52 protein-coding genes, 1 tRNA gene and 1 other RNA gene (2 of these 54 running past the window's edge) are annotated in these 57,671 nt (G+C 46.1%); 9 read left to right on the top strand and 45 right to left on the bottom strand.

Going from position 1 to position 57,671, the window contains the following annotated elements:
* Together tgt and EFA47_RS07380 are read right to left on the bottom strand one after the other, a co-directional pair.
* On the bottom strand, positions 1 to 146 hold the beginning of the coding sequence (gene tgt / locus EFA47_RS07385) for a tRNA guanosine(34) transglycosylase Tgt (protein WP_122642688.1). It extends 991 nt beyond the left edge of the window; the window shows 146 of its 1,137 coding nt (coding positions 1–146); its start codon is at positions 144 to 146; its stop codon lies off the left edge, out of view.
* A gap of 47 nt (positions 147 to 193) precedes the next feature.
* Complete coding sequence (locus EFA47_RS07380) at positions 194 to 1,963, bottom strand: L,D-transpeptidase family protein (protein WP_122642687.1); 1,770 nt, start codon at positions 1,961 to 1,963, stop codon at positions 194 to 196.
* Between the two features lie 164 nt (positions 1,964 to 2,127).
* Between EFA47_RS07380 and aroC the strand changes: the two genes are divergently transcribed.
* Genes aroC through EFA47_RS07360 form a run of 4 tightly spaced genes read left to right on the top strand, consistent with a single transcriptional unit; the run spans position 2,128 to position 6,991 of the window.
* Positions 2,128 to 3,243 carry a chorismate synthase gene (gene aroC / locus EFA47_RS07375; RefSeq protein ID WP_122642686.1) on the top strand — a complete coding sequence of 372 codons (1,116 nt, stop codon included), beginning with the start codon at positions 2,128 to 2,130 and terminating at the stop codon, positions 3,241 to 3,243.
* Positions 3,233 to 4,306 (top strand): ABC transporter ATP-binding protein, encoded by a 1,074-nt coding sequence (locus EFA47_RS07370; protein WP_122642685.1) that lies wholly within the window; start codon positions 3,233 to 3,235, stop codon positions 4,304 to 4,306. Before aroC ends, EFA47_RS07370 begins: the two co-directional genes overlap by 11 nt.
* Positions 4,296 to 5,111 carry an ABC transporter permease gene (locus EFA47_RS07365; RefSeq protein WP_122642684.1) on the top strand — a complete coding sequence of 272 codons (816 nt, stop codon included), beginning with the start codon at positions 4,296 to 4,298 and terminating at the stop codon, positions 5,109 to 5,111. Before EFA47_RS07370 ends, EFA47_RS07365 begins: the two co-directional genes overlap by 11 nt.
* A complete protein-coding gene (locus tag EFA47_RS07360; RefSeq protein ID WP_122642683.1) occupies positions 5,108 to 6,991 on the top strand; it encodes an extracellular solute-binding protein in 1,884 nt (627 codons plus the stop codon). The genes EFA47_RS07365 and EFA47_RS07360 overlap by 4 nt, the downstream gene beginning before the upstream one ends.
* Positions 6,992 to 7,093: 102 nt before the next feature.
* Here EFA47_RS07360 and EFA47_RS07355 read toward each other — a convergent pair whose 3' ends face one another.
* The 14 genes from EFA47_RS07355 to srtB (EFA47_RS07290) all read right to left on the bottom strand — a co-directional run bounded on the left by EFA47_RS07355 (position 7,094) and on the right by srtB (EFA47_RS07290) (position 24,151).
* Positions 7,094 to 8,764, bottom strand: coding sequence for a nucleoside kinase (locus EFA47_RS07355; protein ID WP_122644448.1), 1,671 nt, complete (start codon positions 8,762 to 8,764; stop codon positions 7,094 to 7,096).
* Between the two features lie 178 nt (positions 8,765 to 8,942).
* Positions 8,943 to 9,725, bottom strand: a complete 783-nt coding sequence (locus tag EFA47_RS07350) for a Nif3-like dinuclear metal center hexameric protein (RefSeq protein WP_122642682.1) — start codon at positions 9,723 to 9,725, stop codon at positions 8,943 to 8,945.
* On the bottom strand, positions 9,712 to 10,473 hold the full coding sequence (locus EFA47_RS07345; protein ID WP_122642681.1) for a tRNA (adenine(22)-N(1))-methyltransferase: 762 nt from the start codon (positions 10,471 to 10,473) through the stop codon (positions 9,712 to 9,714). Before EFA47_RS07345 ends, EFA47_RS07350 begins: the two co-directional genes overlap by 14 nt.
* Positions 10,474 to 10,483: 10 nt before the next feature.
* A complete protein-coding gene (gene rpoD / locus EFA47_RS07340; protein ID WP_122642680.1) occupies positions 10,484 to 11,593 on the bottom strand; it encodes an RNA polymerase sigma factor RpoD in 1,110 nt (369 codons plus the stop codon).
* A 57-nt stretch (positions 11,594 to 11,650) separates the two neighbouring features.
* Entirely contained in the window at positions 11,651 to 13,426 is a 1,776-nt protein-coding gene (gene dnaG, locus EFA47_RS07335) for a DNA primase (RefSeq protein WP_122642679.1), read from the bottom strand.
* A 147-nt stretch (positions 13,427 to 13,573) separates the two neighbouring features.
* On the bottom strand, positions 13,574 to 14,575 hold the full coding sequence (locus EFA47_RS07330; protein WP_122642678.1) for a deoxyguanosinetriphosphate triphosphohydrolase: 1,002 nt from the start codon (positions 14,573 to 14,575) through the stop codon (positions 13,574 to 13,576).
* Between the two features lie 262 nt (positions 14,576 to 14,837).
* Positions 14,838 to 16,382, bottom strand: coding sequence for a polyphosphate:AMP phosphotransferase (gene pap / locus EFA47_RS07325; RefSeq protein WP_122642677.1), 1,545 nt, complete (start codon positions 16,380 to 16,382; stop codon positions 14,838 to 14,840).
* Between the two features lie 16 nt (positions 16,383 to 16,398).
* Positions 16,399 to 18,255 carry an O-antigen ligase family protein gene (locus EFA47_RS07320; RefSeq protein WP_122642676.1) on the bottom strand — a complete coding sequence of 619 codons (1,857 nt, stop codon included), beginning with the start codon at positions 18,253 to 18,255 and terminating at the stop codon, positions 16,399 to 16,401.
* 165 nt (positions 18,256 to 18,420) lie between these two features.
* The gene (locus EFA47_RS07315) at positions 18,421 to 19,053 is read right to left on the bottom strand and encodes a hypothetical protein (RefSeq protein WP_122642675.1); all 633 of its coding nucleotides are present in this window, start codon (positions 19,051 to 19,053) and stop codon (positions 18,421 to 18,423) included.
* A gap of 100 nt (positions 19,054 to 19,153) precedes the next feature.
* The gene (srtB, locus tag EFA47_RS07310; protein WP_122642674.1) at positions 19,154 to 19,921 is read right to left on the bottom strand and encodes a class B sortase; all 768 of its coding nucleotides are present in this window, start codon (positions 19,919 to 19,921) and stop codon (positions 19,154 to 19,156) included.
* Entirely contained in the window at positions 19,918 to 21,081 is a 1,164-nt protein-coding gene (locus tag EFA47_RS07305; RefSeq protein WP_122642673.1) for an LCP family protein, read from the bottom strand. The genes srtB (EFA47_RS07310) and EFA47_RS07305 overlap by 4 nt, the downstream gene beginning before the upstream one ends.
* A 414-nt stretch (positions 21,082 to 21,495) precedes the next feature.
* Positions 21,496 to 22,236, bottom strand: coding sequence for a hypothetical protein (locus EFA47_RS07300; RefSeq protein ID WP_122642672.1), 741 nt, complete (start codon positions 22,234 to 22,236; stop codon positions 21,496 to 21,498).
* 60 nt (positions 22,237 to 22,296) lie between these two features.
* Complete coding sequence (locus tag EFA47_RS07295; protein WP_122642671.1) at positions 22,297 to 23,469, bottom strand: LCP family protein; 1,173 nt, start codon at positions 23,467 to 23,469, stop codon at positions 22,297 to 22,299.
* Positions 23,456 to 24,151: a class B sortase gene (srtB, locus tag EFA47_RS07290; protein ID WP_164689946.1), complete on the bottom strand. Its 696-nt coding sequence runs from the start codon at positions 24,149 to 24,151 to the stop codon at positions 23,456 to 23,458. The genes EFA47_RS07295 and srtB (EFA47_RS07290) overlap by 14 nt, the downstream gene beginning before the upstream one ends.
* Positions 24,152 to 24,355: 204 nt before the next feature.
* Here srtB (EFA47_RS07290) and EFA47_RS07285 point away from each other — a divergent pair, with 204 nt between their 5' ends.
* Entirely contained in the window at positions 24,356 to 24,607 is a 252-nt protein-coding gene (locus EFA47_RS07285; protein WP_122642669.1) for a helix-turn-helix domain-containing protein, read from the top strand.
* Positions 24,608 to 25,081: 474 nt separating this feature from the next.
* Here the strand turns inward: EFA47_RS07285 and EFA47_RS07280 are convergent.
* The 5 genes from EFA47_RS07280 to infC form a co-directional block, all read right to left on the bottom strand.
* Positions 25,082 to 25,166 (bottom strand) — tRNA-Leu (locus tag EFA47_RS07280).
* Positions 25,167 to 25,369: 203 nt separating this feature from the next.
* On the bottom strand, positions 25,370 to 26,752 hold the full coding sequence (locus EFA47_RS07275; RefSeq protein WP_122642668.1) for a TrpB-like pyridoxal phosphate-dependent enzyme: 1,383 nt from the start codon (positions 26,750 to 26,752) through the stop codon (positions 25,370 to 25,372).
* A 551-nt stretch (positions 26,753 to 27,303) separates the two neighbouring features.
* The gene (gene rplT, locus EFA47_RS07270) at positions 27,304 to 27,660 is read right to left on the bottom strand and encodes a 50S ribosomal protein L20 (protein ID WP_122642667.1); all 357 of its coding nucleotides are present in this window, start codon (positions 27,658 to 27,660) and stop codon (positions 27,304 to 27,306) included.
* Positions 27,661 to 27,691: 31 nt separating this feature from the next.
* Positions 27,692 to 27,889 carry a 50S ribosomal protein L35 gene (gene rpmI / locus EFA47_RS07265; protein ID WP_122642666.1) on the bottom strand — a complete coding sequence of 66 codons (198 nt, stop codon included), beginning with the start codon at positions 27,887 to 27,889 and terminating at the stop codon, positions 27,692 to 27,694.
* Positions 27,890 to 27,950: 61 nt separating this feature from the next.
* Positions 27,951 to 28,445 carry a translation initiation factor IF-3 gene (gene infC / locus EFA47_RS07260; protein ID WP_122642665.1) on the bottom strand — a complete coding sequence of 165 codons (495 nt, stop codon included), beginning with the start codon at positions 28,443 to 28,445 and terminating at the stop codon, positions 27,951 to 27,953.
* Positions 28,446 to 28,872: 427 nt separating this feature from the next.
* On the opposite strand from infC, the gene EFA47_RS07255 reads away from it, so the two are divergent.
* From EFA47_RS07255 to EFA47_RS07245, 3 genes are all read left to right on the top strand, one after another.
* Complete coding sequence (locus EFA47_RS07255) at positions 28,873 to 29,409, top strand: nitroreductase family protein (RefSeq protein WP_122642664.1); 537 nt, start codon at positions 28,873 to 28,875, stop codon at positions 29,407 to 29,409.
* A gap of 40 nt (positions 29,410 to 29,449) precedes the next feature.
* Complete coding sequence (gene pyrB / locus EFA47_RS07250; protein WP_122642663.1) at positions 29,450 to 30,370, top strand: aspartate carbamoyltransferase; 921 nt, start codon at positions 29,450 to 29,452, stop codon at positions 30,368 to 30,370.
* A 173-nt stretch (positions 30,371 to 30,543) separates the two neighbouring features.
* The gene (locus EFA47_RS07245) at positions 30,544 to 30,987 is read left to right on the top strand and encodes an aspartate carbamoyltransferase regulatory subunit (RefSeq protein WP_122642662.1); all 444 of its coding nucleotides are present in this window, start codon (positions 30,544 to 30,546) and stop codon (positions 30,985 to 30,987) included.
* Positions 30,988 to 31,086: 99 nt separating this feature from the next.
* Here the strand turns inward: EFA47_RS07245 and EFA47_RS07240 are convergent, their stop codons facing one another.
* From EFA47_RS07240 to EFA47_RS07165, 16 genes are all read right to left on the bottom strand, one after another.
* On the bottom strand, positions 31,087 to 31,983 hold the full coding sequence (locus tag EFA47_RS07240) for a tyrosine-type recombinase/integrase (RefSeq protein ID WP_122642661.1): 897 nt from the start codon (positions 31,981 to 31,983) through the stop codon (positions 31,087 to 31,089).
* A gap of 182 nt (positions 31,984 to 32,165) precedes the next feature.
* Positions 32,166 to 33,692 carry a PH domain-containing protein gene (locus tag EFA47_RS07235; protein WP_122642660.1) on the bottom strand — a complete coding sequence of 509 codons (1,527 nt, stop codon included), beginning with the start codon at positions 33,690 to 33,692 and terminating at the stop codon, positions 32,166 to 32,168.
* On the bottom strand, positions 33,679 to 34,167 hold the full coding sequence (locus tag EFA47_RS07230) for a PH domain-containing protein (protein ID WP_122642659.1): 489 nt from the start codon (positions 34,165 to 34,167) through the stop codon (positions 33,679 to 33,681). The genes EFA47_RS07235 and EFA47_RS07230 overlap by 14 nt, the downstream gene beginning before the upstream one ends.
* Positions 34,168 to 34,292: 125 nt before the next feature.
* Positions 34,293 to 35,324, bottom strand: coding sequence for a 3-deoxy-7-phosphoheptulonate synthase (locus tag EFA47_RS07225; RefSeq protein WP_122642658.1), 1,032 nt, complete (start codon positions 35,322 to 35,324; stop codon positions 34,293 to 34,295).
* A gap of 121 nt (positions 35,325 to 35,445) precedes the next feature.
* Positions 35,446 to 35,923, bottom strand: an RNA gene (gene rnpB, locus EFA47_RS07220) — RNase P RNA component class A.
* Positions 35,924 to 36,096: 173 nt separating this feature from the next.
* A complete protein-coding gene (locus EFA47_RS07215; RefSeq protein WP_235853231.1) occupies positions 36,097 to 36,846 on the bottom strand; it encodes a TraX family protein in 750 nt (249 codons plus the stop codon).
* Between the two features lie 3 nt (positions 36,847 to 36,849).
* Positions 36,850 to 37,329 carry a ribonuclease HI gene (gene rnhA / locus EFA47_RS07210; RefSeq protein WP_122644446.1) on the bottom strand — a complete coding sequence of 160 codons (480 nt, stop codon included), beginning with the start codon at positions 37,327 to 37,329 and terminating at the stop codon, positions 36,850 to 36,852.
* Positions 37,330 to 37,335: 6 nt separating this feature from the next.
* Positions 37,336 to 38,130: an MBL fold metallo-hydrolase gene (locus EFA47_RS07205; RefSeq protein WP_122642657.1), complete on the bottom strand. Its 795-nt coding sequence runs from the start codon at positions 38,128 to 38,130 to the stop codon at positions 37,336 to 37,338.
* Complete coding sequence (locus EFA47_RS07200) at positions 38,127 to 38,591, bottom strand: molybdopterin-binding protein (RefSeq protein ID WP_122642656.1); 465 nt, start codon at positions 38,589 to 38,591, stop codon at positions 38,127 to 38,129. Before EFA47_RS07200 ends, EFA47_RS07205 begins: the two co-directional genes overlap by 4 nt.
* A gap of 25 nt (positions 38,592 to 38,616) precedes the next feature.
* Entirely contained in the window at positions 38,617 to 39,894 is a 1,278-nt protein-coding gene (locus EFA47_RS07195) for an amidohydrolase (RefSeq protein ID WP_122642655.1), read from the bottom strand.
* Between the two features lie 89 nt (positions 39,895 to 39,983).
* A complete protein-coding gene (locus tag EFA47_RS07190; RefSeq protein WP_122642654.1) occupies positions 39,984 to 40,808 on the bottom strand; it encodes a purine-nucleoside phosphorylase in 825 nt (274 codons plus the stop codon).
* A 219-nt stretch (positions 40,809 to 41,027) separates the two neighbouring features.
* Positions 41,028 to 42,500 (bottom strand): stage IV sporulation protein A, encoded by a 1,473-nt coding sequence (spoIVA, locus tag EFA47_RS07185; protein WP_122644445.1) that lies wholly within the window; start codon positions 42,498 to 42,500, stop codon positions 41,028 to 41,030.
* A gap of 101 nt (positions 42,501 to 42,601) precedes the next feature.
* Positions 42,602 to 43,612 carry an NAD(P)H-dependent glycerol-3-phosphate dehydrogenase gene (locus tag EFA47_RS07180; RefSeq protein WP_122642653.1) on the bottom strand — a complete coding sequence of 337 codons (1,011 nt, stop codon included), beginning with the start codon at positions 43,610 to 43,612 and terminating at the stop codon, positions 42,602 to 42,604.
* Between the two features lie 65 nt (positions 43,613 to 43,677).
* Entirely contained in the window at positions 43,678 to 44,316 is a 639-nt protein-coding gene (gene plsY, locus EFA47_RS07175; protein ID WP_122642652.1) for a glycerol-3-phosphate 1-O-acyltransferase PlsY, read from the bottom strand.
* Between the two features lies 1 nt (position 44,317).
* Entirely contained in the window at positions 44,318 to 45,646 is a 1,329-nt protein-coding gene (gene der / locus EFA47_RS07170) for a ribosome biogenesis GTPase Der (protein WP_122642651.1), read from the bottom strand.
* Positions 45,647 to 45,674: 28 nt separating this feature from the next.
* Positions 45,675 to 46,991, bottom strand: a complete 1,317-nt coding sequence (locus EFA47_RS07165; protein ID WP_122642650.1) for a DUF512 domain-containing protein — start codon at positions 46,989 to 46,991, stop codon at positions 45,675 to 45,677.
* A gap of 283 nt (positions 46,992 to 47,274) precedes the next feature.
* Here EFA47_RS07165 and EFA47_RS07160 point away from each other — a divergent pair, with 283 nt between their 5' ends.
* On the top strand, positions 47,275 to 48,447 hold the full coding sequence (locus EFA47_RS07160; RefSeq protein ID WP_122642649.1) for a ribose-phosphate pyrophosphokinase: 1,173 nt from the start codon (positions 47,275 to 47,277) through the stop codon (positions 48,445 to 48,447).
* A gap of 19 nt (positions 48,448 to 48,466) precedes the next feature.
* Here EFA47_RS07160 and EFA47_RS07155 read toward each other — a convergent pair whose 3' ends face one another.
* The 8 genes from EFA47_RS07155 to EFA47_RS07120 all read right to left on the bottom strand — a co-directional run.
* On the bottom strand, positions 48,467 to 48,937 hold the full coding sequence (locus tag EFA47_RS07155) for a hypothetical protein (protein WP_164689945.1): 471 nt from the start codon (positions 48,935 to 48,937) through the stop codon (positions 48,467 to 48,469).
* 69 nt (positions 48,938 to 49,006) lie between these two features.
* A complete protein-coding gene (gene ilvA / locus EFA47_RS07150; protein ID WP_122642647.1) occupies positions 49,007 to 50,221 on the bottom strand; it encodes a threonine ammonia-lyase in 1,215 nt (404 codons plus the stop codon).
* A gap of 21 nt (positions 50,222 to 50,242) precedes the next feature.
* The gene (ftsY, locus tag EFA47_RS07145; protein ID WP_122642646.1) at positions 50,243 to 51,181 is read right to left on the bottom strand and encodes a signal recognition particle-docking protein FtsY; all 939 of its coding nucleotides are present in this window, start codon (positions 51,179 to 51,181) and stop codon (positions 50,243 to 50,245) included.
* Positions 51,182 to 51,287: 106 nt separating this feature from the next.
* Complete coding sequence (gene smc, locus EFA47_RS07140) at positions 51,288 to 54,848, bottom strand: chromosome segregation protein SMC (protein ID WP_122642645.1); 3,561 nt, start codon at positions 54,846 to 54,848, stop codon at positions 51,288 to 51,290.
* A 12-nt stretch (positions 54,849 to 54,860) separates the two neighbouring features.
* Positions 54,861 to 55,550: a ribonuclease III gene (rnc, locus tag EFA47_RS07135; RefSeq protein ID WP_122644444.1), complete on the bottom strand. Its 690-nt coding sequence runs from the start codon at positions 55,548 to 55,550 to the stop codon at positions 54,861 to 54,863.
* A gap of 183 nt (positions 55,551 to 55,733) precedes the next feature.
* Complete coding sequence (acpP, locus tag EFA47_RS07130) at positions 55,734 to 55,964, bottom strand: acyl carrier protein (protein WP_122642644.1); 231 nt, start codon at positions 55,962 to 55,964, stop codon at positions 55,734 to 55,736.
* 25 nt (positions 55,965 to 55,989) lie between these two features.
* On the bottom strand, positions 55,990 to 57,015 hold the full coding sequence (plsX, locus tag EFA47_RS07125; protein WP_178043663.1) for a phosphate acyltransferase PlsX: 1,026 nt from the start codon (positions 57,013 to 57,015) through the stop codon (positions 55,990 to 55,992).
* Between the two features lie 177 nt (positions 57,016 to 57,192).
* Positions 57,193 to 57,671: the final stretch of a LacI family DNA-binding transcriptional regulator gene (locus EFA47_RS07120; protein WP_164689944.1), read on the bottom strand. Its footprint extends 529 nt past the window's final position; the window shows 479 of its 1,008 coding nt (coding positions 530–1,008); its start codon lies off the right edge, out of view — the gene reads right to left on this strand; it ends in the stop codon at positions 57,193 to 57,195.

The raw sequence follows: 57,671 nt of genomic DNA, 5'->3' as shown, positions 1-57,671 counted from the left end.
ATGCCCCTCAGGTCATCAGTAGAAACAGCGCCTTTGATGGCTGCCGCTGTCCCCACATTCATAAAAACCGGTGTCTCCACCACCCCGTGCACTGTATAGAGACGGCCCCGTTTTGCAAGGCCGTCCTTTTTCAATAATTCGTACATATTTACCTCTCAATTACCTTATCTCTAATAATAGGAAAGTCCCCACATTAATAGTGCATGATTACCGGCACGCCGATAGATAACATATTATATAATGCCTCAGCCTGGTCATAGGGCATATTTATACACCCATGAGAACCCACGGTCGTGTACAGGGAACCCCCGAATGCAGGCTGCCATGTGGCGTCATGGAATCCGATCCCTGTCCATGTAATCCGCATCCAGAAACTAACAGGTGTCTCATACTCCGGCTTTCCCGTCTCAGGGACAATCTCCCCCACCAATGTCTTATTCCTCTCCAGCTCCAGGATATTGTAAACACCGGAAGGTGTCTCCTTATCAGGGGTGGGGAAGCCTGTCACAACATCCGTGGCAAGAACCACGGCCCCGTCTACAACATACCACATACGCTGCGCTGATAAATCTACCTCTGCATATGTATTTCCCCAGTCAGCCTCCCCGTGGGATGCGGCTGTCTGATAGTAGGCAGGCTCCTTCTCCACTGTCTCCCCATTCTTGATACTGTTAGTAAGGGCTGTGAACTCTGTCTCCTCGTCAATAGACCAGCCATAAGTGCCGCCAGACACTTCCGTTGTCTTCCCATCCGGCGTTGTGATGGTCCTCGTAGTTCCCACCGTATCATACTTATCGCCAAATTCCGTGAGCCATGCCCGCACGGCCTCCTCATTGAAATTCACATTCATATTCTCATCCACAGACAGCCATGTGGAGATCAATGCTTTATCCACCACTGCCGGCTCGGACATGGTATACGTAATGCTCGCCTTGGTATAGTTGTTCATAGTGTCGCAGGCCTTCTGGACCTCCTCTGATTCTGAAGTATACTTAGGAACCGCATAGCACTCCTCCTTCTCCATATCCAGCTCGTGGTTAAACTTTGAAATGTATTGGTTCACCTTCTCCTTCAACACTTCCATATTTACGGCAGTCCCCGTCACCTCAGGCTCAATCACGAACTTTTCACCGTCGAACTTCGGGGTGGCTGACGTGGGTGGTACTTGTTCCGCCGTCACAGCCTGTAAATTCTGTATTTTAGATTCCAGGGCAGCAGTATCATAAGATACTTCTACAGTTACTTTAGCTGAATTGGGAGAAAAGAACGCCACCGGCCACAGAAAACTATTCTGTTCTTCAAGCGCTTTTTTGATATCATTATTTTCTTTGTAAGTCAGTGAAATCTCTGTGCCATCGATTGTATCTGTCTTGCAGTCTTTTTCATGGATGGTCAGACTATAATCTTTGACTTCCTTTTTCATATAGGCCACAACATCTTCAACACTTTTGCCCGAGAAGTCGTGTCCATTTATCTCCGTATTCATAAAGAAATGGCTCATAAAGAATACCGACACACCTATATATGCCGCGGCCAGCACAGCCACAATTGAGCCTAGTACTATCCAAATTTTTTTCATACTTCTTTTCTGCCTGCCTTTTTTCCTCCGGGACTTTCTTTTCTCTGTCTTCTTTTCTTCAGGTTCATCCTCAAAAATATCGATATCCTCGCTGTCCGGTTCTTCCTCCAGAGAATAGCTGACAGGCATTCTCCCTGGTATTTCCTGTGTCTTGGTTTGGCTGGCGCGCTTTTCCACAGATGCAGCTTCCACACTTCCAGAAGATTCCCCGGCATCACCCGCCTCTTCGTCGTCCAGGAAATAGTCCTCATCCTCTTCGCTGATCTCCTCGTCCAGGAAATACTCCTCGTCAGTATCGTCTATTTCATCAAAGTAGTAATCTTCATCCAAATCCTTATCTTCAGAGTCAAAGCCTTGCAAATTTTCCTTGTCATTTTTGCTCATTTAGTATTACTCCCTCTGTTTTAATCAATATCTAGTCCACATTATATTACGAAAACATAGAAATGTACAGTATAAAAGTATGAATTTAAAGATAAATTAAGGATTGCGTGTTTATATATCTTCTTATATAATAAGCCTATGTGTAAAATGAAAGGAGAATTGCTATGAGCGGCTCAACATTTGGTAAACTATTCCAGGTAACAACATGGGGAGAATCCCATGGTGCGGCAATCGGCGCCGTCATCGACGGATGTCCTGCCGGGCTTAAACTGGATGAAGCAGATATACAGCGCTATCTTGACCGGAGAAAACCAGGACAGAGCAAGTATGCCACTAAAAGAAATGAGGCGGACCAAGTGGAGATTTTGTCTGGAATTTTTGAAGGCAGAACTACAGGCACGCCAATCTCACTGCTTGTCCGCAACCAGGACCAGCGTTCCCGCGATTATGGCAATATTGCATACACTTACCGTCCCGGCCACGCAGATTTTACTTTTACTTCCAAATATGGGTTCCGGGATTACCGCGGCGGAGGGCGTTCCTCTGGCCGGGAGACAATAGGGCGGGTGGCAGCCGGTGCTGTCGCTTCATTATTATTAAAGGAAATAGGGATTCATCTGGTTTCTTATGCAAAGTCCATTGGGCCAGTCACAGTTCCTGCTGAAGCCTACCATTTTTCCGAAATCACCCAGAACCCTCTCTGTATGCCTGACAATAAGGCGGCTGCAAAGGCCGCCGAGCATCTGGACACATTGATGAAAAACCAGGATTCCTGCGGAGGAACTATAGAGTGTACCATCACCGGCCTTCCTGCCGGACTGGGGGAGCCTGTATTCGACAAATTAGACGCCTGCCTTGCCAGAGCCGTCATGTCCATCGGTGCCATAAAAGCGGTGGAGATTGGGGACGGCATTCTTGCAGGCGCTTCCACAGGCAGCCAGAACAACGATGCCTTCGTCCTGTCCGACGGAAAAGTTTGTAAGCAGACAAACCATTCTGGAGGGACACTGGGCGGAATGAGCGACGGTTCCCCTTTAATCCTGCGCGCCACAGTCAAGCCTACTGCTTCCATCTCACAGACACAGCAAAGTGTCACCGAAAGCGGCGAGGAAGTCAGCCTCTCTATCCATGGGCGGCATGACCCTATTATCGTCCCTAGGGCAGTCGTGGTGGTGGAGGCCATGGCGGCCCTCACAATCGCCGATCTGCTCCTGCAAAATATGGGCAGCCGGCTGGATAAAGTCAAAGACTACTATACGGAGGAAAAGAATGTCCAATAAATTAATTGATATTGTCAATATCACCAAATCCTTTGACGAGAACGTTGTCTTAGATCAATTAAATCTCTATATCCGGGAAAATGAATTCCTGACTCTTCTCGGGCCAAGCGGCTGCGGCAAAACTACCCTTCTTAGAATTCTGGGAGGTTTCGAAACTCCAGATTCCGGGGACATTATTTTTGACGGTAAAAATATTAACAGCCTTCCGCCAAACCGCAGGCAGTTAAATACTGTGTTCCAGAAATACGCCCTATTCTCCCATATGTCCATCGCTGAAAATATTGCTTTTGGCCTGAAAATCAGAGGCAAGACAAAAGGATATATACAGGATAAAATACGTTATGCCCTTAAGCTTGTAAATCTGGAGGGGTACGAGGCAAGGACGCCAGATTCCCTCAGCGGCGGGCAGCAGCAGCGGATTGCCATTGCCCGGGCCATTGTGAACGAACCAAAAGTCCTGCTTCTGGACGAACCCCTTGGCGCCCTGGATCTGAAGCTGCGCCAGGACATGCAGTATGAGCTGATACGGCTGAAAAATGAGCTGGGCATCACATTCGTCTATGTCACCCATGACCAGGAAGAGGCCCTGACTATGTCCGATACCATTGTGGTCATGAACCAGGGATATATACAGCAGATAGGCACTCCCGAGGACATATACAATGAACCTCAAAACGCCTTTGTGGCCGATTTCATCGGAGACAGTAATATCCTTCCGGCTACCATGGTGGAGGATAAAGTTGTGAAGATGCTGGGAGCCATATGGCAGTGCGTAGATGTAGGTTTTGGCCGGAATACGCCTGTGGATGCGGTTATCCGGCCGGAAGACATTGACCTGGTAAAACCTGGGGAGGGAAGTATTGAGGGCGTAGTCACCCACCTTATTTTTAAAGGGGTCCACTACGAGATGGAAGTCCTGGCCAATAATTACGAGCTTCTTGTACACAGTACAGATATGTTTCCGGTGGGAACTGAGGTGGGCATAAAAGTTGACCCTTTTGATATTCAGATTATGAAAAAACCCGAATCTGAAGATGCGGAGGCTGTTGGAATTGAAGAATAGAAAACTGCTGGCAGGCCCTTATCTGTTCTGGGCCCTGTCTTTTATTGTCATTCCCCTTCTTATGATCGTCTATTACGGCATGACAGATAAAGAAGGGACATTTACATTCATGAACCTGGCACAGATTACTACCCCAGAGAATTTAAAGGCCCTGGGGCTGGCTTTGCTGCTCTCTTTTATAAGCACCATCCTGTGCCTGATCCTGGCTTACCCTCTGGCCATGATTTTATCAGAGAAAGATGTGAACCAGACGAGCTTTATTGTTTTAATTTTTATTCTTCCCATGTGGATGAATTTTCTGCTGCGCACCCTTGCCTGGCAGAACCTGCTGGAAAAGAACGGGGTTATCAATGCAGTCCTTACATTTTTCCATCTTCCGCCCCAGGCAATTATCAATACGCCCTACGCGATCATACTCGGGATGGTATATAATTTTCTCCCTTTTATGGTTCTGCCCATTTACAATGTCCTGTCTAAAATTGACAAGGATGTTATTTCTGCCGCCCGTGACCTGGGCGCCAATAACCTGCAGACCTTCTCAAAGATTATATTCCCTTTGAGTATCCCTGGCATTATCAGCGGCATCACCATGGTCTTTGTTCCTTCCCTGACAACATTCGTGATCTCAGACCTGCTGGGAGGAAGTAAGATACTTCTTATCGGTAATGTTATTGAACAGGAATTTAAACAGGGCAGCAACTGGAATGTGGGATCTGGCCTATCCTTAGTCCTGATGATTTTTATTATTGCCAGTATGGCGCTGATAGCCAAATACGACAAGAATGGGGAGGGTAATGCATTTTGATTAAAAACGCACTGAAACGATTCTATCTAATATTAATTTTTGTCCTGCTCTACTCTCCCATCGTCACTTTAATGGTCCTGTCCTTTAACAGCGCCAAGACCCGGGCGAAGTGGGGCGGCTTTACAGGAAAATGGTACGTCTCCCTGTTCCAGAACCAGGATATTATGAATGCCCTGTATACGACTCTGATCATTGCCCTTGTCTCAGCCCTGGCAGCAACGGTCATCGGTACAGCCGCGTCCATCGGCATCCAGGCAATGAAGCCTAAATTCCGCACTCTCTTCATGGGAGTTACGAATATTCCCATGCTGAATGCAGACATTGTTACCGGCATATCCCTGATGCTTCTGTTTATTGCATTTAGGTTTTCCCTAGGATTCTCCACCATCTTGCTGGCCCATATTACTTTTAATATACCTTATGTCATACTCAGCGTCATGCCGAAGCTAAAGCAGACAAGCAAGAGCACCTATGAGGCTGCACAGGATCTGGGCGCCTCCCCTTTATACGCTTTTTTTAAAGTAGTATTCCCAGATATTATGCCCGGAGTATTTTCAGGATTTTTACTCTCCTTTACTATGTCCCTAGATGATTTTGTCATCACCCATTTTACGAAGGGTCCGGGCGTGGATACGCTGTCCACCAAAATCTACAGCGAGGTCAGAAAAGGTATTAAGCCGGAGATGTACGCACTTTCAACTATTATGTTCATGACTGTGCTTGTTCTCCTTTTCCTGGTGAACATCACACCGGATAAAAAAACAGATTCTTCGGCAAAACGGATTGAAATCCGGAAATCACACCGCATATCCCGGTTTATTTTCCGGAAATTTGTTCCCACAGTTATGGTAGTGGTGATTATAGCCGGAGGGTTTTTCTACGGTTCCCAGAACAGCCGTACTGACGGCAACCAGGTGATTGTATATAACTGGGGTGAGTATCTGGATCCGGAAGCCATTACTATGTTCGAGGAAGAGACTGGGATCGATGTGGTATATGAAGAATATGAGACCAACGAAATCATGTATCCAAAAGTCCAGTCCGGGGCCATAGCATATGATGCAGTCTGCCCTTCTGATTATATGGTGCAGCGTATGTTAGAAAATGACCTTTTGGCAGAGATTAACTTTGATAATATGCCAAATATCAAATATGTGGACAAGACATATATGGAGCAGTCCCGGCAGTTCGACCCTGAAAACAAATACTCAGTTCCCTATCTCTTCGGCACGGTGGGAATCCTGTACAATAAAACTATGGTAGATGAGCCTGTCGACAGCTGGAGTGTCCTCTGGGATGAAAAATATAAGGACAGCATCCTGATGCAGGACAGTGTGCGCGATGCTTTTGGAATTACATTGAAATATCTGGGTTATTCCCTGAATTCTACCGATTTAGATGAACTGGAGGCTGCCAAACAGCTTTTAATTGAGCAAAAGCCTCTTGTACAGGCCTACGTTATTGACCAGGTGCGGGATAAAATGATTGGCAATGAAGCTGCCATCGGGGTGATTTATTCTGGTGAGGCACTCTACACCCAGATGGAAAACCCTGATCTGGAATATGTCATACCAAAAGAAGGGTCCAACCTATGGATCGATTCCTGGGTCATTCCCAAGAATGCCAAGCATAAAGAAAATGCGGAGAAATTTATAGATTTCCTCTGCCGCCCTGAGATAGCTAAAATGAATTTTGATTATATTACCTACTCTATCCCCAATACAGAGGGACGTAAGTTGATTGAGGACGACTGGCTTAGAAATAGTAAGATCGCATTCCCTGACCCAGAATCTCTGTCCAACTGTGAGACTTTCCAGTTCCTGGGGGATGACAACGACGCAGTTTATAATCAGCTCTGGAGAGAAGTAAAATCCAAATAAATTTCCTATTAAAGAGGCCCCTCCTGTACGGATTAAAATATAGAAAATCCATACAGGAGGGGTTTCTTAAATCTTTATACATACTTTTTGCTTTGGCCTTAACTATACATGAAAGCAGCCGCCGCCTATGAACTCCCTTAAAAGTGAGTTGGTAGGAACAGATTCACTCCCTATTCCAACAAAATAATCAAAAAATTTCAGCAGTCTTTTTGCCTCTGCATATTCTGGGCACTTCTTATCCATGCCAAACAAAAGAGGTTCTATATATTGCTTCAGGACAGCCAGTTCATACAAAAGGGAAGAATTGAACATCACGTCAGCCCCTTCCTGGTATGGAAAGATATTCTCTTCCTCCCCTCTTCTGACAGAGGGCCACATGGCGATTGTATTTCTTGCAGTAGTCCCCCTTGTCCTGGCATCTCTCACAATACGGCGTATCAGACGCCCATCTGTGGAGGGGATCCGGTTATGTTCATCAATATTAAGCTGGGTCAGGGCGCTGATATATATTTTAAATTTATAGTCGTCATTGAGCGCCTCTGTCAGCCTGGGGTTCAGGCAATGGATTCCCTCAATGACAAGTATATCCTGCCTTCCAAGCTTTTTGGGAACCGCATCATACTCCCTTTTTCCTAATTTAAAATTAAATATGGGAAGATATATCTCCTCACCTGCCAGGAGGGCCCGCATATCTTCATTAAATTTCTTTACATCAATTGCTTCCAGACATTCAAAATTATAATTCCCGTCAGCATCCCGGGGTGTCTGCTCCCGGTCCACAAAATAATTGTCCACTGCTATGGGATGGGGGCGCATGCCGTTGACCCTTAACTGTATGGAGAGACGGTGGGAAAAAGTTGTTTTCCCTGAAGATGACGGCCCTGCTATCAAAATAAATTTTACATCCGGGCGCTCTGCAATTTTTTTGGCAATTTCCCCAATCTGGCGTTCCTGATATGCCTCCTGCACAAGAACCACCTCGCTCATGTCCCGGTGTGTCACCATATCGTTTAAAGCGCCTACTGTCTCTATACCTTGCTGATCCCCCCAGAGTACAGATTGTTTTAATACCTGAAAAAGCTTTGGCCTGGGAACAAGGGCGTCCACCCTCTCAGGCTCTGAGCGTGTGGGCATCTGTATGATAAACCCTTCGTCATACAGATGCAGGGCATAGTATTTCAGATATCCAGCATCCGGCACCATATACCCGTAATAATAATCTTCAAATTCATTCATCCGGTAAATATTGACTTTAGAAACTCTTCTGTACTCAAAAAGCCTTTCCTTGTCAAACATACCATGCTTCTTAAATAACTCCACCGCCTCTGTCGTGTGGATAGAACGTTTTTCTATGGGAATCCTGTCCCTGCACAGCTCCTTCATCCGCAGGTCCACTCTGTCAAGAAAATCCTGGTCTAATGCCACATCCCCTTCTATGGTACAATAATATCCTTTGCTCACCGAGAAATGGATCCTGACCCTCTCAACATTTTCATGGCCCCCCACATCGTGAACTGCTTTTACAAGCATAAAACACAGGCTTCTCCGGTAAGTCTCGTATCCTATGGCATCCCCGGTGGTGATAAACTCTAATTCACAGTCTCCCTCCAGCCTTTTATCCAGCTCCTGGAGCCTGAACCGGTTGACAAACACAAGCACGATCTGGTGCCCATACCTTGCCTGAAAATCTTCTGCTATCCTCTGATAGGAGGTTCCCGCCTCATATTCCCTCACTTCACTTCCAATACATACTTTGCATGTTTTTGCTGCCATTATATTCCTTTCCGCATCCACATATTTCATAAAACAATTCTAATTACTCTGCCAGCACCGCCTTTTTATTTCCCCAAACAAGGAGCCAAGAGGACTTGTACAGATCCAATTGGCTGTTGCCGCGAGGGCCCAGTGCCCCGTTGCTTACATCGGGGTACTAGGCTATTGAAAACGATATTTAAAGTATTTGGAAGGGATGCATGGCCGGCGCTGTTACTACTTTCAGTCCAGGAAGCTTCCGTGCCAGAAATTTCTCCATATCTTCCATAAAAATATATTCTGTGCCATAATGCCCGGCATCAATAACTGAAAGTCCCTGCTCCCACGCATCTATCCCTTCATGGTGCCCCATATCCCCAGTCACCAGCACATCTGCCCCCTTTTCCAAGGCAGGCTCAACTGCGCTTTTCCCTGACCCCGGGGATATAGCCATCCTCCTTATTGTCAAGTCCAGGCTCCCAAATACTTTCACAGGCCCTAGTTTCAGCTTATGCCTGACATATGCACTACATTCCTCCAAAGTCAGCGGAACAGGCAATTTTCCCACCCTGCCTATTCCTTCTGGTTTCCCATCCTGTACCCTGGTTACATCCAGCACCTCTGGCTCTTCAAGTCCCATCAGCCTGCCAGAGAGCTCTGCCATCCCAAGCACATCATAATTCGTATGCATGGCATAATAAGACAAGTCATTCTGGATCAGGCAGAGAATCCTTTTTCCGATAAAGTCTTGATCTGTCACTGCCTTAAGAGGTGAAAAAATCAGCGGGTGGTGGGTGATCAGCATATCTGCCCCAGCCTTCAGTGCATCCTCTATGACCGGGCCTGTAGCATCAAGGGCAAGATAGACGCATCCCACTTCCTTTTCAGTCCTGCCCGCTAAAAGTCCCACATTATCAAAATCCAGCGCTGCCTCCTTTGGGTAAGTGTCCTCAATGACTTTTATAATATCACTGCAAAGCATAGTATTTTAGTCCTTTCTCCACAAAAGTAATCTCTCTTTCCAGATCTCTGGCTCTTCGTCCTGCCCTGTCACTGTGCTGTGCAGACAGGGCGGCATAGATCTCTCTTTTCACAGACAGCTCCCGCTCTAGAAATATTTTTAATATGGGGTGACGTTTTTGCAGGAGTATCCTTCCATATTGTATCTCCAGGCTGTCCCATTTTACGCCTTCCCTGTCCCCATTTTTCCCCCTTGCTGTCTCTGCCGTATTCTGCCGAGGGCTGCCATGTCCGGAAGGGGGCAATACCTTGATTACGGTATAGAATTTCCCATCCTCCAAAACCATATCTTCATCTACAAACGAAAAACCTTCCTGCAAAAGGAAGGCCCTGACTTTTGCAATCTCTGACTGGGGCTGCAGAATCAACTCTTTAAAGCTAACAGCCACATCAAAGCTCTCCTTCAATATCTTGATAGCCAGGCCGCCCCCCATTCCTGCCAGCACTGCAGCTTCTGCCTCCATTTGTGCAAGCTGTTTCATCCCGTCTGAAAGCCTTGTCTCTATGCCACCTGACAGTCCATGGTCTTTTATATTCTTCCGGGCACGCGCAAGGGGCCCCCTGTTGATGTCCACGGCGATGGCCGAGGGAATAACTTCTTTCTCCATAAGATAAATGGGGATATAAGCATGGTCTGTGCCTATATCCACCGTTTTATACCCGGCAGTCACCATCCCGGCTACTGCCGCCAGTCTTTTTGATAATTCCATAATACGCCGCCTAATCCAGATAGTCCCTCAGCTTCCGGCTGCGGCTGGGATGGCGCAGTTTTCTGAGTGCTTTTGCCTCTATCTGGCGGATCCGCTCACGGGTGACGTCAAATTCCTTGCCAACCTCCTCCAGTGTCCTGGCCCTTCCGTCATTCATTCCAAAACGAAGCCTGAGAACCTTCTGCTCTCTCTCTGTCAGGGTATCAAGAACCTCATCAAGCTGCTCCTTCAAAAGAGTCTGTGCAGCCGCCTCTGCCGGGACAGGCACGTTGTCATCCTGGATAAAATCACCCAGATGGCTGTCCTCCTCCTCCCCAATGGGCGTTTCCAGAGATACTGGTTCCTGGGAAATTTTGAGGATCTCCCGCACCCGCTCTACAGGCATGTCCAGCTCCTTGGCGATCTCCTCGGGCGCCGGCTCACGCCCCAGCTCCTGGAGCAGCTGCCTGGACACACGGATCAGTTTATTGATCGTCTCCACCATATGCACTGGGATACGGATCGTCCTGGCCTGGTCTGCAATGGCCCTCGTGATTGCCTGCCGTATCCACCATGTGGCATAAGTGCTGAATTTATACCCTTTATGATAATCAAATTTCTCAACTGCCTTTATCAGTCCTAAATTCCCTTCCTGAATCAAGTCCAGGAACAGCATGCCCCGCCCCACATAACGCTTTGCGATACTGACCACCAGACGGAGGTTTGCCTCTGCCAGCTCCTTCTTGGCATCTTCATCCCCGTCCTCCATGCGCTGTGCCAGCTCAATCTCTCTCTCCGCACTTAAGAGGGGCACCTTTCCGATCTCTTTTAAGTACATACGCACAGGATCCTCGATGCTGACTCCATCCGGCACAGACAGGTCGATGTTCTCCATATCCACTTCATCGTCGTCCGAAATAATGACTTCCACGTCCACGTCATCGTCATCGCCGCTGATTCTAAGCACATCAATATTATTTGACTCAAGATGATCGAACACTCTTTCCATCTGTTCTGCATCCAGTTCCATATCATTGAAAAAATCATTGATCTCCTGAAGCTCTAAGATACTTTTCTTTTTCTTTCCCAGCACAGTCAGTTCTTTCAGCCTCTCGTCAAATTTCTGTGTGTTTTCTTCCATGTGTCCATCCTTCCTTCGCCTATACGCAGTATATGGCTATCTTGTATTATTTTATCCTTATTCAATAGAAATATGCAGTTTCTTTATATCATCTAGTATATGTTTCTCTTCCATCAGCCTCTGGAGTCCTTTCATATCCGTGGGATCTAAGTGCATGGTCCTGTAATCAATGCTATTGGCCTTGACCCGCAGGATTGTTTCCTTGAGCGCCTGTCCCTGCTCTTCCTTTGTGGACAGCTCCCTGATTTTTGTATGGAACAGGGAGGCCGCCTCCCTGTGTTCCTCCTCGGCAGAAAAGTGGTTCAATATTTTTGCCGGATTAAGTTCTCCCGACTCATATTGCCTGTAAAGAAGTTGGGCCACAGTCTGGTACAGCTTCTCGGTAAAATCATCCGGGGTTATGTACTGCCGGATAGTCCCAAACAGCTTTGGATCCTCAATCATCCAGGTCAGCAGGACCTTTTGGGACACCCGTATCCCATCCTCTTTCGGCTTTTCTTTACTGGAAACTGGCTTTGGCCGTGGGGCGGGCCTTGCCATGCCCTCTTTTACGGCAGTTTTCACAACCAGCTTCCTGAGGCTCTCCGGTTCAGCCTTATACTCTGCGGCTACAGCCTCAATGTAATTATTCCTCTCCAGCTCGTCCTCGAAACTTGTCAGACGCTTTGCCGCTTCATTAAAAAAGGCTGTTTTCCCTTCCGGGGACGACATATCGTATTCCCCGGATAAGATCTGAAGACTGAACAGAAATCCGTTCCTGGCATTGCCAATCCTCTTCTCAAACTCATCTGCCCCCAGGTTTTTAATAAATTCATCCGGGTCTTTGTAGGGATCCATACGGATGACCCTGGCTGCGATCCCCGCCTCCTTCAATATAGGCACTGCCCTGAGGGCGGCCCTGGTTCCCGCGTCATCACTGTCATATGTAAGATAAACTTCATTAGCATACCGCTTAATCAAGGAGGCGTGCCCTGTTGTCAGGGCCGTGCCGAGGGAAGCCGCCGCATTGGCAAATCCTGCCTGGTGCAGGGCAATCACATCCATATACCCTTCACACAGCAGCAAATACGGCTTGCGGGATGTCCGCGCCCTATTCAGTCCGTAAAGATTCCTGCTTTTATCAAAAATCTCCGTCTCTGGTGAATTGAGGTACTTGGGTTTACCATCCCCCATGACGCGCCCGCCAAAGCCTACTACACGGTTATTCACATCCATGATAGGGAACATGACACGGTTCCAGAACTTATCATAGACACCGTTTTTCTCATCCGTGTTTATCAGGCCTGCCTTGCGGATCAACTCTTCACTGTATCCCTTTTTTCTCAGAAACTGGAATAAATCATCACTATACTTGTTGGAATACCCCAGTCCAAAAGCTTTCATTGTGTCCTCTGATAATGCCCTGTTTTTCAGATATGTATAGGCCGTTTCCCCCTGCTTTGAACGAAGCTGTACATAAAAATACTGTGCGGCCGCCTTGTTGATCTCAAGGAGCACAGCGCGCTGATCAGCCTTCTCTTTCGCCTCCTTTGAATATTCTAATTCGGGCAGCGCCACCCCCCCGCGGTCGGCCAGGGACTTCAATGCTTCCGTAAAAGAATAATTCTCATACTCCATCAGAAATGTAAACACATTTCCCCCGGCTCCACATCCAAAACAATAGTACAGCTGTTTGTCCCGGCTCACGGAAAAAGAAGGGGATTTTTCATTATGGAAAGGGCAGAGGCCAAAATAGGAACTTCCCTTCTTTTGCAGCCTCACATACCCTGAAATGACATCTACTATATCATTTTTCATTCTGACTTCTTCTACCAATTCCTCTGGATAATACATAGCTTCCTCCAATGTGCCTAAAAATTACATTCCTGCCAGCCTATATGCCAAAGGCCCTTAAACAGCTATTTTAAACCCAGGCATCCCATAAATATGCCTGCAGATGAAACTCTATTATATATATTCGACAAAACCTCCTGATTTCCTTTAATTTTTCCACGCCTCAGGAACAAAAAATTCTCCATATTTTTTCACGGCATAATTATCCGTCATTCCTGCTATGTAGTCACACACGATCTGCTCCCTGCAGTCCTTCCGCCCATAGGCTTCCTGGAGAAACTGCTGGGGAATGCGGTCCATATGCCTGATATAGTAATCATAGAGTTGTTCGATCAAATGGACCGCCTTATCCTCCTCCCCCTTTGCCCTGGAGTTCATATAAACATTTTGAAACATAAATTTGCGCAGTCCTCCCATCGCCTCCTTGACTTCCTCGGACATCACTATTTCCTCCCTGTCCATACTGTGGGTGATTACATCATGGACCATGGTATTTAGCCGCTCTTTGCTTGTATTCCCTAAAACTTTCCGATACCTGGAAGGAATATCTTCCTCTGCCAGGATTTTGCCCCGTATGGCATCATCAATATCATGGTTGATATAGGCAATTTTATCCGACAGCCTAAGTACCTGTCCTTCTAATGTATGGGGATGGCCAGATGTCTGATGGTGGAGTATGCCGTCTTTTACCTCCCAGGTAAGGTTCAGTCCCGCCCCCCGCTTTTCCAAATATTCTACCACCCGGATACTCTGTTCATTGTGGCTGAAATGATAGACACTGTTCAAGGCCCTTTCACCGGCATGCCCGAAAGGTGTATGGCCCAGATCATGGCCCAAGGCAATAGCCTCCACTAAATCCTCATTCAGCCTGAGTGCTTTGGCAATAGTCCTGGCATTCTGGGAAACTTCCAGCGTGTGGGTGAGCCTTGTCCGGTAGTGATCCCCTTTGGGAAGCAAGAATACCTGGGTTTTCTGTTTCAGGCGCCGGAATGCCTTGCAGTGCAGTATCCGGTCCCGGTCTCTCTGGAATACAGGGCGTATGTCGCACTCTGTTTCCTGTCTCTCTCTCCCTCTGGAGTCTCTGCTAAAGACTGCATAGGGACTTAAATAGTGCAGTTCTCTCTCTTCCATCTGTTCTCTGATTGTCATAGGCCTGTCCCTCATCATGAAAAAGAATGCGCAAAGCACATTCTCATTAAATTATATCCGGAATCAGCGCCCCATAGCCTTGGGGTATGGCCGCCCTGTTCTATATATACTATTCTGCAATTACTGCCTATTTCCTTTATTCTCTTGGCATAAAAGGCCAAACAGGCATATTTTCATATCCGTTTGGCCCCCTATAGGAAGAAGCCAGTTAGGATCTGCCCTTTGCCCCAGGCTTGACGCCCAGTCAATTCCCAGAAGTCCATTATTTTAAATCCCTTATCCTATCTTCCACTGCCTGGACTACAGATTCCAGCACTTTAATACGGGCATAATATTTATCATTCCCCTCTACCACAATCCAGGGCGCGCTTTTAGTGGAGGTACGTATCAGCATCTCATTGACTGCCTCTTCATACTGCTCCCATTTATCTCTGTTCCTCCAGTCCTCCTCAGTGATTTTCCACTGTTTCTGGGGATTTTCCTGACGTGCTTTAAAACGTCTCTCCTGCTCTTCTTTATCAATCTGCATCCAGAATTTCATGACAATGGCGCCTGCATTCACAAAATCTCTTTCCATGTCATTGATTTCTTTATAGGCTCTCTGCCATTCCAGTTTTGTACAGAACCCTTCTATACGCTCTACCATGACGCGCCCGTACCAGGTGCGGTCAAAGACCGCAATATGCCCCGCCTTTGGTACTGCACTCCAGAAACGCCAGAGATAATGATGTGCCTTTTCAATATCATTGGGGGATGCTGTCGGATGGACTACAAACCCTCTTGGATCCATCTTCGCTGTCAGCCGTTTAATTGCACCGCCCTTGCCCCCTGCGTCCCAACCCTCGAACCCCAGTATCACAGGAATCCTTCTTCTATAAATCTCCCCGTGGAGAAGACGCATTTTCTTCTGGAGCTCCTTCAGCCTTCTCTTATATTCTGCTTTACTCAGGCTCAGAGTCAGGTCTGCCCTGGACAGCACAGATTCTCCCAAAGATTTTTCATCCACTGTTGTCCTGACCGCTTCGGCTGTAATATTTCCTTCCTCTGCAAATTCTTCAATGGCCTCCGCCGCCTTCTCCTTAGCTTTTTTCTTTATTACTTTGTCAAGCTGTTCTTCCAGTGACTTTATGATCACAGAATAAATCTTTACTGTAGCGAATCTTCGGTCTGTTGCCTCAATTATGGTCCATGGAGCAAAATCTGTATCTGTAATCTGCAGCATCTCCTCCATCATCTGGCTATACTCTTTATACCGTGCATTCCGTTCTAAGTCCCCTTGGCTGACCCTCCATGCCGTTTCCCTGGAGCTTTTCAGCTTCTTCAGGCGACTTTTCTGCTCCTTCTGGTCAATATCCAGTAAAAGTTTTATTATAATGCAGCCGTCCTGGGCTAGCTGCCTCTCAAAAGAACAGATGGACTGGTAGGCATCTGAAATTTCCTTTATTTTTGTTTTCTTATCGAACCTTTCAATCAAAACCTTGCGGTACCAGCTTCCATCAAATATAGCAATCCTCCCTTTTTCCGGTGTTTTTGTCCAAAACCTCCAGAGGAAAGGATGAAAGTGTTCTTCCTTGGACTCCTCCTTTACCGCATACACAGTAAATCCACGTGGATCCAAGCTTTGGATCAGCTCTCCAATCTGCAGTCCTTTCCCAGATGCCCCAAATCCTTCAAATACGATCATGACAGGGATATTCAAGGCTTTTAACTGTCTCTGCAGTTCTCCTATCCTTGCTTCAAGCATAGGCATCTTTGCCTTATACTCTGCCTTTGTCATTGATTTCGTGAGATCCACCTTTTCCAACATACACTTTTCCTCCAACCTAATGCTTCTTTGTAGTATTTACGGTTTTATTGTTTTGTAAACCTTCTCTTCCACATTTGAAAAGAATCCCAAAGCTGCAGCCAAATAGAAGCCAGAAAAAGGGACTGACAGTGATACTGCTGTCATTTACTATCCCTGTAACCTGATAAGCCAGTACCCCGCAGAAAATCCCATTTTCATAGCCTGTCCCCCAATTTCCCCCGATGCAGATCTGCCGTACTTTTTTGGCTATATGATAGATACATAAAGCCAGCAGGCATATAAGTGAAAGAATCCCTGTAGCGGCTGCCGTCTGGATATACCAGTTGTGGGCCTTTTCCACAAATAAATCACAGCTTCCATGGGTATTGAGCATTCCTGCTACTTCTGACTGTGGGAAATAAAATGGAAACGTGCCAACTCCCTTGCCAAGTACAATACATTCTTTTAATACAGGCAATATACTGACCCATGCATATCCCCGCCCTGTAAAAAGAGAGTAAAATTTGTCCATTCCTTCTATGGCAGGCTGGGGGATTTGGGCAAGAGGCTGTCCATTAAATGAATTGTAAAACAATCCGTTTTGATCCAGGTAAAACACCACCGGATCCTCATAGCCTAGATCTACCTCCAAAAGCTGATCCATCACTCCCAGTTTTACATATTGATACTCTTCCCCGTCCAATGCCAGCATACTGCCCTCTGCAGCAATTGTAAGCTCTTTCCCATTCTCATCGCGGGCCGTAAACCAGGAGGCTATATCTGGGCTTTCCTCCCTGTCAGGATGGTATTCTAAAGAAAAACCTGAATCTTTTGAGTCCACTTTCAGAATTCCTTCATCCAACTGGATTTTGTCCACATAATATAGAGAATCCCCTGCAGTATAACTCTCATTAACAGCCGTACCCTTCAGCATTTTGCTTATGCCTGTAATCCCGCCCGCTGCTCCCGCGCCAAAAACAGCCAAAAAAACAGAGATGCACAAAAATCCTACAGAAAACAGAAACCCCAGAGATTTGGAAAGCAGGCACAAAATTATAATCGAAAAAATGGCTCCATATAAAGGTCCTGTTGCCCCCGACAGCACCAGGCCGGCCAGGAATCCAGCGGAGGACAAAAACCCCAGAACTTTCCCGCTCTTCCCTCTTGCTTCCCAGAAAATCCCAAGTGCTGCCGGCAAAAGCAGGGCGCAAAACCCACCCAAATAACCAGGGTTTCCAAAAGCCAGTACAGCCTTGTTCTGGAAAGAGTCCACAAACGCCCTGGCCACATGCCCATATCTGTCTGGCGTCAAAAGCCTCACAAACTCCTCGTTCTCAAAGGGGGATCCCCATATCCACTCTGCCACAGAGCATATGCCAGTCAGAATACCCAGAATAAAAATGCCAGCTTTCAGGTATCCCCTTCCTTGTTTCTCCGAAAAAAGCATGTAGCCGCCCAAAAATAAGAGGAGATATCCTCCCATTGCCAAAATCCCCTCATACTCCTTACATAATCCCCACAACGCAATTTCCCGGTGCTCTGAAAAGATACAAGAGAGCAGGCATAGTCCTGCATATCCAGCAAGGATGCTAAACAACAGGCGCACTTTTGCCCTCCCGCTTAAAATCTGCTCTTTTACACCAGGTAAAAACAGATATGTTAAAATCCCTGCCAAGAGTGCAATAGAAAATACAACCAATCCCCATTCTTTAATATAGTAAAAATAATCTGCAATAAACCTGGATTTTTTTGCAAAATATATTAAAGAGAGGCCTGTCGGCTGTTCTATATGGCAGTAAGCCAGAAAAGGGTAAATTACTATAAAGCAGACTGTCAAAGTACATAGCGCGCGCTTTACTAAATCTGCCGGTTTTCTCACATCGTCTATTTTCATTGCCTTGGCCGCTCCTTATGCCTGATTTTGTAACAATACTGTTATAATGCGTTGATAATACAGCATATTAACCAGGTATACAAAACCCTATCAAGCTGTAAACAGATTGATAGGGTTGCAGATTATCACACAAAATAACTTATGTTTTCTTTTTAATATTTAATATTATCTTCCTGTCTTAGGAGATACTTTTACTGTAGATGACGCCTCTGTAACTTTGCCCTTGTTAAGGTCAACTTTACCAGCTGTATTTTCCTGCTTGTCAAGAATTACAACTTCGCCGTTAGATAATACTTTAACGATAGCTACTGGAGAGAAAGAATCAAAGTGAGCATCTACATATGCACCATTTCCATCATCTTTAACAACTGCTTCAAATACTTCCCATGTTCCGTCATGTTTCTGGTGAAGGATGTATACAGTATCTCCAGCCTGCAGGCCGTATGAATCTGCGATCTCAAAACTTGTGTCGATTCCGCCTTCAGGCATTTTGCCGATATTCAGGTCGCCTGTAGCAAGTACTACAACTTCATGGTTAGCGTCTACCTGATATCCAGCCTGGCTTAAAACATCTTTTACATTCTCTTCGTTAGCCAGGAAATCTTTTACTTCCTGTGCTGTCTCGTCGATAGAGTATGTTAAATAGTTTCCGTCTTTATCCTGTGCAAGGCCTACGTTCTCTGGCATTGTTGGATAAGTAGGATCCTGTGGGCTCTCAACAGCAAATGCTGTAAGAGTCATGCTCATGCTCATAACAACTGCAGATGCAAGAGCAGCAAATTTAGCTAATTTTCTCATTTCCTTATTTCCTCCTGGTTCTTATTATTTTGTGTGATGTTTCCAGCCAGACAAGCCTGGCCAGATTATATTAAAATGCTGCGAAGCACCTTAATATCCCTTATTCCTCATCCGGAAGCAGCACTGCATTGACAAGCCACCGCTGATCTGGGAATTCATCAATACAGGTGGAAAGAGTTATTACATTACTGCCGCTTTCTACTTTTAAATCTGTATTGATGTTGCCCGTCATACTTGCATTGAGCTCATTAATATATTTATCAAAGTCTGACGGATCTGCAAAATTATAGTTGCCCAAAATATATCTGTCGTCAAATGCTACTGCCGAAAATATCTGGTATTTGAGCGCTTTATCCGGCAGGTATATATAAATATATGGATTTGCATCAAAAAATGCCTTATCCGTATAATTATGCAGTTCTGTAAACATCGTGCCTTCGGCCAATGTATGTCCATAAATCACAGTAACTGGATCCCAAAAGCTTGTATTGTTATACTTCTCTGTATAAATGGCGCCCGGAAGCCCCACCTTTTTATCCATCGTCGTATTCAGGTAATAGTCGTCCGCCTCCACTGCACTTTGAAGAATCGGATAATCTACATTTGTCCCCGGAATAGTAATCCATGCATATATATCTGGATTCATGGCCTGAAGTTCTTCAAAGTTGACTTTACTCTCATAAGGGTCGTCCCCCTTGTCAACCACTTGCTCCTGTATCTCCTTGTACTCTTCCTCAATCTTGAGTGGTTCTGCCTCCTTAGGTTCAGAGGCCTTTTTGTAAATAAATATCCCTCCTAGAATTCCGGCAATAATCACTACTACTGCCACAATACATACTGCAATCATACTTTTCTGTTTCTTTTTCATTCCTTCTCTCCTTTATCTGATGTCTCATTCTGTGTTGTTGTATCCTCCGGCTCTGTAGCCTTTTCCCCGGAGTCCTTCACCTCCTCATAAAAGGTATTGATAACCAGATTTTTAAGTTCTTCTTTATTGACATGGTATTCCTCATAAACTTCGCCCATCCTGGACTCCCCGGGTATCTGCAGCATATTCGTCTCCTCCAGGGGGATTTCCAGAAGCTCAGGCACAAGATATGTTATATCCTCCGCCTTCACATCTGTGCTCATATTGGCCTGCAGCTGCTGGTACATAGTGACAGGCAGAGTCAGATCCTGTGAAACTACCGTCTTTGCCTTTTGAAGAAAGGCAGTTATATACTGTTTCTGCCTTTCCATCCTGCCTAAGTTGCTGCCCTCCACGCTTTCATTCCTCTGCCGGACATAATCCAGGGCCATCTGTCCCTCCAGATGGATTTCTGTGCCCTGTATAAATTCTCCCGCGTACCATTCCAGACTCTCAAGAACTGTTAAATCTACACCGCCGATGGCGTCATTGAGCAATGGTATTGCTTGAAAATTAACCGCACAATACCTCTGGATGGGAACCCTGTATAAAAGTTCTGAGACAGTATCTACCATCAGTTTGCCGCTTTGTTCTGTTGTCCTTCCATAAGCATACTGATAGGTCAGCTGCTTCTCCTCAGTCCCGGCTTCATTCCCCTGATCGTCTGTGATCGTAACTGGAAGTATCACATCCCGGGGGATGGAGATTATCTGCAGGGTATTCCTGTCTGTGTCTATGCTCACCAAAAGAATGGCATCTGCCAGTCCCAGACTCCCTGTTTCCCTTTTTTCCTCCATAGGGATATCCTTGTCAATTCCAAGGCAGAGTATATTGACGATGTCTTCTCTATATTTGTATTCTTTTCCGTTATGTATGATATAATGGCCTTCTTTGCGCCCTGCTTCGGTGGATGCATTGCTCACCTTAGTCTTCAGATTCTTCTCCCCTTTTGACTGCATAAAGAAAAAAGTGGCAATAACAAGCGCTATAATTGCAAAAACTACTGCCAATGCAATCAGCAACACTTTTTTCCACTTCTTCATCTTGCGCGGCTCAGGGACGTCCTCCAGCTCATCCAACGTCACTATGTCCATATCATTAAATTTTTCCAGCTTTTTCATAGTCTCATATCACCAAATATATCTATAATCAGAAGATATTCAAACAAATATCTGCTTCTGCTAATTCTATAAAAAATATATCTTAAAGTATCCAAGGAGAGGCACAAAATTCTCCCCGGAAATCTTTACATTTAATTTCTCATTAATCATACTCCTGTCCACATTTTTTGTCAATGCAATTTACTATGAATTCCCTGTATTTTATTACATTTTTTCTGCAAATTATGACTTTTTCATGTATATCTTTTTATATGTCATGCATATAAAACATTCATAAATTAAGGGCAGAAAGGCTCCCAGTCCAAACTGAGAGCCTTTCCAACCACACATTTTATATACATGTATCCACAAAAATGTGGACTATCCTAAAGGCAAAGTTATGAGATGCCTTTGGGCATATGATTTGATGACGGATTATCTATCACCTGTTTTTGGTGACTTTCCAGTGGTGCTTACTGACTGTTTAACAGCTGTTGTTGTGCTGCCTGCTTTTTTATCATCAGATTTCGTATTATCTGCTTTTTTATCGTCAGCTTTCTGGTCATCTTTTACATTGTCATTAGCTGGTGTCTTATCTGGATCTTCTGGAGTTGCAGGATCCTTTGGTACATCAGGTACATCTACAGATGCAGTCTTAACAAACACTACAGGTGAGAAGCCTGTCATTGTCAAGGTGAGGCTTCCATCCTCATTTACAACAACATCAATGATCTCCCATGATCCATCGTCTTTCTGATGAAGTGCATAAACAGAGTCACCTGCCTGGATGCCTTCCATGCTGTCGATTACAATCTGAGCCGTCTCGCCTTCATTAAGCTCTACATGGATATCTACTGATCCAAGTACTACTACTTCATCAGCATCCTGCAATTTTTTTGCAACTTCTGGATTTGTTGTAAGGTTTTCTTCGATAACACTTTCAACAAAGCCTTCTTTTTCTACTGCTTCCTGGACTTTTTCATCTACAGGCTTCACATCCACAGCTACTTCTTTGCCATTAACTAAAGCAGATACCTGCTCCTCTGTCACGACTGTCTCTACCGGCGGCTTTGCATCCGGCTTAGTTCCCTCTGTGCTCTCAGCGGCAAATGTAGTAACTCCCATTGCCAGGCACAATGTAGCTGCCATCACAACAGCCAAAAATTTCTTCTTCATGATTCTTTCACTCTCCTTAATTTTATACATGTGTGGTTTTATATATTAAAGCAAAAAGCTTTAATAACTTTCTTCTGTATTTTCGGAAACCTCGTCATAAAACATAGAAATAATCATTTTCTTGAACTCTTCCTCATTGACGTGGTACTCTTCATATCTCTCTCCCATTCTCGTCTCTCCTGGAACTACAAACAAATCCTCTTCCAGAAACGACATTCCCATAACCTCTGTGGCGAGATAAGTAATTTCCCCTGCCTCTATATCAGTACACATATTTCCCTGTAAGTCGTTGAACAGCCCTACTGGTAATGTAATATCTGTGCTTAATTTTTCTTTAGCCGCTGCCGCAAAAGATACCATATAAGACTTTTGCCGGGCCATCCTGTCCATGCTGCTGGCAAAAACCCCTTCGTCTCTCTGCCTTAGGTACTGAAGAGCCTGCTCTCCATGCAGGACGACAGTGTCGCCCACTTGGTAATCCGGGAACCAGTCGATAATACTCTCATCCATAATTACCGGGACACCGCCAATTCTGTCATTCATTACTGGAATTGCCTGAAAATTTATGGAACAAAACCGCTGGATGGGAAGTCCATAGCAAAGCTTGGACACAGCATCTTTCACTAACTCACAGCTTTTTTCCTGCCCATCTCCATATGTATACTGCAGGGTAATCTGCCCCACCTCTGTTTTCACATACTTATCAGCAGTATCATATATATCTATCTCCGTCATGGTATCCCTAGGTATGGCCAACAGCCGCATTTTTTTATTTTTTTGATCCAGGCTGACAATAAAAATAGCATCTGACTGGCCCATACTGTTGGCTGCCTTTTCTTCCGCCATTGTCACCTCTTTGTCAACCCCCATACAGAGAATATTGACCATATCCTGCCTATATCTGTATGCTTTTCCATCGTGGTAAATCAGATCTTCCTTCTTCCCCTCTGCTGTTGTCTTTTCAGCCTTTATATCTTCCTGTATTTGTTCCCTGCCGCTTTTATGCAGTGTTACTATGGCCATTCCCAAACTACAGATAAGCAGGAAAAATATCCCCCCTGTCACAAGAAGAATTTTCTGCCATGTTTTTATTTTCCTATTGCCAGGTACAGACTTTACTCCTGGTATTTCCGCCTCCAAATCTGCCGCTTCATATTCCAGAATATGTATATCCTGTCTCTCTTTGCCAGCTTTCCTGCCCTTGCCCTTCTGTTTTTTATCAATCTTCCTCATCTACAAGCACCGCCCCCACTAGCCAACGGTTATCTGGTTTTTCTGCAATACAGGTAGACATCGTAATTATTCTGCTTTCTGTGCTGACCGGAATGTCCGTATTGACCACCGACTGCATATCCCTCAAATCATATATCTCATCCAGAAAGAGCTGATAAGAAGAAGGATTGTCGAAATCAAAGCTCAGCATCAGATGCCTGTCATCAAACACAACTGCCGCAAAAATTTGATATTTCAGCATCTTGTCAGGGGTATAAATATACACATAGGGATTTGTATCCATGAAATTTTGATCCGCATATTTATGCAGTTCAGAAAACATAGTGCCGTCAATCAGGTCATGGCCATAAATAATGGTATTTAAATCCTGGAAATCCTTTGTATTGCAGTTCTCTGTATAAATGGATCCGGGATACCCCTCCACTCCTGTTAACGTTGTATTCAGATAATAAGACTGGTCGCCATCCTCCTTCTGGAGAATCGGATAATCTATATTCGTGCCTGGTATTTTAATCCATGCGTAGGCATCTTGGTTCAGTTCCTTAAGCTGCGTAAAATCAACCGGACTTTGATAGTCAGCCTGTTCTGTATCCGGCTCCTGCTCCTTTATGACTTCTGAAGCTATATCCTCATATGTCATACTTTTTTTCGCCTCTTCTGCCTGGCGTGCTTTTTCCTTCAATAAATAATTCCCAAAAAAATACATACAATAACAGCTGCACAAACACCAACTGCCACAGCTGCCCATAAAATTTTTCTATTTTTATTCACTTTTTTCATGTAAAGTACTTCTCCCTTTCTTACTCCTGAACCGATATTAGCCATTTATGGCTAATATTATTATACCCCACTTCTGGCTAATATGCAAGAGGAGGTGAAGAAAAAAATGATAACTTATGACCCACTATGGGAAACCATGAAATCTAAGAGCATCACTCAATATAAACTGATCAAAGAAAAAAAGATCAGTGCCGGACAGCTCAGCCGGCTCAGGGCCAACAGCTATGTCAGCACCCACACCGTTGATATGCTGTGCCAGATACTTGACTGCCAGGTGCAGGATATTATGCGGTATGAAACCGAAAATCCACGTGATGATGCAGATGCCAAAAATAAGACTGCACAAAATAAAACTTAACCCAGGAGGATTTCAGACATACTCTCTATTATTGGAAATGTATTACAGTATGGCCAGATTCCATAACCATACATTCTCTTAAACTAGAGGGATTTTTTATTTTGCAGAAAATCTGGGGTACATTCCATATAGGATATAAAAAGGGTGACGGAAAATCATTGGAATAGATTTTCTGTCACCCTCATGTGGTTTCTGCTTTTTCACGCCCGCTATCGAAAGACATGCCGCCCTGGCAATTTTCACTTCATCCTGCCGAAAGAATACCATCCGCATTTCCCTTTCTTTTAGTATTTTGATTCCCTTTTCTTTTTACAGTCAAAGGCCCCGGTGCAAGCACACGGTGTATCAAACTAGCAGCGATGCAAACATCGGGGTATAAGAACCTGGCAGCAGCCGCCAAATGGACATGTAAACATGTCCCCTTGGCTCGTTACTGGCGGGAATAAAAAAACCCTGTAAATACAGGGTTTTGACTGCGGAAGATGGGACTTGAACCCACACGAGCGCATTGCTCACAAGATCCTTAGTCTTGCTCGTCTGCCAGTTCCGACACTTCCGCAAATTGCGTATTTAATTATTTCCTACGCGCTACGAATGTTATTCTACTACTAATCACTTAGAATGTCAATTAATTTTTTCATGTTTCAAAAAATATTTTTGAAAATTTGAAAAATTTCAAATATTCCCCTCCAGGGACACAATACCCCTGGAGGGGAAGAGAAGATTTCATTTCCCAAATATCATATAGCCTGGCTGTTATGCTTATGGACGTATCTGAACATCAGGAATACCTGCAAAGCCAGCTTTTAAGTCTTCATCTGTAGGGATATAGTCTGTCATTTCATTATTATGGAACTTCTCATACGCCAACATATCAAAATAACCAGTGCCCGTCAGTCCAAAAAGTATTGTTTTCTCCTCACCGGTTTCCCTACATTTCACAGCCTCGTCCATAGCAACTTTAATTGCATGGCTGCTCTCCGGTGCCGGAAGGATGCCTTCCACCCGTGCAAACTGTTCGGCTGCTTTAAATACAGATGTCTGCTCCACAGAGCGGGCCTCCATATATCCATCGTGGTAAAGTTGTGACAGAGTAGAGCTCATCCCGTGATATCTAAGTCCGCCTGCATGGTTTGCTGAGGGGATAAACCCACTGCCAAGCGTATACATTTTAGCCAGCGGGCACACCATCCCTGTATCACAATAGTCATAGGCAAATACGCCTCTGGTCAGGCTTGGGCAGGATGCCGGCTCAACTGCGATAAAATGATAATCCGCCTCTCCTCTGAGCTTCTCTCCCATAAACGGGGAGATTAATCCCCCCAGGTTAGACCCGCCTCCGGCGCACCCGATAATAATATCAGGTTTGACACCGTATTTGTCCATTGCCGCCTTTGCTTCCACACCGATTATGGACTGATGGAGCAAAACCTGGTTCAGAACGCTTCCAAGGACATATCTGTACCCTTCCGTGTGCGTTGCCACTTCCACTGCCTCAGAAATGGCGCACCCAAGGCTCCCTGTGGTGCCTGGATGCTCAGCTAAAATTTTCTTTCCCACTTCTGTGGTCTCTGAAGGGGAGGGCGTCACACTGGCCCCATAGGTCCTCATGACTTCTCTCCTGAACGGCTTCTGCTCATAGGAGCATTTCACCATATATACCCGGCAGTCCAAGTCCAGATAAGAGCACGCCATGGAGAGTGCAGTTCCCCACTGCCCCGCCCCTGTTTCTGTAGTAACCCCTTTTAATCCCTGATCCTTTGCATAATATGCCTGTGCTATAGCAGAATTTAATTTATGGCTTCCGCTTGTATTGTTTCCCTCAAATTTATAATAAATTTTGGCAGGCGTCTGCAATTTTTCCTCCAGGCAGTAGGCCCTGACAAGGGGGGCTGGCCGGTACATTTTATAGAAATCGCGTATCTTTTTTGGGATTTCTATATAGCGGCTGTCATTGTCAAGCTCCTGCTTTACAAGCTCCTGGCAAAAAACCATCCCAAGCTCTTCCTCTGTCATTGGCTCTAATGTCCCTGGATTTAAAAGGGGGGCCGGCTTATTCTTCATATCAGCCCGTACATTATACCACTCCTTAGGCATCTCACTCTCTTCCAAATAAATCTTGTAGGGAATCTCTTTCTTACTCATATTTCTATCTCCTTTCACGTCTTCCGGGATAAGCGGTTTTTTTAAATAAAAAATACCCTTATCCCTCACAATAATCTATTGCAGGGACAAGAGTATGAATCCTTCAACTCCTGCGGTGCCACCCAGCTTGATACAAGACTGCATCCACTCAACGCATACTGACATATGCCGACTTTGTTAACGGAGTACTCTCTCCGGCTTTCCTACTATACTTTCAGTTCGCCCTCAGAAGCCCATTCCCAACTATCTTTTCCTGCCGCAATCCCACCTCCTGCAGCTCTCTGTGCGGTAAGTATAAAAGGTACTTGCTCTTCTTCATAGGTTTTAAAAAACTTTATCACAGTAAAATATTCTTGTCAATAGTTTTTTATACTTCTTTTTAATATCCATAGACAGTACTTGCACGAGAACAAAAATACCCCGGCGGCCGGCCAAAAAATCTATGGCCCAAAACCATCCAGGGTATATATCTTACAGGACACGTCTGTGCCTATCTGCCTGCACAGGCATACATTTTAGGATGTCTGCGCAGCACCACATACTTCCTTTAATTATGCAATTTTTTCCTTTGCTATTTCTGCCAGTGCAGTAAACCCTTCTTTGTCACTCACTGCAAGCTCTGCCAGCATTTTTCTGTTTACCTCTATATCAGCCAGCTTTAATCCATGCATGAACTTACTGTAAGACAGGCCGTTCATTCTAGCTGCAGCATTAATTCTTGCTATCCACAGCTGCCTCATCTGGCGTTTGCGCTGCTTTCTTCCTGCGTAAGCAGATGCCAGCGCTCTCATGACAGACTGCTTTGCTACTCTGTACTGCTTAGAGCGTGCTCCTCTGTATCCTTTTGCCAGTTTCAGGATCTTGTTATGTTTTCTTCTAGCGTTCATTCCGCCTTTAATTCTTGCCATTTCTTACTCCTCCTTCATCTACATCCAAATCTTACAGGTATGGTAATATTTTCTTCATATTCTTCACATTTGTAGCATCTGTAATAGTCGCATGCCTGAGATTTCTTTTTCTCTTTGCAGACTTCTTTGTTAAGATATGGCTCTTATATGCCTTATTTCTTTTCAGTTTCCCTGTACCTGTTGCTTTGAAGCGTTTTGCTGCCGCTCTATTGGTTTTGATTTTTGGCATGATAAAATTTCCTCCTTTATTGTGCGTTTACCGGATGCAAAGCACCCTTATACCTTTATTTTTAACGTTTTTCAGTTAAAACCATGCTCATGCTCCGGCCTTCCATCTTAGCCGGCTTCTCAATAACAGAAATATCTGCAAGCAAAGCTGCAAAATCATCCAAAATATGTTTGCTCTGCTGTACGTGGGCCATTTCCCTTCCGCGGAAACGCAGCGTCACTTTTACTTTGTTGCCTTTTGTAATAAATTTCTTTGCATTATTTACCTTAGTGTTCAGGTCATTGGTATCAATGTTGGGTGACAGGCGGACCTCTTTTACCTCAACAGTTTTCTGCTTCTTCTTGGCTTCCTTTTCCTTGCGGGTCTGTTCATATTTGAATTTACCGTAATCAATGATCTTGCACACCGGCGGCTTTGCCATCGGCGCAATTTTAACCAGATCAAGTTCCGCATCCATGGCCATCCTCAGTGCGTCCCTGGATGACATAATTCCTAATTGTTCCCCATCCTCACTAACCAGACGAACCTCTTTGTCTCTGATTTGCTCGTTAATCATTAAATCGCTAATTGTTGTATACCTCCGTCAAATGAATTTCCTTTAGGTTTTTCCCGCGAAAGCAATAACCGTAAAACACAGGCTTTCTGCAAACAAAAAACGAGTGAATAATGATCCACCCGAATGTTGACATAGATACTGTCCCTACAGTATACTTATGCTCTAATAATTAACCAGTAGTCACCCAATCGTGCTATGGTGAGAGTGGATACTCTGCTTTGTTTTTGCCTTACGCAAAATGTATGTTACCATACTTCTATATAGATGTCAATATGCTTCTCTCAGTTTTTCTTTCCACTTGTAGGTTTTTCAAACATGTGTTGTAATCCTGCAGCACTTCTTAAAGTTGAGATTTTATTCTATTGAAAATGTTTCCTAATTGGTATATGATTATTAGTTGAAAATAATTTTAACAGGGAGGTACTAAATGAACGTTATTGATTGTCTTAAAGGCCGAAGAAGTATCCGGAAATATAAGCCGGACCCTATTGATCATTCTGTTATTGAGTCTGTTATTTCTGCTGCTTCTTATTCTCCTTCTTGGAAAAACACCCAGATTACCCGTTATATTGCAATTGAAGATTCTGCTGTTTTGGAGAAAATCACCGGTAAGTATACCCGTGAACACAATGCGAATATTATCAGGCAGGCCCCTATGCTCATGGCCGTCACCTTTATGAAAGGCCTAAGCGGCTTTGAACGTGACGGTTCCTACACTACCAAAAAAGGAGACAGGTGGCAGATGTTTGATGTCGGGGCAGCCTGCCAAAGTTTCTGCCTTGCAGCGGCTGAATATGGCCTGGGCACAGTTATTTTGGGGATATTTGATGAGGAAGAAATCACCTCTCTTTTAAACCTGCCAAAAGAGCAGGAGCTTGCTGCGCTGATAGCTATCGGCTGTCCAGATGAGGCCCCGTCGGCCCCGAAGCGCAAATCTGTGGAAGAATTGCTGGAATACAGATAAATATGTACACCCTGACTGGTATATTAAGGAGGTTTATTTTATGAGACATTTAATGAGTCCCTTGGATTTTTCTGTGGAAGAGCTGGACAGGCTCTTGGATTTGGCCCAGGATATTGAGGCATACCCTGCTAAATATTCACATGCCTGTGACGGGAAAAAACTGGCCACATTATTCTATGAGCCAAGTACAAGGACCAGGCTGAGCCATGAAGCTGCCATGTTAAATCTGGGGGGCAGTATTATGGGGTTTTCATCTGCTGATTCTAGTTCTGCCGCCAAGGGGGAAAGTGTGGCAGATACAATCCGTACTATATCCTGCTATGCAGATATCTGTGCCATGAGGCATCCAAAAGAAGGGGCGCCTATGGTAGCCTGCCAGCATTCTGCAATACCGGTTATCAATGCAGGGGACGGCGGACATCAGCATCCTACCCAGACTCTCACAGACCTGCTCACTGTTAAGAACGTCAAGGGCCGTCTAAACAATATGACAATCGGCCTCTGCGGTGACTTAAAATTCGGCCGCACTGTACACTCTCTCATCCATGCACTGGTTCGGTACGAAGGAATCAAATTTATACTGATTTCTCCCGAGGAGCTGCGCCTTCCCGGTTATATGCGCAACGATGTCCTGGACAGGATGCATATACCTTACAAAGAAGTCGTCCGTCTGGAGGATGCGCTGCCTGACCTGGATATCCTTTATATGACCAGAGTGCAGAAGGAACGCTTTTTTAATGAAGAAGATTATGTGCGTATGAAAGACTTCTACATACTGGATAAAAGAAAAATGAAACTTGCCCCAGAGGACATGTATGTCCTTCATCCTTTGCCGAGAGTAAATGAGATTTCTGTGGAGGTGGATGATGACCCCAGGGCCGCATATTTTAGGCAAGTACAATACGGCGTATATGTCAGGATGGCCCTTATCCTCACCCTCCTGGATATCCATATGGCGTAAACTTTACCCGTATATATTGTAACCCTCCTTCCCAGGCTTTAGCTGCCCATTGCTGCTGGCAGCCTGATGGCTGCCGCCCAGGAAGGAATTACAGGGTATTCCCCCAGAGTTCCTCTCCTTTTAAAAGGAGCAGGGATTTACTATAGATTGTTAAAAGAAAGAGAGAAGAATTCATGGTAAAAAACACATTAAACGTGGGCCGTATCTCGGAAGGATTCGTCCTGGACCATATCGAAGCCGGAAAATGCATGGAAATATATAAATATTTACATTTAGATAAACTAGATTGCTGCGTGGCCATAATCAAAAATGCTAAAAGCAGCAAAATGGGTAAAAAAGACATTATAAAAATTGAATGCCCTATAGATTTTATGGATTTAGATATACTGGGGTTTATTGACCATAACATTACAGTCAACATCATCCAAAATGAAGAAATCGTAGATAAGAAACGTCTCACTCTCCCAAAGGAAATCAAAAATGTAATACGGTGCAAAAATCCACGCTGCATCACCTCCATTGAGCAGGGGCTGGACCATATTTTTGTCCTCACAGATGAAGAAGAACAGACATACCGCTGTAAATATTGTGAGGAAAAACATACAGATAATAAGTAAGGTAATAAAAAGGGGACAGACCCTATTGCAAAGGGGTCTGTCCCTTTTGCAATAGGGTCTGTCCCCTTTGTCCTTCATTTTCAGAATATTTTTACAATTTTAATCTGGAGGCTCTATTCTCATCTTTACAAGTCCGTTTGCCTTTAGGATCAGGCTGTCCCTGTACTGTTTATTCTTATACTTCCGTATCTGCATCCCGGTGATCCCCATCTGCCGGGCCACCTGTGCCGATGAGGCCCCGTAAGCAGACATGGTGATCCCGCATGTCGTCCGTATTTTCTCTGCACTCAAGGGGGAGATTTTTGCCTTGATGCTATATTTTTTGAGCATACGGCTGATGTACATTTTATTCAGGGGATTGCCCTGCCGATTACAAAAAAGGGATTCACAGTCCTGCCTGTCTGCCAGATATAACTCTAAAATACGGCACACATCCTCTGGTATCAGGCATACTCTTTCTTTGCCCCTAAGTTCTGCAAAGGTTCCGTTTTCGTAGACTGTAAAATCCTGAAGCCTTAATCCCGAAATTTCTGTGGATGAAAGTCCTGCCCTGTGGATCAGGGCAATGATTGTATATGCCATAATGTCGTCCTGTGCTGCCTGATACAGTGCATCCATATCTTCAACAGATACCGAATGTACTATATTTTCCTGCCCTTTTACCGTTTCAAGGAGGGGATAAAATGCATCACAAAAGTCCTTTGGCACAGGGTATTCTTCTTTCTTTGTCAGCACAAAATCTGCGAATGAATGAAGCTCCCATAGTTTTTTTGCCAGCGTATTCATTTGGATTTTCTGTAAATGTTCCTGTTTGCCGAGGAATTCAAAGTACGCTTCTGCATCCTTTTTGCCTGAATTTAAAAAGGCTTTATCACAAAATTTTTCGAATTCTTTGATTTCTGCCAAATATGCGCTTCCTGTCTCCTTGTTTTTAAAGTGTCCTGCAAATTCCTTCCATATATCCCAAAATATCCTGGAACTGGTAGATTTATTCATAGGCTTCCTCTCCCCTTTTGTGTGCAAAACCGCGAAGCGGAATTGTTTTGTTACCAGTATAATTCCTACTGTAACATATTTCAAGTAAATTTTATATTTATCTGAATGTAAAGTTTGAGGAACACGATTTACGTGTCCCTCAAATATTAAACTTATTATTCTACTATAATCGATAAAGTGTGCTATTGCTTATCTTCATCTGCTCCAGAGCTCACTTCATGCCTCCCTGCAGCTACAATCTTCTCCTTCAGTAGTTCTGCCCCCTCTGAAGAAAAATAAGGGATCCCCTGGGAGACATTTGCCGCTGCCGCCAGCATCTTTACAGTCCCCTTCTGTATGCCCGCACATACCCCAAGAAAATTCTGTTCCAACTGAACATACTGGATCTTTGCATAAGGGATACATACAAACCGGCGTCCCATATAGCCATTGGCCAGTTTCAAAAAATTCTTTTCTATTTTGCTGCCTGCCGTAAAAAACCGGCAGACCATAAAAACAAACACAAGCAGGGTAACGCCTGCCGCCGTAAGCACTGCAGGTACTTTCCATGTATCGGGGAGCAGTAGGAGGGAGGCTCCCAATGCCCCGGCTGCACAGGCCAGATATGCCAATACTGGGAGAATCCAGACAAGCCAGACACTGGATGGCTGCCGTTTCACAGGAGTATCTAAAAGTCCGGAAAATTCCGGGAGCAGCTCTCTGATATATGCCTCCATCTTCGATTTCCGGCAATACAGGACAAGAAACGACTGTTTCTCACTCTCATCATCTCCCATGCCTACATTTATGATTTCAGCCATGTACCGCCCTGCCAGCCGGGCCAGCAAGGACTGGTTCAATTTGACAGCATTAATTTTATCCACAGGAATCATATAATTCACCTTTTTTGTAAGGCCATAGCTTATATACAGTCTGTCCCTGTCCCTTCCCGCCTTAAAGTTATGGTACCTAAAAAATCCCCTCATAATATCCCACAATGCTGAGAAGAAGAACACAGCCCCCACAAGCATACTTGCAGCTATGCTCATAAGGCTTAGCCCTGCCAGTCCCTGCCCCAGCGCGCCCGACAGAACTTCTGCTGCCCCTGCCACACATCCTAATAAAATCAGGACTGAAACAAGGTTAATGGAAAAAAATCCATGTACCATCATGTCCCCTAATCCTGCCCTCACTGTATAAGCGGCTTCTGTATCTGCCATAACCCTGGGCTGTTCTTCCGCACTGTCCTGCATGAGGCTTAGGATTTCCTCTTTAAACCTTATAGCATCGGGCTTCCTGAGAACAATTTTCACGTCAGTCCTGTCTGCTGTGGAGAGACTGTTTGTGTCCAGCTTTACTTTGCATGTGCCAATTAACATTTCAAACAGATTCTGCTCTGTATTTACGTTCGAAATATTGCGGATACCAATGGTATTCTTCTTCCTGTTCATAGTTTCCCGCTCAATCACGATAGTATTTCCCTGAATAGATATGTAAGTCTTGGCCCAAACGACATACTGCCACAAAAGAATCAAAAATAAAATACCCAGGACAGCCAAAAGTACCGGTAAGGCCGCTCCGCTTCCTGACAGCAAAGAAAGTCCTTCCAGCAAATCTTCCCCGCTTTGCATAAGGCCGCTTATGACAGCCAGTCCTACAAATATAAATACCCCGCCCATTCTCTCCAGAATAATAGAAATATGGTTTCGAAATCTTTTATGCTTTTCCATGATTTTCCCTCTGCTCTATCACCATCTCATTGATTCTGCTCCTTAAGCTGTCGGCTATCCTTTCAGCCTTCTCCTCCTCCAGGAAACGGATTGTCACATCACCTCCTGCCGTGGTCACTACCACCTTTGCCACACCAAACAGGCGGTCGATAGGGCCTTTAGCCGTCTGTAGCTTGTGGAGCCGCTCAATGGGAACAATATTCCGCTTTATAAATATATATCCCTCTTTAATATCAATACATTCTTCATTAATACTGTACCGGTAGCGGTGATACCTAAAGTAGGGACTTAGCAGCACATCCACCAGGGTCAGGATCGCTACAATAAGTGAAATCACTTTACCAGTACCAATATCCTGGGGGAAAATCCAGAAGTAGTCCACAATCCCCACCGCGGCCAGCACTATAATCCCAGCTGGCAAGGATGCTAAATACATACATTTAAGAGCCCTTACAGACAGTTTTTCATATTCCATTCTCTTTCCTCCTGATAACTCACACATCTTGCCGGGCCATGGTCCCGGACATATCTCTTTTTCTTACCCTCCCCTTATGGCAGATTCCCCTCTGCTTTCTTTCCTCCTTTTTCTTCTGATTTTGCTTAACAGTTCTCTGCAATTTTATAAATAAGCCTCCGTGTATCTTCCCATCCAAGACAAGGATCTGTGATAGATTTCCCATATACCCGATGACTGTCTATACTCTGGCACCCCTCCTCTAAATAACTCTCAATCATAACGCCTTTAATCAGCCTTTGAAGGGCAGGGTTATACTTCCGGCTGTGCAGGACTTCACTGACAATCCGTATCTGTTCCTTGTACTGTTTATTTGAATTAGAATGATTGGCGTCTACCACTGCCCCGGGATTTTTCAAATCCATTTTCTCATACATATCCAAAAGGCGGACCAGATCCTCATAGTGGTAATTCGGTATGCACGTCCCATATTTATCTACACCGCCCCTCAGGATCACATGAGCCAGGTCATTTCCCTGGGTTGTCACATCCATGCCTCTGTAAATAAATGTATGGGAACTTTGTGCGGCCGTCACTGAATTAAGCATAACAGAAAAATCACCGCTTGTAGGATTTTTCATCCCTACCGGAATATCCATGCCGCTTGCTGTAAGGCGGTGCTGCTGATTTTCCACGGACCGGGCCCCAACAGCCTCGTAAGACAATATATCATCCAGGTAACTCCTGTTTTCCGGATACAGCATTTCATCCGCCCCAGTCATGCCGCTCACCTCAATGGCGCGGATATGCATTTTCCTGATTGCAATAAGACCGGCCAAAAGATCCGGGGCCTGGTCCGGCTCAGGCTGATGAAGCATCCCTTTATACCCTGCCCCGGTTGTCCGGGGTTTGTTTGTATAAATCCGGGGGATCACCATCAGTTTCTCAGACACTTCCTCATTCAGCCTGGAAAGCCTTTCCACATACTCACAGACAGAATCCTCATTATCTGCCGAGCAGGGCCCTGCCAGTACAATAAATTTATCAGATGTCCCTGTAAAAATGTCCCGAATTTCCTTGTCTCTTTTCTTCTTGATTTCCTGTATCTCTGCAGAAAGGGGGTATTCAGCCTTCAAATCTGCAGGCAGCGGGAGCTGCGCATTTATCTTCATTCCCATGTTCCTATATATTCCTTTCTATTTGTTCATGGTATGTCCTAAAGGCATGGTATTGCGGGATGCCCCGGACATAATCAAAACAACGCCCGCAGATACCTGGGGCGCCGCAGCATACTCTATGAGGTTAAGCAAGACGGTAAGCCGGGTTATGTCGTTGGACAATCATCTATCTAGGCCTGGCGTCACCGCCAGGCTCAAGCGACCTACCTAAAGCGTGACGGGCAGCCACATTGCTTTTATTCGGTCTTGCTTCGGATGGGGTTTACATGTGCCCTCCCTGTTACCAGCGAGGCGGTAGTCTCTTACACTGCCTTTCCACCCTTACATGTGCAGAACACTTGGCGAAATACTCTTAGAAGTGTATTGCCCTGGCATCATCCGGGCACTAGATTCAGGTCTGCCTCCTCAAGTGTCTGGATCTTGCCTGCACTCGGCCTGAAAATATTTCGCCAAGCACTCTGCCCATGCGGTTTATTTCTGTTGCACTGGCCTTGGAGTCACCTCCACCGGACGTTATCCGGCATCCTGCCCTGTGAAGCCCGGACTTTCCTCGTCTGCGGCCTTTCGGCGCCTGCAGCCGCGATTGTCTGTCTTACTTAACACAGTTTTATATTATACTATGGATTCTCTGTTATGTCCATATGTTCACCTTGAATTCCTAAACCTTGCCGGCCCTTTGGGGCATGAATTAAAAGGTACCCCGGACATATATGGGGAGATTGTCCAGGCACATCCGTATGCCCAATCAAATGCATCTTTGTCCTGCCCCTCACTATAAAAATATACCGGGAAGCCCGTCCACACTAAAGCGTATGGCTGCGATCAGAAGCAGGTGCCCAGGATAAAATATATAGAAAAACCATTTTGAAAATTTGCGGCCTCCCGCAGCCTGTTTTCCGTTATAGAAATTTAAAATTACAATCCCTGAAACCACAATTCCCAGAGATGCAGCCACAGACCGCAGAAATGCTTCCGCTGCAGGATAAATGCCTGTATAAGACAGCATATTGAAGCCAAAAAACAAGGCTGCAGCCACACCAAAGGCCAGGGCCGTCTTTCCCCTGTCATCCTTCCATGTGTAGAACATAATGGTGAATACCGGCGCCAACAGCGCCCAGTCAGAAAATATGGATGCAAGCACTAAAAGGACTGTAAGGACATACTTTACCTTTCCCAAACTCTGGTCATCCAGCACAAGCAAAATAAAGAAACACAAAAGCAGGGTAAACATCATATTCAGCATAATGACCCCCAATGCCAGGCAATAGGGCACTTCAGAAATCAAAGCAAAAATAAAAAGCCGCCAGGCATATTTCTTTTTAGAATGCGTATAGTAGTAGCCTTCCACAAGAAAATAGCACATCGTAACTGCTGTAAAATATCCTATATCAATCAACACTTCGTACAGAACTGTCCCGGGACTCAAAAAGGCTGTGGCGAAATGATTCAGGAACATAGTAAACATAGCGCAATATTTAATAAAGTCCCGGTTTAATCCCTTCGTTTTCTGCTGTCTCTCCAAAAGTTATACCTCGCTTATCTCATCTGGAATTAAGTTTCCGCCGTCAGCTGCACCTGTCGCCAGTTCATCGCACCTTTCATTCTGCAAATGGCCGTCATGGCCTTTGACCCAGTGAAAGCTTACACTGTGCTTCTCCTTTGCCAGCAGCAGCCTTTTCCACAGATCCACATTCTTTACAGGTTCATTCTTTCCCCGTTTCCATCCCTTTTTCAGCCAGCTATCCACCCAGTGCTGGTTAAATGCATCTACCACATATTTGGAGTCGGAATATACCTCCACTGTGCAGGGCCGGTTCAGTGCCTCCAGGGCGCATATCACTGCCATCAGCTCCATTCTGTTGTTTGTTGTCTTTATATAACCCTGAGACAGTTCCTTTGTGTGCAGTTCGCCCTTTTTATCTATATATTCCAGAACAGCCCCATATCCGCCCGGCCCCTCCGGGTTGCCCCGTGCCGCCCCGTCTGTGTATATTTTTACATGCATAGCCAATTATTCACTCCATCCTCCCTCTCGGATATATTCTTGAAAAGTCTTCTCCGTTTTTTTCTCCAGGATAAACTCCTGCCCTTCCCTGTGTATGGGGCAGATCCGGTCCCTGTATTCCCGAGTGCACTCTTCCAGTTCCAGCCTGTCGAAGATCCCATAATTCCCCCAGAAATGCATGGGAAATACAGCTTTTGTATTCGTCCGCCTCATAAAACAATCCAACCCCTTTACATAAGCGTCGCCAAGGCGGGGATCTACTGGTATGAAAGCGGCGTCAATTTCCATGCCTGAAAGTTTGTTGATCTCCTGCTGATAACTCCGCCGCATTTTTGTATTATATGCCTGGCCCTCCTCTTCCCAATGCCACCAGTTCAAATCACCTGCATGGTAAATTCTGTGTCCTGCACACATGACAAGAAAGGCAACCCCTTCATCTGTTGAGCGCAATGTGCGTATAGAACATCCTGAAATACTTATTTCCTCGCCAGGCCCCATAAAGATTATGTCTTCCGCCGGCTCTAGGGCCACGTCATCTGACACAATAAATGTGACCTGCCCCCTGGGCCTTAGCAGGTCAAAAATATCTTTCCTGAAATGATCGTAGTGTGCGTGGCTTGCAAAAGCCAGCAGCTTTGCATCCTTGTCCATCTGGGGCAGGCTGCCCTTATAGAAATCAAATAATAAGTAAATCTTATCCCATACTTCCGTGTCCGCCTGCCCCACAGGACATACTTCGGGGGACGTCCCACTGCACTCCACAAGAAACCCACTATGGCTTAAATATGTTACTTTCATCATACATCCAACATCTCCACTGCCCGCACGATTTCCGGCAGGATATATTCCAGGCTCTCCTTGGCGGCCTTTGCGCTCTTTGGCAGGTTCACCATCAACGTACGGTTGCGCACCCCCGCCTCAGAACGGTCAAGCATTGCCTGCTTTGTATGGCGGATATTATAGGCTCTGACAGCCTCCGGTATGCCTGGCAGAAGCCTGTCCGCTGTTCCCCTGACCACCTCAGGTGCACAGTCGCGGCGTCCCACTTCCACAGCGCCTGTCGTCAGAATTAAATCTACTGCTTTGGAATCTGCCAGCCTTTTAAGTACCGCCATGGCTACCTTTTGATCCTCTGGGAGCACACCGGCCGCTTTGACTTCAAAGCCTACCTGCTCCAACACCCTTTTAAGTGCGCCGGCCGCGGCGCTCTCCTTCTTTGACAAATATAACCCCGTATCTAATGTAAATATTGCTGCTTTCATCTACCGTACTCCTTTTCTATCCCAATCAGCCTAGAATACGCCTTGCAGACTCGTTTGCCCTTGCAAAAATCTCTTCTTTGGATGAATCCAGATAATAGGCGCCATCTTCATAGAGGACTTTCCCCCCAACCATCGTCATCTTCACATTCTGTTTACTGCCACTGTAAACCAAATTCTTTTCTATATTCTGGAGGGGCTGCATATTGGGCTGCTGCAGGTCTATAAGCACCATATCAGCTTTCTTCCCCTCTGCCAGGCTGTCACATTCCGGCAGTCCCATTGCGTGGGCCCCATTTACAATGGCCATCTTCAGCACTTCCAATGCCGGCACTGCTTCCGGGTCATCACAGAGCACTTTCTGGAGCCCAGTTACCAGGAACATTTCCCTGAACATATCCAGGCAGTTATTGCTGGCAGGCCCATCGGTCCCAATGGCAACCGGTATGTCCATATCCAGGTACCGCTTTACCGGCGCTATGCCGCTGGCAAGCTTCAGATTTGAGGCCGGGTTAGTCACAATATACAGTCCCTTTTCCTTTACAATATCAAAATCCCCCTCATCCATATGCACGCCATGGAACAATCCGCCGCCGTGGCTGAAAAGGCCTAAGGATTCCATATAGGCCACTGGGGACATGCCCGTCCTGTCCCTGCATCCCTCCACTTCTTTTCTTGTCTCTGAACAGTGTACATACACGGGGATCTTATATCTGCCGGAAAGCGCAGCCAGTCCTTCCATCATGGACTTTCCTGTGGTATATTCAGCGTGGAAGCCAAGCTGGTAGGAAACCAGCCTGTCCGGATCTTTATTGTACCTCTTATAATCAGCTTCGGCCTCCTCAAGGGTGCCGCCAAAATCATTGATGCTCTCACAGAGTACCATTCTGAACCCTGTATCCACGGCAGCCCTCTCCCCTGCCGCCTTATTGATATACATATCAAATGCTGCCGTAATTCCACTTGTGAGATATTCCATAAAAGCCAGCTTATTCAGCCAATAAATATCTTCTCCTGTCAGCTTCGCCTCAGCCGGAAACACACGGTTGTTCAGCCACTCATCCAGCTTCATGTCGTCTGCATGGGAACGCAGGAAAGTCATGGCGGAATGGGTATGTGCATTCTTAAAGCCAGGCATCAAAAGATTCCCCTGCCCATCAATCTCCCTGTCCCATTTCTCTGATGTATGGAGGACTGTAGGGCCTACATATCCAATGGTATCCCCTTTCACCCACACCTCTCCCCGGAAAATATCTTTTCCTGGCTCCATTGTCAAAATCCTGACATTGTAAATTCTGATGTTCATCCTTAACTCCTCTCTTCTATATGTCCTTTAGGCCCGTCCCGTCTATCGGGATATCTTTTGTCAGCCCGCACATCTGCACGTAATGCAGCTTAACCCAGTTTTTCTATTATTTTTGTGACAAGCCGCTGAAACTCCTCACCCCTTCTGTCGGCCACAGCCTGTACGTCTAAATGGCTCAGCTCTTCCCCAGTGATCCCACATGCCATATTAGAAATACAAGAAATACCACATACCTTCACACCAGCATGTCTGGCAGCAATGGCCTCGCAGGCAGTACTCATGCCCACCGCATCGGCCCCCAGCGCAGCAAACATGCGGATCTCAGCAGGACTCTCAAAATTAGGCCCCGTTGTCTGGACATATACCCCTTCCTTAAGCCTTATCTTCTCCTGGCTGGCTGTCCTGCGTATCAGGTCCTGTAACCCAAGGTCATATATGTGGGTCATATCCGGGAACCTGGTGCCAAGTTCAGAAATATTTTCGCCAATTAGGGGGGATGGGACAAAATTAGAAATCTGGTCTGTTATCATCATAAAGTCCCCTTCCCTGAACTCTCTGTTGATCCCCCCCGCCGCATTGGTGAGAAAAAGGCTTTTGATTCCCATCATCTTCATCAGCCTGACTGGAAGCACAACATCCGAGATCGGATATCCTTCGTAATAGTGTACCCGCCCCTTCATTACCACTGCAGGGACGTCCCCTATATAACCAAGGAGAAACCTCCCGTCATGCCCCTCCACTGTGGATACAGGGAATCCGGGGATACTCCCATATGGGATCTCCCAGAGAACTCTCATATTTTTTGCATAATTCCCCAGTCCTGAACCAAGGATTAACCCTGATGACGGTACAAAATCTGTCACGGACCGATAATATTTATAACATTCTGTCAATTTTTCAAATTGCTTGCTCATCTTATCTCTCCTGTCTCTGTCGTATATTCCCTGCCTTTATCTGCGCGCTATCTGCAGATAAAGGCAGGGAACGTATTTCGGCATGCCTGAGGGCACCCCCTTCTATATATCTGTTGACTATTATACCTCCTGTTGATATAACTAACAATAAAAATTTTTATAAAAATTCCCGTAAAACAATGTATTTTATGGCCTGGCCATCTGGGACAGACTTAGGAATTAAATAATAATACAAACCAGCCCGCCGTTGCTGTCATTTACAATTTTCTGCATAGTATCCTGGAGTTTTACCTGGCTCTCATCATTTATAGTAGTAATCTTATTCCTCATGCCATCCATAACCAAATCCTCGATAGATTTCCCAAATATATTGGTGCCCCATACTCCCTCCGGGGTCTCACTTTCCGCTTTAATATATTCCACCAGATCCTGGGCCTGCCTCTCATTCCCCACAATGGGAGCGATTTCTGTCTCAATATTGGCCCGTATCATATGGATGGACGGAGCCTCAGAATGTATTTTTACACCATATTTATTGCCCTGTTTAATAATCTGCGGCTCCTCCAGGGTTATCTCCTCCTTCTTCGGACTCACTACGCCATAACCTTTCATCTTTACATCAGCAAAGGCGTCCTTGATTTGTGTATACTCTTCCTTCATAGAGGCCAGCTCTTTCATCGCGGAAATCAGTTCGTATTCTCCTTGGATCTGCGTGCCTGTCAGTTCACTGAGCACCTCATAGTAGTATTTCTGTGCAAACCCAATGCGTATCTGGACTCTTCCTGTATCCATCTCGATTTTATCCACCTGGATCTGGTCTATGTAAGGACTTTCTGTCTGAGGCGCCTCCCTGGAAGCACTGCGTATATCCGTCATAGTCCCCATAATATCCTTCACGTTTTGAAGCAAGTCGGCCTTGATCCTATGCTCCCGGGAGAGCATTTCCACCCATTTGGGAATGTAGAACTCCACCTCCGCAATAGGAAACTCAAACAGCACCTGACGCATAATATTATGTATATCCTCTGTCCTGAGCTGTTCACAATTCACAGGCACCACTGACACCTGATATTTATCCTCCAGCTCCTCCCCCAGCGCCTTTGTCTCCTCGCTATAAGGTTTCTGGGAATTTAAAAGAACAATAAAGGGTTTCCCGATTGACTGTAACTCTTTGATTGTTTTCTCTTCCGCCGCAATATAATTCTCCCGGGGCAGTCCCCCGATGCTTCCATCTGTAGTGACAACAAATCCGATAGTGGCATGGTCATGGATCACCTTCTGTGTCCCGATGGCGGCCGCCTTTGTAAATGGAATTTCATACTCAAACCAGGGTGTTTTGACCTGCCGTTCCGCATCATTTTCGATATGCCCTGAAGCTCCCTCCACCATATAACCCACACAGTCAATAAGCCGGATCTTCACCTCCACATCCTCAGACAAACGGATGGAGGCCGCCTCTTTGGGCACAAATTTGGGTTCAGTGGTCATAATCGTCGTGCCAGATGCAGACTGCGGCAGCTCATCTTGGGTTCTCTCTTTTGCGTGCTCGTCAGTCATATTGGGGAGCACCAGGAGATCCATAAATCTTTTGATAAAGGTTGACTTGCCTGTCCGAACAGGGCCAACCACCCCAATATAAATTTCTCCGTTTGTTCTTGCTTTCATGTCTTTGTATAGCTGAAATGAATCCATAAAAATACCCCCTTGTTCTGCTGATACAAATGTATGCACAGAAAAGGGGGAATATGCCTGAAACTTAATCAAGAATCCCAAAATTGGCCAAGGCCTGCTTTTTACTCCCAGGGCAGGGAAGAATGTTCACTTTTCAGCTCCCGAAGCATCAGTTCATCCACTGCCTCAGCCGGGTTCTTCCCTTCAAAAAGCACAGCATTGACCTGGCACACGATAGGCATGGATACCCCATATTGTTCCGCCAGCCTGGCCGCTGCCTTGGCAGAATATACACCTTCCACCACCATTTTCACTTCATCCATGGCCTCTTCCATGGTCTTACCCTGTCCAATCAGATAACCGGCTTTCCGGTTCCTGCTGTGGATGCTGGCGCAGGTGACAATTAGATCGCCGATTCCTGTAAGTCCGGTAAATGTCTCTATTTTGCCGCCCATCTTCACTCCCAGCCTCGCTATCTCTGCAATGCCCCTGGTAATCAGGGCCGCTTTTGTGTTATCGCCATAGCCTAAGCCGTCTGCAATCCCTGCTGCAAGTGCTATCACATTTTTCAGGGAACCGCCCAGCTCTATGCCGAGTATATCCGGACTTGTGTACACACGGAACACGCGGCTTATAAACATAGACTGCAGATATTCCGCTGTTTTTTTTGTCTTTGCCCCAATGACACAGGTCGTCGGAAGTTTCCTTCCTACCTCCTCCGCATGGCTGGGGCCAGACAAAACAGCCACATCTGCCTGAGGGATCTCCTGCTCAATCTGCTGGGACAGGGTCATAAGAGTGGCTTCTTCAATTCCCTTCGCCACATCCACAATGATCTGGCCCTGGCTTACATAGGGGCACATCTTCGCCGCTGTGGACCTTGTAAAGGGGGACGGCACTGCCAATACCATAAAATCCTGGCCCACAATCGCTTTACTGATTTCATTTGTGACTGCCATATCATCTGGAAGCCTGACTCCCGGCAGCTTTGTTTCATGCTCCCGTTTCTCTGAGAGCATCTCCACTTCCCCATTATCAATTGACCAGATTGTAACCTGATGTCCGTTCCCATGGAGGAGAACTGCCAAAGCTGTCCCCCAGCTTCCCGCTCCCAATACACCTACATTTGCCATAATCTACTCTCCTTTTACACATTATGCTGCAGATTAACCTGCGTATCCGCCCGCCTGGGTATTCTCTACACTTTCTTTTTACCAGATCCGAATCTGTTTTCCGTGCCTGCCATAAGACGGCCAATATTCTCTCTATGCCTGTACCAGGCCAGCAGTGTCAGTATCAATGTCAAGGCATACAGCTCATATACATAGGGGGCTGACATACCAAAAACTCCCAACTGCCCAAACAAGACAACCTCCAGGAAGAACATGGCGGAGGCCAGCAGGGAGCCTAAGGATATGTATCTTGTCAGGACTGCTGCAATGAGGAATGCCGCCAGCGGAATAGGCACCATCCTCAGGTCTGTGGAAACCACCAGTCCGGCCAGCACAGCAATCCCCTTTCCGCCTTTAAAATGCAGATAAAAGGGGAAATTATGCCCTAATGTGGCTCCCATTCCCGCATACATGGCGAGCAGGGGAAGGTATTCGCTGCCCTTGTAAAAATATCTCACCAGCAAAACGGCAGCCACGCATTTTATCACATCTCCTGCAAAGGTCATTAACCCTGCCTTCCACCCCATCACACGCACTGCGTTGGTGGAACCCGCGTTGCCACTTCCTTCCCTGCGGATATCAATATGGTTCATCTTCCCTACAAGATACCCAGTCTGCAAAAGGCCGCAAACATATCCTGCCAACAGACAGATTAAACGTTCCATACTACTGCTCCTTCCCCTTTCTCTCCCGGATGAAAAACTTCAGTGATGTCCCCCTGAATCCAAAAGCTTCCCGGATTTTATTTTCCAGATATCTTGTATAGGAGAAGTGCATCAATTCCTTATCGTTTACAAAAATGACGAAGGTCGGCGGCTTTACGGACACCTGGGTAATATAGTAAAGCTTCAGCCTCTTTCCCTTATCAGAGGGAGGCTGCTGCATGGCAACTGCCTCTGACATAATTTCATTGAGGACTCCGGTGGCTACCCGCAGGGTCTGGTTTTCAATCACCATGTCAATCACCTCATACAGCTTAACCAGCCTCTGTCCGGTCTTGGCAGAAACATACATGATCTCCGCATAGGGCAGATATGAAAGGATCTGCCTGATCCTTCCCTCATATTCCCTGGTTGTCCGGTCATTCTTCTCTATGGCATCCCACTTGTTTACGACAATAACAATGCCCTTCCCCCTCTCATGGGCGATTCCTGCTATCTTGGCATCCTGCTCTGTGACGCCTTCCACTGCATCGATTACCATAAGCACAACATCTGCCCGCTCCACTGCAGTCACTGTCCGTATAATACTGTATCGTTCCAGTTCCTCCTTAACCTTGCTTTTTCTGCGCAGTCCGGCGGTATCTATGAAAATGTACTCCTTCCCGTCATGTACCACTTCTGTGTCAATGGCATCTCTGGTAGTGCCTGCAATATCAGAGACTATGACACGGTTCTCTCCTAAAAGCTTATTTATAATAGAAGATTTTCCTACATTTGGCTTGCCCACGATGGCAATCCGGGGACGGTCATCTTCTTCCCCCGCCCCCTCCCCTTCGGGAAAATGCCTGACCACTTCATCCAGCATGTCTCCAACCCCCAGCTTTGAAGCTGCTGATACAGGCACTGGGTCCCCAATGCCCAGATTATAAAACTCATATACATCGGGCATATATTTATCAAAACTGTCTACTTTATTTACCACAAGAACAACCGGCTTTTGGGAACGGCGCAGCATATCCGCAACCTTGGAATCGGAATCCACCAGACCTTGCCTTACATCTGTAATAAAAATAATTACATCTGCCGTATCAATGGCTATCTGTGCCTGCTCCCTCATCTGGGAAAGAATCACGTCCCCGCTGTCCGGCTCGATTCCTCCTGTATCAATCAGCGTGAATTCTCTGTTAAGCCAGTCCACATCTGCATAAATCCTGTCTCTTGTGACTCCGGGCGTGTCCTTGACTATGGAAATCATCTCCCCTGCCAGAGCATTAAATAATGTAGATTTTCCCACGTTCGGCCGTCCCACGATTGCCACTACTGGTTTACTCATATCTTTCTTCTGCCTTTCTCTTTCTCAATTATACATCATTTCCCAGGACTGCATCAATCAGGTCCTGACCGCTTGATTTTACAATATCTATCTCTACTTGTAAAGCACTCTCCACATCCCCAAGAGTAAAATCATCCAGAAATATGTCCTCATCTGTTTTCAGCATACTGCATGGAAGCAATAGCCTGTCCCCCAACTCTTTCCCTGAAAGCTGCGCTGTCAGGTCCTGCCCTGTAATTAACCCGGACACCGTAATCTGCCTGCCAAAAAAATCATTTCTTATCTCATATAAAGATACTTGGACATTGGGAAATTTCTGGTTCAGCCTTTTAAGCATGTCTTTTAAGTAGGGATACGCCAATTTACCTGTTGCAAGGGACAGCCTTCTCACCCTGGCGTCCCCTTTAAGCTTCCTGAAACCCTCCTCAAATTCATCCAGCAGAAGCCTCAGCATACCCACGCCATTTTCCAGCTGCAGGTAGCCGTCATATTTTTCTTTCCGCGGAACCTCCTGCCCGGCTAGGATATACCACTCATCCCCCGCATGTATAAAATGGGTGCCGTGTTCTGCAAATATCTTATCCTGCCATTTGTGTATTGTCTCCAGGACTAAAGCTGCCTCCTCCCTTGTAAACGGCTCAAGAGGGTATAACCCCTCCCTGAACTTTGTCAGTCCCACAGGCACCACAGATACACTTTTTAAATATGGAAGATATTCTGTCAGGTCGCGGATGCTTCGTTCCAGTTCCCCGCCGTCATTCACGCCCTTACATAGGACAATCTGCCCATTCATCTCAATCCCGCCCTTATATAGGATATCCACCTTTTTCAGTGCGTCCCCAGCAAACCGGTTGTGGAGCATCTTACACCGTAATTGGGGGTTCGTGGTGTGGAAAGATATATTGATAGGCTCCAGGCGGTATTTTACAATCCTTTCCACATCATGGTCACTCATATTTGTCAGGGTGATATAGTTTCCCTGCAAAAAAGAAAGCCTGGAATCATCATCCTTAAAATACAGGGTCTGGCGCATTCCCGGGGGCATCTGGTCAATAAAACAGAACATACACTTATTTCTGCATGAACGGTACTCATCCATCAGGCTCTGTTCAAACTCCAACCCTAAAGCCTCCCCGGCCTCCTTCTCTATCTCCAGCTCCCACTGCTCTTTATCTGGTTTTTCTATAAGGAGGACGACCTCCTCCTCCTCTGCATAGAAATGATAATCAAAAACGTCTGTGATCTCATTTCCATTCATGCTAAGAAGCCTGTCCCCGGGTTCAATTCCCATCTCTTCCCCAATACTGCCGGGTTGGACAAAGCTTACGATATGCTCATGGTTCATAGTTAAATACTCCTAAATCTCTCTGCTGCCGCAGGTTGCGGCTAGTCCATCCAAAGCGCTTTTGGTCATCGGCGCGCCTGTCCCAGCCAGCGGGGATATCAGCTAGGCACAGCCAATGGCCAAACCTGCCAAGACCTGCTTATCATTATAGCATAATCGCCGGGTTGCGCAAGGTATGGCTGAACTGTTACTTGAATTTCATTATAAAAAATGATATAACCATATATGTAGGAGAGTCTGATTTTACAGACTTCATAAAATTTGTCTAACACAGGAGAAAATTATGTCAAATATTGAACTACTGGAAAAGACCCTTCCGATAGCGCCCCTGAAAATCGCAGCCATGGAGAACTGCAGACAATTGGGGGAACGGGTAAATGACTATATTGTTGCCTTCCGAAAAGGCACAGTCTGTGAGGTAAAGCCTTCTCCCCTCTACGTCAATTATGAGTCTCTGAATTATCTCGTGGACTGTTCCTGTCCCCGTTTTGGTTCCGGTGAGGCCAAAGGGATCCTCAAAGAAAGCATCCGCGGGACAGATTTGTTTATCATGACAGACGTATGCAACTACAGCCTTACCTATACAGTCAATGGGCACTTAAACCATATGTCTCCCGATGACCATTATCAGGATCTTAAAAGAATCATCTCTGCTGCCAATGGAAAAGCGCGCAGAATCAATGTAATTATGCCTTTCCTCTATGAGAGCCGCCAGCATAAACGTACAAAAAGAGAGTCCCTGGACTGTGCGATTGCACTGGAAGAGCTGGCTTCTATGGGAACCACAAATATTATCACTTTTGACGCCCACGATCCAAGAGTCCAAAATGCAATCCCCCTTCACGGTTTTGACAGCTTTAACCCGCCTTATCAGTTTATGAAAGCACTTTTCCGCGCTGTGCCGGACTTCAAGGCAGATAAAGAACATCTCATGATTATCAGTCCCGATGAAGGGGCCATGCACCGTGCCGTATACTTTTCCAATGTACTGGGGGTGGAAATGGGCATGTTCTATAAACGCAGGGACTACTCTACAGTCGTCAACGGCAAAAACCCCATCGTGGCCCATGAATTTTTAGGAGCCGACGTACAGGGCAAGGATGTGATTATTGTTGACGATATGATATCCTCCGGTGAAAGCATGCTGGATGTGGCAAAGCAGCTTAAAGAACGCAGGGCTGCCAGAGTATTCGTATGCACCACCTTCGGCCTGTTCACAGAAGGCTTCAGCAAATTTGATACATATTATGAAAAAGGTTATCTGGACCGTGTCATCACCACCAACCTGACATACCTGCCTCCTGAGGTAGATGAAAAGCCATATTTTGTAAAGGCCGATATGAGTAAGTTCCTTGCCCTCATCATAGATTCCCTGAACCACGACACGACCATCGGCGCTGTTTTAAACCCAACAGATAAAATCCATGCACTTCTTGAGAGACATCGGGTTGATTGAAAATAACATGAGTCCGGGACTATCTGAAACGCCCGGACTCATATTTTGTTTTTATTTTTAGATATCTGATCAGATCATCACACCGCTGCCCTAAAGATGCCTTAGCCTCCATAAATCCCAGGCTCTCTGCTGCTGTACTGAGAAACTGTTCTGTCAGAGTATCTCTGTGCTGCTGCAAAAATAGGATTTTATCTTCTTCTGATTTTATATCCAGAAAATCCAGAATCAGCATTGTTTCCTGAGATTTCTCATATTCTTTATTTTTTTGCCCGCCTTTTAGGGCGCTCTCTCCGGACAATGTGCCCAAACTGCCAAACAAGTCCAGAAAATCTTTTTTAGGGCAGGCATATATTTCCCCTCCATCCATCAGCATTTCATAAACAACCAGCTTCTCTTTTGTCTTTATATGGACCGAAAGGCAGAGGATTTTCACCTTATGCCCCTGGCGATCCGCATAAACTTCTCCCGGTACTGGTTCTATTCTGTCCATAAATACTCCTTCCATTTGGCAGGGCCTGCCAACAAACACAGCAGGCCCCTCCTATTTACGGGACATGGCCTAATATAGCTTTGCACTGATTAATTTAGGCCTGAACCCATTTTTCTCCAATGCATTTAAAATCCTATGCTTATGTTCTGTCCCAAATGCTTCCATAGTAATACGAAGCTCCACTGCCGCATTGCGGTTCGTACTCACAAACTGGTTATGCTCCAGCTTAATTACGTTGCCCTGTTCATCTGCAATCGTGGCTGCCACTCTCACCAACTCGCCCGGCTTGTCGGGAAGGAGGACTGAGACAGAGAAAATTCTATCACGCTGAATCAGGCCGTGCTGCACGATTGAGGACATGGTGATCACGTCCATATTGCCGCCGCTTAAAATGCAGACAACTTTCTTTCCCTTTACGTCCATCTGTTTTAAGGCTGCGACGGACAAAAGGCCTGAGTTTTCCACAATCATCTTATGGTTTTCCACCATATCTAAAAATACGCCGATAAGTTCATCATCATCCACCAAAAGTATATCGTCGACATTCTGCTGTACGTATGCCAAATTCTGAATCCCAACAGCCTTGACTGCTGTTCCGTCGGCGATGGTATCTGCACTGTCAAGCTCAACAACCTCTCCCGCGGCAAGGGCTGCCGTCATGCTGGCAGCCGGGGAAGGCTCTACACCTATCACTTTGATCTTGGGGTTCAGCATCTTCGCCAGTGTAGCCACGCCGGTAATCAGTCCCCCGCCCCCGATGGGCGCTACAATATAGTCCACAGTGGGCAGCTCCTGTATAATCTCCATTGTGATTGTCCCCTGGCCTGTGGCCACATCCAGGTCATCAAAAGGATGCACAAAAGTAAGGCCTTCTTTTTCTGCCAGTTCATAGGCATATGCGCAGGCGTCATCATAAACATCCCCGTGAAGGATCACTTCTGCACCATAACTCTTCGTCCGGTTCACCTTAATCAGGGGCGTCACTGTGGGCATCACAATGGTTGCCCTGCATCCGTACTTTTTAGCCGCATATGCCACGCCCTGGGCATGATTCCCTGCCGAGGCAGTGATCAGCCCTCTTTCCCGCTCTTCCTTTGACAAGGTGCTGATTTTATAGTATGCGCCTCTTAATTTGTAGGCCCCCGTATGCTGCATATTTTCAGGCTTTAAATATATCCTGCCCTCTGTCTGGGCACTCAAATAATCACTGTACACGAGCTTTGTGGGAATTGTCACCTGCTTTACGATTTCACTTGCCTCTTCAAACTTCTCCAATGTCAACATTCTATCCCTTCTTTCTGTACCCTATTCTTCTGTTTCTCCGCTGTAAAATAGTGCATTTACAAATTCATCTGCATCAAATTTCTGTAAATCATCCATGCTTTCGCCTACGCCGATATATTTCACAGGAATCCCCAGCTCTGACTGGATGGCGACAGCTATCCCCCCTTTTGCTGTCCCGTCCATCTTCGTCAGGATAACCCCTGTAATATCTGCCACCTCATGGAACTCTTTGGCCTGGGAAAGGGCATTCTGGCCAGTTGTGGCATCCAGCACTACCAGGGTCTCCTTGTATGCCTCCGGGTATTCCCTCTCAATGACCCGGTTAATTTTGCGCAGTTCCTCCATCAGGTTCTTCTTATTATGGAGGCGCCCGGCAGTATCGCAGAGAAGGATATCTGCCTTTCTGGCCCTGGCCGCCGCCACGGCGTCAAACACCACGGAAGCCGGGTCTGCCCCCTCCTGGCCGCCAATCATTTCCACCTGGGCCCGGATGGCCCACTCCTTGAGCTGCTCCTTTGCGGCTGCCCTGAATGTATCTGCAGCGGCCAGAATTACTTTCTTATGCTGCCCATGGAATTTCCCTGCCAGTTTTCCAATTGTGGTCGTCTTGCCCACACCATTGACGCCAATCACAAAGACAACGGATGTCCTCTCCTCAAATTCATAGGCAGTCTCCCCCACATCCATCTGCTGCCTGATGCTGTCAATTAAAAGCTGCCTGCACGCAAGAGGCTCCTTAATATGCTGCTCCTTCACCTTTTGCCTCAAGTCCTCTATAATTCTCTCCGTGGTGTGGACACCTAAATCTCCCATGATCAAGGTTTCCTCCAACTCTTCATAAAAATCCTCATCGATTTTGGAGAAACCATGGAAAATACTGTCCATGCCGGACACAATATTATCTCTTGTCTTGGTAAGCCCTGTCACGAGCCTTCTAAAAAAACCCTGCTTTTCTCCCATATTCTGTACCTATCCTCTCAGCTACAGGCATCACCATGCCTGAAAATACAATTAATAGGCTCTGCATACAGCATCCGCCTTCCTCCTAAGCCTTCCACATATATCCCTACTTGTCCAACTCCTCTCCCAGCAGATCCACAGATACTAAAGTAGAAACGCCCTTTTCCTGCATTGTAATCCCATACAGGCGGTCCGCAGACGTCATGGTGCCTCTCCTGTGGGTTATAACAATAAATTGTGTATTTTTCGTCAGCTTATGCAGATACTTTGCAAAGCGCACGACATTATTGTCATCTAAGGCAGCCTCAATCTCATCCAGGAGGCAAAAGGGTGACGGTTTTAGATTCTGGATGGCAAACAAAAGGGAGATTGCTGTCAGCGCTTTTTCCCCGCCGGAGAGCTGCATCATATTCTGCAGCTTTTTGCCCGGAGGCTGTGCGATAATGCGGATGCCGGCCTCCAGGATATCCTCATCTTCCATCAGCTCAAGAGTCCCTTTCCCTCCGCCGAACAGCTGCTTGAATACGCTGTCAAATTCCTTGGATATACGCGCAAACTGTTCTTCAAACTGCCTCCTCATGGCTCCATCCAGCTCATCGATAATTTTCAGCAGGGTGGCCTCCGCCTCCACAAGATCGTCATGCTGCCCTTTCAAGAACTCATATCTTTCCGAGACATTCTTGTAATCTTCAATGGCATTGACATTGACGTCTCCCAGCTTCTTAATCTCGCCTTTCAATACCTGGGTTTGGCGTTTCATGTATGCTAAGTCTGTCAGGTTTTCATTTCTTAACTCCATTGCATGGTTATATGTGATTTCATATTCTTCCCACATATAATTAATCTGCTTCTCTGACGCCTCCTCGTAGGACTCTTTTCTGCTGTTCAGCCGGAAACACTCTTTGTCCAGTTCTGACATATGCCTGGAAAGCTCCTCACGCTTTCCTAAGAATGTTTTATGCTTCATGGAGAGTTCCTCACGTTTTGCCACCTGTTTTTTAATCTCTTCCTCGATTTCTGCAAATAGCTCCTTTGAATCTTCGATGGCAGTTTTAAGATCCTGTATTTCTGCCTCTCTCTCCTGAATCTCCATAGACGCATTTCCCTTACTGATATCCAGCTCTTTTAATTCTGCCTCGAATTTCTCCGTCTCCTCCAGGATGCGCCCCAGGTTCTCCAGAATAAAAGTATGCTGCTGCTCCAGGCTGGCAAACGAAAGGTGGACTTCCTCTGTTGCTTTCAGCTGCACGGCTTCCTGCGCCTTGTCTGCCTCCAGCCTTTTCTGCAGCTCTTCAATTTTTATATTTAATTCCTTCTCCAGCGCCTCGGACGCCTCCAGCTCCATCTGGATAGAATCCTCATTGTCCAGTATCTCTTCGAGCCTCTGCTTTAAACTCTCTTCCTCCCGCAGATAAGCCTCATAGCGTTCCTTTGACTCTCTCTGCCTAATCTGTACTTGCTCCACATGCATCCTGGCCGTATTTTCAATGACAGAGGCTTTCCTCAGCTTCTGCTGAATCTCATCGATTGTACTATAACACGCGGCACGCCTGGATTTTATGTCATTGACTGCCCTTTCGCAATCATCCATATCCCTTTTGAGCATCCTGACAGTCTGCTCAAATTCTTCAATCTCACGGCGCCTGCTCAGAAGGTTGCTGGAATTTTTAAATGCGCCTCCTGTCATGGATCCTCCCGGATTGATGAGTTCCCCTTCCAAAGTTACCAGCCTTAAAGACTGTCTGTACTTTCTGGCCAGCCGGACGCCATTGTCAATATGGTCCACTACAATCGTCCTGCCTAAAAGCTGCTCTGCCAAACTTCTGAACCGGTCTTCCACATGGACCAGCGTGCTGGCAAGCCCAATCACCCCAGGCTCGCCAAGCGCCTCTGCCTGGCGTATCTGCGCTTTCATGTGCATACTGGTAAGAGGCAGGAATGTGGCCCTCCCGAACTTGTTCTGTTTTAAATATGCAATCATCCGCTTTGCCGTCTCTTCATTGTCTGTGACAATATTTTGGATGTTTCCCCCCAGGGCGGTTTCCACGGCAATCTCATATTCCTTGTCCACCTTTATGATATCAGCGACAACACCAAGCAGGCCTTTCTCCTTTTCTTTATTCGCCATTACCTTCCGGATACTATTGCCGTAACCGTCATAACGCTCCGTAATATTTTTTAAGGATTCAAGGCGGGAGGACTCCCTGTGGTACGCCGTCTGCCCGATCCTGAGCTTGTCCTGGCAGCCTGCCAGTTCTTTCTGCAGCCTTTCTATGGTCTGTTCGTTTCTGTCCGCCTCTTCTGTATACGCTGCAATCTCTTCCGATATAGCCTTCAGCTCTTCTTCATGGGCAGCCAGGATTTCGTTTTGCTTTTTTGCTTCCCCCGATACCTCTGAAATTTTATGCTTCAGAGCCTCTCTGCGGGCGGTAATCTGTTCCTGGGTAGTACTGTAGTGCTGGATTTTTGCCCGGGTGGACGCCCGGCTGTTTAAGAGCTCCATGATCTCAGCCTGGCTTGCCTCGATCTGGGCAGTCTGGGCTGCAATCCTGGACTGTACGTCAATCAGCCCTGCCCTTGCCTGGGTATCTGCCTGCCTCACCTGAGAAAGCCTGGCCTCCACGGCAGATTTCTCCTGCTCCTGCTTTGCCCTCTGGGCCTGCCTTGTCTCAATTTCTATCTGGATTGTGCTGGCCCTGTTCCCATAGTGCTCATCATTCATGCGGACTGTATTGATCTGTTCCTTAAGCACATTGATCTGGCCTTCAAGCTGCTGTTTCAAAAGTGTTGTCTCACTGAGCTGGCTCTTTGCCTTTTCTATAGAGTAATCGATCTGGTCTACTTCCTCCTCTATAGCCTCATATTCTGTTTTCATCTCCTCATATCTGACGCTGGCTTCCTGCATCTCCTCAGAGGCAATCTTCAGCTTGCCCTCTGTCTGTGTGATCTGCTCCTGAATACGCTCCGTTTCCAGCAGGAACATATTAATATCAAATACTTTCAGTTCTTCTTTTTTCTTCAGATATTCCCTTGCAACCTCGGACTGTCTTTTTAAAGGGCCTATCTGCTTCTCCAGCTCAGCCAGGATATCATTGACACGTGTCAGGTTCTGCCTTTCCTCCTCCAGCTTTTTGACTGACAGGTTCTTCCGGCGTTTAAACTTGACAATGCCTGCCGCCTCATCGAACAACTCACGGCGTTCCTCTGGCTTCCCGCTTAATATCTTATCAATCTGCCCCTGCCCGATAATAGAATAGCCTTCTTTCCCAATCCCAGTATCATAAAACATCTCATTGATATCTTTCAGCCGGCAGCCTGCCCCGTTAATAAGATACTCACTTTCCCCTGAACGGTACAGCTTTCTAGTCACCGTGACTTCCTCGTAATCTACAGGAAGCTCATGGTCCGAATTATCCAGCGTGATTGCCACGAAAGCATAGCTGAGGGGCCTCCTGTTCTCCGTCCCTGAAAAAATAACGTCCTGCATGCTCCCGCCCCTAAGCTGCTTAACCCTCTGCTCCCCAAGGACCCATCTCACCGCATCTGCCACATTACTCTTGCCGCTGCCATTGGGGCCTACGATGCCTGTAATTCCATTGTGGAACTCAAATTTGATTTTATTGGCAAAAGACTTAAACCCCTGCACCTCAATGCTCTTTAAATACATATAACACCTGCTTTATTTTTGTTTTTTCAGTTCCAGTATGGCTTTATATGCCGCCTCCTGCTCCGCCGCTTTTTTAGTACGCCCAATGCCTACGCCATATCCCCGCCCGTCAAGGCGGACTTCAACGCAAAAAGACTTATTGTGGTCAGGCCCTTCCTCCTTAAGCAGGTGGTATGAGACCCCACCCTCCATTTGGGCCTGCACGATCTCCTGCAAAATAGTCTTGCTATCAAAAAAGAGTTTTTTATTCTCTAAGTCCGTCAGAATAAATTTATGTATAAACTCTTTTGCATTAGTAAAACCACCGTCCAGATAAATCGCGCCGATAAGCGCCTCCAGGGCATCTGAGGTGATGGAGTCCCTCAGCCTTCCTCCGGTCGCCTCCTCACCCTTCCCAAGCAGCAGGTAAGACCCCAGATCTATGTCCCGTGCACAGAATGCCAGGGAGGGCTCGCAGACCATACTTGCCCTTGTCTTAGTCAGTTCCCCTTCGGATACCTTGGGGGACTCCAAAAAAAGAAATTCACTGGAAACAAGCTCCAGCACTGCATCACCTAGAAATTCAAGCCTCTCATTGCAGCAGTGCTTTTCCAGATGCTTTTCATTTGTAAAGGAGCTGTGCATCATGGCCCTCCTAAGCAGTGAAAAATCCCGGAATTTGTAGCCAATTCTTTTTTCCAGCTCTTTTAAACTATCACTCATATCTATATCGTCTGCTGTGTTTCCCAGAATCATGCAGACATACACTCCTTTCCATTCCATGGCAGCCTTTGCCCCAACATCCCAGGACCATGTTGTAAATACATGCAGCATGGCAAAGACTATTGGCATGTTTAAATGTTTCCTAAAATGAAAAAGCCCGGAGGGGCTTTTTCATTTACTCTTTTATTCTACAACCTTTTTAATCTGGTCCACAGCATCCTGCACAGTTGCTATCTTCTCTGCCTCGTCATTGTCAATCTCAATGTCAAATTCTTCTTCAATCCCCATGATTATTTGGAAAATATCTAACGAATCTGCTCCTAAATCATCTACAAATGTTGATTCCGGACGGATCTCCTCCTTCGGAACGTTTAACACGTCTGCAATAATTTCCTGTAACTTCTCAAATTCCATAGTTCACTTTCCTTTCTTTTCCACCTTAATCTTTTTTCCCATCCTGCCCACTCTGGATCGCAGCTTTTATTTTCTCATTGATCTGCTGCTCCTTAAATGTGACGCATTGGATAATCGAATTACGTACTTCTTTTGAAGTAGAATTTCCATGTACTTTGACAACCAAGCCATTCAGGCCAAGAAGCGGCGCACCGCCATACTCACTGGCATCAAAATCCTTCAAAGTTGCCTTGAGCGCAGGCTTTACAAGAAGTGCCCCAATCTTACTTCGCAGCGAAGTCATCATACTGCCCTTGATTTTCTGAATCAGAGTGCCTCCCACGCCTTCATAGAGCTTGAGAATCACATTGCCCACAAAGGCCTCGCAGACAACCACATCCACAGCGCCAGACGGAATATCACGTGCCTCCACACTGCCCACAAAGCGGATATCCTCACAAGCCTTGAGCAGGGGGAAGGTCTCTTTTACAAGTGCATTCCCCTTCTCCTCCTCAGCGCCGATATTGACGATTCCCACAGTCGGGTTCTTCTTCCCCATAATATGCTCCATGTATATAGAACCCATCCGTGCAAACTGAACCAGGTGGGACGGCCTTGCATCCACATTAGCGCCACAGTCTATCAGCAGGGACACCCCCTTGGCAGTCGGTATGAGGGGAGCAAGAGGCGGCCTTTCCACCCCCTTAATCCTGCCGACCAGTACCTGGCCGCCGACTAAGATTGCCCCTGAGCTTCCTGCGGATACAAATGCATCTGCCTGCCCCTTCTTCACCAGGTTCATAGCCACCACAATAGAAGAATCCTTCTTCCTGCGGATTGCCATGACAGGCGGTTCCGCAGTCTCTATCACCTCAGAAGCGTGGACAACCTCAATCTGCTCCTGGGGATACGTATATTCTGATAACGTCTTCTTCAGCAAATCCTCCTGCCCCGTCAGCAGAATCTTAATATCCTCCCGCTCTCTGACGGCCTCAACTGCCCCCTGCACAATCCCGGCAGGCGCATTATCTCCGCCCATCGCATCCAGGGCAACCCTTGTAATATCAGACATTTCTCTTCCTCCTAACGCTACTGCATTAATTCTACTAAACATCAATATAAAAATCAATAACAAAATAGAATTTATATAGGGGGGCGCCACAAAATGAACATTTACATTTTGCGGCGCCCCGTTTCAATATGCTTTATAGTCTATTTCCTTTGAATGCTGCACATCTCCTGCCTTTTCCTACCTTGCAGATTCCCGCACAATGAGCTCCAGCTCAAAACCTGTCCCGCTGCCACTATATTTCCGGCCCTCCATCTGGTCCACCAGAAGCTCCACAGCCTTTATGCTCATGGCCTCAATAGGTACATTTACAGTTGTCAGCCTTGGATTGCAGTATCGGGAAAACTCTATATTATCAAATGACGCCAGCATCACATCCTCCGGGACGCATATCCCCTGATCCCGGAGGCAGTTTAAAACCCCAACTGCCATAATGTCTGTATCACTCAGAACCGCATCCGGCAGGCTTTGCGTCTGTAAAATATATTCTGCAGATTCATAGCCTGTCTCCATCGTATATTCCTTCTCCAGCCTTACAATGCTGTGAGGCTTCAGATGATATTTTTCAAGGGTCATTAAAAACCCTTTCAGTTTCGGCTCATGGTCTATGTCCCGGGTCTTGCAGCCAACATATGCTATGTCCCGGCATCCCAGGCTGA

The sequence above is a fragment of the Luxibacter massiliensis genome, assembly GCF_900604355.1.
GTDB classification, from domain to species: domain Bacteria; phylum Bacillota; class Clostridia; order Lachnospirales; family Lachnospiraceae; genus Luxibacter; species Luxibacter massiliensis.
This window is presented reverse-complemented; position numbering and strand designations above follow the sequence as displayed.

Bases quoted from the DNA above. Each gene is read 5' to 3' on its own strand.
- plsY (WP_122642652.1), bottom strand. From the start codon at position 44,316: ATGGAACGTTTAATCTGTCTGTTGGCAGGATATGTTTGCGGCCTTTTG.
- EFA47_RS07180 (WP_122642653.1), bottom strand. From the start codon at position 43,612: ATGGCAAATGTAGGTGTATTGGGAGCGGGAAGCTGGGGGACAGCTTTG.
- rplT (WP_122642667.1), bottom strand. From the start codon at position 27,660: ATGGCAAGAATTAAAGGCGGAATGAACGCTAGAAGAAAACATAACAAG.
- EFA47_RS07295 (WP_122642671.1), bottom strand. From the start codon at position 23,469: ATGAGGAAGATTGATAAAAAACAGAAGGGCAAGGGCAGGAAAGCTGGC.
- acpP (WP_122642644.1), bottom strand. From the start codon at position 55,964: ATGGAATTTGAGAAGTTACAGGAAATTATTGCAGACGTGTTAAACGTT.
- EFA47_RS07230 (WP_122642659.1), bottom strand. From the start codon at position 34,167: ATGGAATATGAAAAACTGTCTGTAAGGGCTCTTAAATGTATGTATTTA.
- EFA47_RS07255 (WP_122642664.1), top strand. From the start codon at position 28,873: ATGAACGTTATTGATTGTCTTAAAGGCCGAAGAAGTATCCGGAAATAT.
- EFA47_RS07225 (WP_122642658.1), bottom strand. From the start codon at position 35,324: ATGGGAATGAAGATAAATGCGCAGCTCCCGCTGCCTGCAGATTTGAAG.
- EFA47_RS07350 (WP_122642682.1), bottom strand. From the start codon at position 9,725: ATGCTTTGCAGTGATATTATAAAAGTCATTGAGGACACTTACCCAAAG.
- EFA47_RS07330 (WP_122642678.1), bottom strand. From the start codon at position 14,575: ATGACAATCAGAGAACAGATGGAAGAGAGAGAACTGCACTATTTAAGT.
- EFA47_RS07235 (WP_122642660.1), bottom strand. From the start codon at position 33,692: ATGGAAAAGCATAAAAGATTTCGAAACCATATTTCTATTATTCTGGAG.
- EFA47_RS07355 (WP_122644448.1), bottom strand. From the start codon at position 8,764: ATGGCAGCAAAAACATGCAAAGTATGTATTGGAAGTGAAGTGAGGGAA.
- dnaG (WP_122642679.1), bottom strand. From the start codon at position 13,426: ATGTATTATCCAGAGGAATTGGTAGAAGAAGTCAGAATGAAAAATGAT.
- rpmI (WP_122642666.1), bottom strand. From the start codon at position 27,889: ATGCCAAAAATCAAAACCAATAGAGCGGCAGCAAAACGCTTCAAAGCA.
- EFA47_RS07300 (WP_122642672.1), bottom strand. From the start codon at position 22,236: ATGAAGAAGAAATTTTTGGCTGTTGTGATGGCAGCTACATTGTGCCTG.
- EFA47_RS07305 (WP_122642673.1), bottom strand. From the start codon at position 21,081: ATGAAAAAGCTGGAAAAATTTAATGATATGGACATAGTGACGTTGGAT.
- EFA47_RS07380 (WP_122642687.1), bottom strand. From the start codon at position 1,963: ATGAGCAAAAATGACAAGGAAAATTTGCAAGGCTTTGACTCTGAAGAT.
- EFA47_RS07165 (WP_122642650.1), bottom strand. From the start codon at position 46,991: ATGAACCATGAGCATATCGTAAGCTTTGTCCAACCCGGCAGTATTGGG.
- plsX (WP_178043663.1), bottom strand. From the start codon at position 57,015: ATGTCTGATATTACAAGGGTTGCCCTGGATGCGATGGGCGGAGATAAT.
- rpoD (WP_122642680.1), bottom strand. From the start codon at position 11,593: ATGGAAGAAAACACACAGAAATTTGACGAGAGGCTGAAAGAACTGACT.
- spoIVA (WP_122644445.1), bottom strand. From the start codon at position 42,500: ATGGATTCATTTCAGCTATACAAAGACATGAAAGCAAGAACAAACGGA.
- EFA47_RS07200 (WP_122642656.1), bottom strand. From the start codon at position 38,591: ATGAAAGCAGCAATATTTACATTAGATACGGGGTTATATTTGTCAAAG.
- EFA47_RS07345 (WP_122642681.1), bottom strand. From the start codon at position 10,473: ATGGAATTATCAAAAAGACTGGCGGCAGTAGCCGGGATGGTGACTGCC.
- EFA47_RS07160 (WP_122642649.1), top strand. From the start codon at position 47,275: ATGTCAAATATTGAACTACTGGAAAAGACCCTTCCGATAGCGCCCCTG.
- der (WP_122642651.1), bottom strand. From the start codon at position 45,646: ATGAGTAAACCAGTAGTGGCAATCGTGGGACGGCCGAACGTGGGAAAA.
- pyrB (WP_122642663.1), top strand. From the start codon at position 29,450: ATGAGACATTTAATGAGTCCCTTGGATTTTTCTGTGGAAGAGCTGGAC.
- rnhA (WP_122644446.1), bottom strand. From the start codon at position 37,329: ATGCATGTAAAAATATACACAGACGGGGCGGCACGGGGCAACCCGGAG.
- smc (WP_122642645.1), bottom strand. From the start codon at position 54,848: ATGTATTTAAAGAGCATTGAGGTGCAGGGGTTTAAGTCTTTTGCCAAT.
- ilvA (WP_122642647.1), bottom strand. From the start codon at position 50,221: ATGTTGACATTGGAGAAGTTTGAAGAGGCAAGTGAAATCGTAAAGCAG.
- rnc (WP_122644444.1), bottom strand. From the start codon at position 55,550: ATGAGTGATAGTTTAAAAGAGCTGGAAAAAAGAATTGGCTACAAATTC.
- EFA47_RS07320 (WP_122642676.1), bottom strand. From the start codon at position 18,255: ATGAAAATAGACGATGTGAGAAAACCGGCAGATTTAGTAAAGCGCGCG.
- ftsY (WP_122642646.1), bottom strand. From the start codon at position 51,181: ATGGGAGAAAAGCAGGGTTTTTTTAGAAGGCTCGTGACAGGGCTTACC.
- EFA47_RS07155 (WP_164689945.1), bottom strand. From the start codon at position 48,937: ATGGACAGAATAGAACCAGTACCGGGAGAAGTTTATGCGGATCGCCAG.
- EFA47_RS07285 (WP_122642669.1), top strand. From the start codon at position 24,356: ATGATAACTTATGACCCACTATGGGAAACCATGAAATCTAAGAGCATC.
- EFA47_RS07370 (WP_122642685.1), top strand. From the start codon at position 3,233: ATGTCCAATAAATTAATTGATATTGTCAATATCACCAAATCCTTTGAC.
- EFA47_RS07240 (WP_122642661.1), bottom strand. From the start codon at position 31,983: ATGAATAAATCTACCAGTTCCAGGATATTTTGGGATATATGGAAGGAA.
- EFA47_RS07190 (WP_122642654.1), bottom strand. From the start codon at position 40,808: ATGAGCAAGCAATTTGAAAAATTGACAGAATGTTATAAATATTATCGG.
- EFA47_RS07275 (WP_122642668.1), bottom strand. From the start codon at position 26,752: ATGAGTAAGAAAGAGATTCCCTACAAGATTTATTTGGAAGAGAGTGAG.
- srtB (WP_122642674.1), bottom strand. From the start codon at position 19,921: ATGAAAAAGAAACAGAAAAGTATGATTGCAGTATGTATTGTGGCAGTA.
- aroC (WP_122642686.1), top strand. From the start codon at position 2,128: ATGAGCGGCTCAACATTTGGTAAACTATTCCAGGTAACAACATGGGGA.
- pap (WP_122642677.1), bottom strand. From the start codon at position 16,382: ATGTTGGAAAAGGTGGATCTCACGAAATCAATGACAAAGGCAGAGTAT.
- infC (WP_122642665.1), bottom strand. From the start codon at position 28,445: ATGATTAACGAGCAAATCAGAGACAAAGAGGTTCGTCTGGTTAGTGAG.
- EFA47_RS07245 (WP_122642662.1), top strand. From the start codon at position 30,544: ATGGTAAAAAACACATTAAACGTGGGCCGTATCTCGGAAGGATTCGTC.
- EFA47_RS07315 (WP_122642675.1), bottom strand. From the start codon at position 19,053: ATGAGAAAATTAGCTAAATTTGCTGCTCTTGCATCTGCAGTTGTTATG.
- EFA47_RS07195 (WP_122642655.1), bottom strand. From the start codon at position 39,894: ATGAACATCAGAATTTACAATGTCAGGATTTTGACAATGGAGCCAGGA.
- EFA47_RS07205 (WP_122642657.1), bottom strand. From the start codon at position 38,130: ATGATGAAAGTAACATATTTAAGCCATAGTGGGTTTCTTGTGGAGTGC.